The sequence below is a fragment of the Peribacillus sp. NPDC060253 genome, assembly GCF_042727425.1.
Lineage (GTDB): Bacteria > Bacillota > Bacilli > Bacillales > DSM-1321 > Peribacillus.
This window is the reverse complement of sequence record NZ_JBHXAS010000037.1, coordinates 1-42,148: the sequence shown is the minus strand read 5'-3', so window position 1 is coordinate 42,148 and position 42,148 is coordinate 1. Positions and strand designations below refer to the sequence as shown.

At 42.1% G+C, this 42,148-nt stretch carries 44 protein-coding genes and 1 pseudogene; 9 read left to right on the top strand and 36 right to left on the bottom strand.

Going from position 1 to position 42,148, the window contains the following annotated elements:
- Nucleotides 1-63: 63 nt before the first annotated feature.
- Nucleotides 64-603: a CDP-diacylglycerol--serine O-phosphatidyltransferase gene (pssA, locus tag ACFWE9_RS12125; RefSeq protein ID WP_230155210.1), complete on the top strand. Its 540-nt coding sequence runs from the start codon at nt 64-66 to the stop codon at nt 601-603.
- 420 nt (nt 604-1,023) lie between these two features.
- Nucleotides 1,024-1,846 (top strand): annotated as a pseudogene (locus tag ACFWE9_RS12120) (transposase); the annotation flags it as partial.
- A 109-nt stretch (nt 1,847-1,955) separates the two neighbouring features.
- Here ACFWE9_RS12120 and ACFWE9_RS12115 read toward each other — a convergent pair.
- Nucleotides 1,956-3,746 (bottom strand): M3 family oligoendopeptidase, encoded by a 1,791-nt coding sequence (locus tag ACFWE9_RS12115; protein ID WP_377356934.1) that lies wholly within the window; start codon nt 3,744-3,746, stop codon nt 1,956-1,958.
- 161 nt (nt 3,747-3,907) lie between these two features.
- Here ACFWE9_RS12115 and ACFWE9_RS12110 point away from each other — a divergent pair, with 161 nt between their 5' ends.
- Nucleotides 3,908-4,210, top strand: coding sequence for a hypothetical protein (locus ACFWE9_RS12110; protein ID WP_230155206.1), 303 nt, complete (start codon nt 3,908-3,910; stop codon nt 4,208-4,210).
- A 191-nt stretch (nt 4,211-4,401) separates the two neighbouring features.
- Here the strand turns inward: ACFWE9_RS12110 and sigK are convergent, their stop codons facing one another.
- Nucleotides 4,402-5,124: an RNA polymerase sporulation sigma factor SigK gene (sigK, locus tag ACFWE9_RS12105; RefSeq protein ID WP_230155204.1), complete on the bottom strand. Its 723-nt coding sequence runs from the start codon at nt 5,122-5,124 to the stop codon at nt 4,402-4,404.
- A 188-nt stretch (nt 5,125-5,312) separates the two neighbouring features.
- Here sigK and ACFWE9_RS12100 point away from each other — a divergent pair, with 188 nt between their 5' ends.
- Nucleotides 5,313-5,501, top strand: a complete 189-nt coding sequence (locus tag ACFWE9_RS12100; RefSeq protein ID WP_230155202.1) for a hypothetical protein — start codon at nt 5,313-5,315, stop codon at nt 5,499-5,501.
- Between the two features lie 220 nt (nt 5,502-5,721).
- Here the strand turns inward: ACFWE9_RS12100 and ACFWE9_RS12095 are convergent, their stop codons facing one another.
- The 6 genes from ACFWE9_RS12095 to ACFWE9_RS12070 all read right to left on the bottom strand — a co-directional run bounded on the left by ACFWE9_RS12095 (nt 5,722) and on the right by ACFWE9_RS12070 (nt 10,249).
- The gene (locus ACFWE9_RS12095) at nt 5,722-5,862 is read right to left on the bottom strand and encodes a YrzI family small protein (protein WP_072273247.1); all 141 of its coding nucleotides are present in this window, start codon (nt 5,860-5,862) and stop codon (nt 5,722-5,724) included.
- Between the two features lie 499 nt (nt 5,863-6,361).
- Nucleotides 6,362-6,628, bottom strand: coding sequence for a YrhC family protein (locus ACFWE9_RS12090; protein WP_230155200.1), 267 nt, complete (start codon nt 6,626-6,628; stop codon nt 6,362-6,364).
- 115 nt (nt 6,629-6,743) lie between these two features.
- Complete coding sequence (locus ACFWE9_RS12085) at nt 6,744-7,880, bottom strand: bifunctional cystathionine gamma-lyase/homocysteine desulfhydrase (RefSeq protein WP_230155198.1); 1,137 nt, start codon at nt 7,878-7,880, stop codon at nt 6,744-6,746.
- A gap of 2 nt (nt 7,881-7,882) precedes the next feature.
- A complete protein-coding gene (locus ACFWE9_RS12080; protein WP_230155195.1) occupies nt 7,883-8,806 on the bottom strand; it encodes a PLP-dependent cysteine synthase family protein in 924 nt (307 codons plus the stop codon).
- A 92-nt stretch (nt 8,807-8,898) separates the two neighbouring features.
- A complete protein-coding gene (gene mtnN, locus ACFWE9_RS12075; RefSeq protein ID WP_230155193.1) occupies nt 8,899-9,594 on the bottom strand; it encodes a 5'-methylthioadenosine/S-adenosylhomocysteine nucleosidase in 696 nt (231 codons plus the stop codon).
- A gap of 16 nt (nt 9,595-9,610) precedes the next feature.
- Nucleotides 9,611-10,249 carry a class I SAM-dependent methyltransferase gene (locus ACFWE9_RS12070; RefSeq protein ID WP_377356932.1) on the bottom strand — a complete coding sequence of 213 codons (639 nt, stop codon included), beginning with the start codon at nt 10,247-10,249 and terminating at the stop codon, nt 9,611-9,613.
- 607 nt (nt 10,250-10,856) lie between these two features.
- Between ACFWE9_RS12070 and ACFWE9_RS12065 the strand changes: the two genes are divergently transcribed.
- Entirely contained in the window at nt 10,857-11,069 is a 213-nt protein-coding gene (locus ACFWE9_RS12065) for a DUF2536 family protein (RefSeq protein WP_230155188.1), read from the top strand.
- A 67-nt stretch (nt 11,070-11,136) separates the two neighbouring features.
- On the opposite strand, the gene ACFWE9_RS12060 is transcribed toward ACFWE9_RS12065, so the two are convergent.
- From ACFWE9_RS12060 to mltG, 8 genes are all read right to left on the bottom strand, one after another.
- Nucleotides 11,137-11,910 carry a DUF1510 family protein gene (locus ACFWE9_RS12060; RefSeq protein WP_377356931.1) on the bottom strand — a complete coding sequence of 258 codons (774 nt, stop codon included), beginning with the start codon at nt 11,908-11,910 and terminating at the stop codon, nt 11,137-11,139.
- Between the two features lie 87 nt (nt 11,911-11,997).
- Nucleotides 11,998-13,749: a peptidoglycan D,D-transpeptidase FtsI family protein gene (locus tag ACFWE9_RS12055; RefSeq protein ID WP_377356929.1), complete on the bottom strand. Its 1,752-nt coding sequence runs from the start codon at nt 13,747-13,749 to the stop codon at nt 11,998-12,000.
- A gap of 122 nt (nt 13,750-13,871) precedes the next feature.
- A complete protein-coding gene (gene greA / locus ACFWE9_RS12050; protein WP_230155180.1) occupies nt 13,872-14,348 on the bottom strand; it encodes a transcription elongation factor GreA in 477 nt (158 codons plus the stop codon).
- 305 nt (nt 14,349-14,653) lie between these two features.
- Nucleotides 14,654-15,292 (bottom strand): uridine kinase, encoded by a 639-nt coding sequence (gene udk / locus ACFWE9_RS12045; protein ID WP_230155175.1) that lies wholly within the window; start codon nt 15,290-15,292, stop codon nt 14,654-14,656.
- A gap of 1 nt (nt 15,293) precedes the next feature.
- Complete coding sequence (locus tag ACFWE9_RS12040; protein ID WP_230155173.1) at nt 15,294-16,565, bottom strand: peptidase U32 family protein; 1,272 nt, start codon at nt 16,563-16,565, stop codon at nt 15,294-15,296.
- Nucleotides 16,566-16,597: 32 nt separating this feature from the next.
- Nucleotides 16,598-17,527 (bottom strand): peptidase U32 family protein, encoded by a 930-nt coding sequence (locus tag ACFWE9_RS12035; protein WP_230155171.1) that lies wholly within the window; start codon nt 17,525-17,527, stop codon nt 16,598-16,600.
- Entirely contained in the window at nt 17,514-18,179 is a 666-nt protein-coding gene (locus tag ACFWE9_RS12030) for an O-methyltransferase (protein WP_377356926.1), read from the bottom strand. Before ACFWE9_RS12030 ends, ACFWE9_RS12035 begins: the two co-directional genes overlap by 14 nt.
- Before the next feature lie 267 nt (nt 18,180-18,446).
- A complete protein-coding gene (gene mltG / locus ACFWE9_RS12025) occupies nt 18,447-19,583 on the bottom strand; it encodes an endolytic transglycosylase MltG (RefSeq protein WP_230155167.1) in 1,137 nt (378 codons plus the stop codon).
- Nucleotides 19,584-20,072: 489 nt separating this feature from the next.
- On the opposite strand from mltG, the gene ACFWE9_RS12020 reads away from it, so the two are divergent.
- Nucleotides 20,073-20,228 carry a hypothetical protein gene (locus ACFWE9_RS12020; protein WP_230155165.1) on the top strand — a complete coding sequence of 52 codons (156 nt, stop codon included), beginning with the start codon at nt 20,073-20,075 and terminating at the stop codon, nt 20,226-20,228.
- 175 nt (nt 20,229-20,403) lie between these two features.
- On the opposite strand, the gene ACFWE9_RS12015 is transcribed toward ACFWE9_RS12020, so the two are convergent.
- The 15 genes from ACFWE9_RS12015 to ACFWE9_RS11945 form a co-directional block, all read right to left on the bottom strand.
- The gene (locus ACFWE9_RS12015) at nt 20,404-20,694 is read right to left on the bottom strand and encodes a DUF1292 domain-containing protein (RefSeq protein ID WP_063232962.1); all 291 of its coding nucleotides are present in this window, start codon (nt 20,692-20,694) and stop codon (nt 20,404-20,406) included.
- 11 nt (nt 20,695-20,705) lie between these two features.
- Nucleotides 20,706-21,131, bottom strand: coding sequence for a Holliday junction resolvase RuvX (ruvX, locus tag ACFWE9_RS12010; RefSeq protein WP_230155163.1), 426 nt, complete (start codon nt 21,129-21,131; stop codon nt 20,706-20,708).
- The gene (locus ACFWE9_RS12005; protein ID WP_034311358.1) at nt 21,131-21,400 is read right to left on the bottom strand and encodes an IreB family regulatory phosphoprotein; all 270 of its coding nucleotides are present in this window, start codon (nt 21,398-21,400) and stop codon (nt 21,131-21,133) included. Before ACFWE9_RS12005 ends, ruvX begins: the two co-directional genes overlap by 1 nt.
- A gap of 66 nt (nt 21,401-21,466) precedes the next feature.
- Entirely contained in the window at nt 21,467-24,103 is a 2,637-nt protein-coding gene (alaS, locus tag ACFWE9_RS12000; protein WP_230155160.1) for an alanine--tRNA ligase, read from the bottom strand.
- A 307-nt stretch (nt 24,104-24,410) separates the two neighbouring features.
- On the bottom strand, nt 24,411-25,487 hold the full coding sequence (locus ACFWE9_RS11995; protein ID WP_377356922.1) for an AI-2E family transporter: 1,077 nt from the start codon (nt 25,485-25,487) through the stop codon (nt 24,411-24,413).
- A 226-nt stretch (nt 25,488-25,713) separates the two neighbouring features.
- Nucleotides 25,714-25,911: a hypothetical protein gene (locus tag ACFWE9_RS11990; protein ID WP_377356938.1), complete on the bottom strand. Its 198-nt coding sequence runs from the start codon at nt 25,909-25,911 to the stop codon at nt 25,714-25,716.
- Nucleotides 25,912-25,919: 8 nt separating this feature from the next.
- On the bottom strand, nt 25,920-26,378 hold the full coding sequence (locus ACFWE9_RS11985; RefSeq protein WP_377356920.1) for a PRC-barrel domain-containing protein: 459 nt from the start codon (nt 26,376-26,378) through the stop codon (nt 25,920-25,922).
- Between the two features lie 131 nt (nt 26,379-26,509).
- Nucleotides 26,510-27,277, bottom strand: a complete 768-nt coding sequence (locus tag ACFWE9_RS11980) for a TPM domain-containing protein (RefSeq protein WP_377356918.1) — start codon at nt 27,275-27,277, stop codon at nt 26,510-26,512.
- Nucleotides 27,277-27,843, bottom strand: a complete 567-nt coding sequence (locus tag ACFWE9_RS11975; RefSeq protein ID WP_377356916.1) for a LemA family protein — start codon at nt 27,841-27,843, stop codon at nt 27,277-27,279. Before ACFWE9_RS11975 ends, ACFWE9_RS11980 begins: the two co-directional genes overlap by 1 nt.
- A gap of 100 nt (nt 27,844-27,943) precedes the next feature.
- Nucleotides 27,944-30,373 carry an SF1B family DNA helicase RecD2 gene (gene recD2 / locus ACFWE9_RS11970; RefSeq protein ID WP_377356914.1) on the bottom strand — a complete coding sequence of 810 codons (2,430 nt, stop codon included), beginning with the start codon at nt 30,371-30,373 and terminating at the stop codon, nt 27,944-27,946.
- A 15-nt stretch (nt 30,374-30,388) separates the two neighbouring features.
- Complete coding sequence (locus tag ACFWE9_RS11965) at nt 30,389-31,054, bottom strand: tetratricopeptide repeat protein (protein ID WP_230155149.1); 666 nt, start codon at nt 31,052-31,054, stop codon at nt 30,389-30,391.
- Nucleotides 31,055-31,174: 120 nt separating this feature from the next.
- Nucleotides 31,175-32,290 (bottom strand): tRNA 2-thiouridine(34) synthase MnmA, encoded by a 1,116-nt coding sequence (gene mnmA / locus ACFWE9_RS11960; protein ID WP_377356912.1) that lies wholly within the window; start codon nt 32,288-32,290, stop codon nt 31,175-31,177.
- 29 nt (nt 32,291-32,319) lie between these two features.
- Nucleotides 32,320-33,465 (bottom strand): cysteine desulfurase family protein, encoded by a 1,146-nt coding sequence (locus ACFWE9_RS11955; protein WP_377356910.1) that lies wholly within the window; start codon nt 33,463-33,465, stop codon nt 32,320-32,322.
- Nucleotides 33,466-33,525: 60 nt separating this feature from the next.
- Nucleotides 33,526-33,945 (bottom strand): cysteine metabolism transcriptional regulator CymR, encoded by a 420-nt coding sequence (gene cymR / locus ACFWE9_RS11950; protein ID WP_034308657.1) that lies wholly within the window; start codon nt 33,943-33,945, stop codon nt 33,526-33,528.
- 444 nt (nt 33,946-34,389) lie between these two features.
- Entirely contained in the window at nt 34,390-34,671 is a 282-nt protein-coding gene (locus ACFWE9_RS11945; RefSeq protein ID WP_377356908.1) for a hypothetical protein, read from the bottom strand.
- A 323-nt stretch (nt 34,672-34,994) separates the two neighbouring features.
- Here ACFWE9_RS11945 and ACFWE9_RS11940 point away from each other — a divergent pair, with 323 nt between their 5' ends.
- Nucleotides 34,995-36,266 carry a replication-associated recombination protein A gene (locus ACFWE9_RS11940; RefSeq protein ID WP_377356906.1) on the top strand — a complete coding sequence of 424 codons (1,272 nt, stop codon included), beginning with the start codon at nt 34,995-34,997 and terminating at the stop codon, nt 36,264-36,266.
- 29 nt (nt 36,267-36,295) lie between these two features.
- On the opposite strand, the gene ACFWE9_RS11935 is transcribed toward ACFWE9_RS11940, so the two are convergent.
- Together ACFWE9_RS11935 and ACFWE9_RS11930 are read right to left on the bottom strand one after the other, a co-directional pair.
- Nucleotides 36,296-36,943, bottom strand: coding sequence for a DUF2642 domain-containing protein (locus ACFWE9_RS11935; RefSeq protein ID WP_230155137.1), 648 nt, complete (start codon nt 36,941-36,943; stop codon nt 36,296-36,298).
- 242 nt (nt 36,944-37,185) lie between these two features.
- Nucleotides 37,186-38,139 (bottom strand): hypothetical protein, encoded by a 954-nt coding sequence (locus tag ACFWE9_RS11930; protein ID WP_377356904.1) that lies wholly within the window; start codon nt 38,137-38,139, stop codon nt 37,186-37,188.
- 390 nt (nt 38,140-38,529) lie between these two features.
- Between ACFWE9_RS11930 and ACFWE9_RS11925 the strand changes: the two genes are divergently transcribed.
- Together ACFWE9_RS11925 and tagU are read left to right on the top strand one after the other, a co-directional pair.
- Entirely contained in the window at nt 38,530-38,907 is a 378-nt protein-coding gene (locus ACFWE9_RS11925) for a helix-turn-helix domain-containing protein (protein WP_377356936.1), read from the top strand.
- Nucleotides 38,908-39,491: 584 nt separating this feature from the next.
- Nucleotides 39,492-40,421 carry a polyisoprenyl-teichoic acid--peptidoglycan teichoic acid transferase TagU gene (gene tagU / locus ACFWE9_RS11920; RefSeq protein WP_377356902.1) on the top strand — a complete coding sequence of 310 codons (930 nt, stop codon included), beginning with the start codon at nt 39,492-39,494 and terminating at the stop codon, nt 40,419-40,421.
- 629 nt (nt 40,422-41,050) lie between these two features.
- Here tagU and ACFWE9_RS11915 read toward each other — a convergent pair.
- From ACFWE9_RS11915 to ACFWE9_RS11905, 3 genes are all read right to left on the bottom strand, one after another.
- The gene (locus ACFWE9_RS11915; RefSeq protein ID WP_377356900.1) at nt 41,051-41,341 is read right to left on the bottom strand and encodes a hypothetical protein; all 291 of its coding nucleotides are present in this window, start codon (nt 41,339-41,341) and stop codon (nt 41,051-41,053) included.
- Between the two features lie 203 nt (nt 41,342-41,544).
- Nucleotides 41,545-41,676 (bottom strand): YwzD family small protein, encoded by a 132-nt coding sequence (locus ACFWE9_RS11910; RefSeq protein WP_286201242.1) that lies wholly within the window; start codon nt 41,674-41,676, stop codon nt 41,545-41,547.
- A 254-nt stretch (nt 41,677-41,930) separates the two neighbouring features.
- Nucleotides 41,931-42,068, bottom strand: a complete 138-nt coding sequence (locus tag ACFWE9_RS11905; RefSeq protein WP_377356897.1) for a hypothetical protein — start codon at nt 42,066-42,068, stop codon at nt 41,931-41,933.
- Nucleotides 42,069-42,148: the final 80 nt, after the last annotated feature.

The following is a 42,148-nucleotide window of genomic DNA, read 5'->3' as shown; positions in this document are numbered from 1 at the left end:
TAATAAATACTTATGTTTACTATATTTTGTTATTATTTTGTTTCATTTGAAAGGAGTGAGAAGATGTTTTTACTACACGCCCTCGACCAAACCATTAAAAAGTTAAAAGCCCAAACAGCAAATATACTTACGTTAATGAATTTATCCCTTGGTGGATTTGCGATAATTGCCGTGATGCACGGCCAATTGAATTTAAGCCTGCTTTTAATCTTCCTGGCTGCCCTTGCAGATCGCTTTGACGGTATGGTTGCACGGAAGTTCAACATTGAATCGGAATTGGGTAAGCAACTTGATTCCATGTGTGACATCATATCTTTCGGCGTCGCACCAGCTCTATTATTATACCAAGGAATATTAATAGAATTCGGGGCACCTGGCACAATCTTCACCGTTTTCTATATTGGCTGTGGCGCATTTCGCCTTGCCCGCTTCAATATTAGTGAAAACAATGGATATTTTACAGGCGTTCCCATTACGGTTGCCGGCTGCATCGCAACGTTGAGTTATTTGGCCATCCCATATTTCCATCCGGTCTTTTTCTTATCCCTCATGATTATATTATCATTACTTATGGTCAGTCCAATTAAAATGAAGAAAGTTTAAATGGGAAAGCGGATGTCCTAAATGGACATCCGCTCAGACTGTAGCAAACTCGATGAAAATCGAGTTTGCTACAGTCTTTTTTTTGCTTTTACAATTTGAACGTTGATTTCCACTCCAGGCACTCGCTTTCCTCGGGCGGTCCGGGAGCCTCCTCGGCTTACGCCTGCGGGGTCTCCCGTAGACGCGCTTATCCCGCTGGAGTCTCGTACCTTCCGTTCCAATCAACTTTGTTATAACTTTAGATAAAACCTCTTTTGCCGACAGTTTTTTTTGTTTTAAAATGGAAGTAATAAAACTTGAAGTGATTACTTTAGATCAATTGGTGCCAGCGAATCATTTGGTTCGTATAATGGAGGCTGCCATTGACTTCTTTTCATTTATGATTTGGTGAAAAATATGTATTCAGAGGTAGGACGCCTCCTTCAAGATGAAATAAATCAAGATCGTGAAAACCATGAAAAAAAGCCTTTTCCACCGGATAAATTTGATAAGGAAGAAACCAAAGAGATTAAAGAAAGTACAACAGATCCTGAGAGTGGCTATTATGTGAAAGATGAACGAACAAAACAGTTTGCCTATTCATTCCACGCGGCCGCAGACCGCAACGGTTTTGCATTAGGAACGATTGTAACACCTGGAAATACACATGACTGTCATATCTTAGAGCCAATTGTTGAACAAGTGATTGAGAAGGTTGGAAAACCGGAAGCAGTTGCCGCAGATGCAGCTTATAAAACGCCAGCGATTACTAACTACCTATTAAGCAAAGAAATCACACCTGCTTTACCCTATACACATCCTCGTACAAAAGAAGGATTCTTTCGCAAACATGACCATGTTTACTATGAACACTTTGATTGTTACCTTTGCCCTTCAGGCGAAATTTTAAAGTACTCAACAACAAATAAAGAGGGCTATCACGAAAACAAAGTTGTGCAACATGCTCATCTTTATCACGGTGTACAGTAAGCCAAGACCATAAAAAAGTGGTGACAGGGCATATCTGGCAAGCTTATGTGGAAGAAGCAGATCATCTGCGTCATCATGAAGATGTAAACCTATATATGCGAAACGCAAAGAAACAATTGAGCGTGTATTCGCAGGTGCAAAAGAAAAGCATGGTATGCGTTGGACTACTTTAAGGGAACTTAAAAAATTGCCGATGCAGGCGATGCTTACTTTCGCTGCCATTAATTTAAAGAAGATGGCCAATTGGACTTGGCAAGGTCCAAAAATGGTCTAAAATAGAGAGCTCGAAGAGCCCTCATCTCTCAACCTTTTGTCTACAAACTGAGCGGATGTCCTAAATGGACATCCGCTTTTTTGTTCATATTTTCAGCCTGAAACGTATCTTATGCTTTTCGGACAAGGGGATCTGTCAAACGCATGAATTCTTCGACATCCTCCATGCAGGCGTGAACCGCTTCTTCCCAAAAATCCCTGGTCGTCAAATCGACGCCCAAATGTTTCTCCGCCAAATCCTCGACCTTCATTGAGCCCGTATCCTTTAAAAGGGCGATATATTTTTCCTCGAAACCAGCAGGTTCTTTCAGGGCGTTCGCGTATATGCCCAATGAGAATAAGTATCCAAATGTGTACGGAAAATTATAAAATGGGACACCAGTAATATAGAAATGGAGCTTTGAAGCCCAAAACGTTGGATGATAATCACTTAACGCATCACCATAAGCTTCTTTTTGTGCATCCATCATCAGTTCATTCAATCGTTCGGCACTGACATATCCTAGTTTCCTTTCATCATAAAATCTTGTCTCAAATAAAAATCGGGCATGGATATTCATCAATAAGGCTACGGAACGCTGGATTTTATCTTCTAAAAGAACCAGCTTTTCTTCCTCACTCGCCGCTTCCTTCACAGCTGCATCTGAAACGACCATCTCGGCAAACGTAGAAGCAGTTTCAGCTACGTTCATCGCATATGACCGATTCAATGGATGGATATCCCTCATCGCAAAAGAATGGAACGCATGCCCCAATTCATGAGCCAATGTGGACACATTCGAAGGAGTCCCCGAATACGTCATGAAGATTCTGGACTGCTTATTTAATGGGAAGCCCGTGCAAAAACCGCCTGGTCTCTTACCTGGCCTGTCCTCCGCTTCAATCCAGCGGTCTTCAAAAGCTTTTTGAGTGAAGTTTGCTAATTGAGTGCCGAATTTCGAGAATTGCTGCACGATGAAGTCTGCACCTTCTTGATAATCCATTACTTTGGACTCTGCTGTAACAGCGAGCGGTGCATCCAAATCCGCCCAACTTAATTTATCCACATCCAGTAACTCCGCCTTCCTTTGTAAAAACCTTACTAGCGGCTCCTTATGATCGGCTATTACATTCCACATGCTCTCCAGGGTTTCTTTTTTCATCCTCCCGATCTCAAGCGGTTCTTTCAGAATATCATCCCAGCCCCTTTTTTCATTCACACTTAGGCGAAATCCAGCTAAATGATTCAAAGTCCGGGCAAAAAGGTCACTTTTTTCCTCCCATGCCTGTTCCCAAGCAGTAAGCAATTCTTTACGGTCCCTTTTATCGGGTTCAGAAAATTTATTAGCCGCTTGTCCTACAGAAAGCTTTTCACCTTTATAGGAGATGGACATTGAGCCGACGATCGCATCATACATTTGGCTCCAACCCTCGAAACCATCCAATGACAATTGAGTGATTAAAGATTCTTCCTTCACGGATAGCTTTTCCTTTGCTCTATCTCGACGTTCGTTCAATACGAATTTCAATTCATTCAACGGTTCTTTATCGAGGATTTTTTGAAAAAACGCATCATCAAGCTGCAACAACTTTTCATCCAGCTTACTTAACACCATTTTTAGCGAAGCCACAATCTTCATTTGTTTAATTCGCAGCTGACCTGCCTTTTTATCCTGCGCATTTTGAGCTTCCAGGCATCCGATGAAAGCGCTCGCCTGTCTCGATTTCATATTTGTATTTTTAAAAAGATCAAAAGCAGAAATCAAACTGCTTTCATCATTTTCTTCTGAATTAATATGGCTTACAATTCGGTCGAATTCTTGTACCTCTTCATTGATTTCATCTAAAAAAAGCAGGAACTCACTTGAAGAGCTTCCTCCTTTAAAAAAGATATCTAAATCCCATGTCAAAGAATATTTCATCCTGCATTGCCCCCTTTTTATCAATAAACTTATTATAGAGGTTTTTCCAATATTTTTCTAATTAAAAGGAATTTTCAGTATTTTTTAAACATTTTTCTTTTATCCCGCATTAAAAGCATGCTATGATAAATATAATCTTGGGAAAGGGGTGGTCGATTCATATGAAATACTTTATCCACCTGGCTGCCATCATCCTTCTCCTTTGGACTCTGCCCATGCAGTTTCATCATCATGCACAGCAGCTGACCCTTGAAGAACATACCGATGTTCATCACTGGGAAAAGGCCGACAAGAAATTACCTTTGGTCCCTTTCTTCAGTTCCTGGCAGACCATTATCCTTTTTGTTATTTTCGAATTATCCATTTTAAGTTTTCTTTATTTTCACTCAAATCTTCGCCAGCGTTATCTCAGTCCAGTGTTTTTTCAGGCGAATTACGTAGCTACACACTCTGACATTTTATAAAAAATAAAATCGAGGAGTGATTCATATGTGGTTCCGACTAATTATGATAGGGGTCTTTTCTTTAACGGCTTCACGCCTGTTCCTTTTTCAGGGAATCGAGATCTATCACGCATTGGCAGATATGTTCCGAAATAAATATTAAAAAAAGAGTGCGGGGAAATTTCCCCGCACTCTCTTTGACTGTATCATCCCTATCCTTTTGCTTTCTTTTCCTTTTCTTTTTCTGCCCTGTAAAATTCATGGAACATCTTCATCAAAGCACGTTTTTCAATTCTTGATACATAACTGCGGGAAATCCCAAGTTCTTTAGCGATTTCCCGCTGTGTTTTCTCCTTTTTTAAATCCAGTCCGAACCTGCCTACAATGACTTCCTTTTCCCGTTCATCCAAAATATCAATATACTTTTTCACTTTTTCAATTTCCATATTAAGCTGAATCGTATCGATGACATCTTCTGATTCCGATTTCAGTACATCGATTAAACTGATTTCATTTCCTTCTTTATCCTGACCAATTGGATCATGCAGGGAAATATCCTTCTTCGTTTTCTTTGTCGCCCGTAAATGCATCAAGATTTCATTCTCAATGCATCGCGCCGCATATGTTGCCAACTTCGTACCCTTTCCATCCGAATAACTTTCAATGGCTTTTATCAGACCAATCGTCCCAATCGAAATCAAATCCTCTGTATCTTCGCCCGTATTCTCGAATTTCTTGACGATATGGGCAACAAGCCTTAGGTTATGCTCGATCAAGATATTACGGGCATCACCATCACCCTCACTCATCAGTTTCAGATATCTCTTTTCATCCTGAGCGGACAAGGGCTGGGGAAAAGCATTATTTTTCACATAGGAAACTAATAAGTAAAATTCTTTAATAATATAGCCGACAGCTGTAAGTATTCCGGGCATTGGTTTCATCCCCCGTTTCTTTGGCTTCCCTATTAATACCTATGCAGCAGTGGGCTTGTTCGTGTCTGTCCCACTAAAAGAAATCAAGAAAGTATTGAAAGTTTAAAACCAGAATGGATGAATTCCCAATCGGACAAAGACAAACGGTCATAATGAAGTGAATTTTTAAGGAAAGGAGGTTTTTTAAGATGGGATATAACTATGGACCATACGGATGCAACTATGGTTATCCGCCTCCAGTGCCATGTTATGCCAGATCCAGTTACGGATTTGGTTATGGCCTGTTTATTGTCCTCTTGATTTTATTGCTCATTTTCGGGTTTTGGTGGTTCCCGGGATGTGGGTTTGGTTTTGGCGATCCAGGTTCATGCTGTTGATGCAAAGAAAAAAACTCGGCCGAGTGCCGAGTTTTCCCTATACATATTCCTTTCGAACTTCATCATATCCCAATGACCCTGCTTCTGAATGTGCCAGTCCGTTAGCCGGTATCCTTCTCCTGCCAATAGCAACGCTTTTCTCCTCTTACGCAAACCAATTTCATCATGTTAACCTCCACCTTTCCTAAAATTTATGAATGGGATACCTACCTCGCCTATCTTAGAAAAAAGGACGATGCTTCATTGCTTTGTCTAGATGTTCTTCTCGAATCTTGTGGATTCTCTCCTGCTGCAAACATTCCTCGGCAGTCATTTTTTTCATTTTTATCGTGATAGTGAAAAAAAGCATATTCAGTGTCATAATATCACCTCCTTTTAAGGGAGCGGCCCACAAAAAGGCATAAAAAGGCCGCAGAAAGTTACGTCCTCCTGCGGGATTTTTAAGAAAATATAAAAAGGCCGCAGGATAAAAGACTTCTCCCTGCGGCCGCAATGTCCGAATGATTAATAAAGCCAAATTGCTTTAGAAATATTCCGCTTGGCACAGGTCGAATGGTATATGATTGTTATTTGAAACGGACCGGTTAATCTGATTAGAGACGACTCCATATAAATACAATTTCATTTTCTTCGACCTCCTTTGGAATATTTTTTATTACTTGGTAAGTATATCCATAAACACGATATTTGTAAACGGCTTTTGCCCATATTTTTGAAATTTCTTTCTTTTTCCCTAATTTTAATAGCGATTATCCACTGAAGGAGGCAATAAGAATGATGAACCTACCCAAATTACAGGCAACAACGTTAGAGATAAGAAAAAACCTGATTCTTTAAAGAATCAGGTTTGCTTCGTGCTTCTATTGTTGTAAAGAGTCCTGGTCATCCATTTCTGCCAGTGTCTTTTTATATTTATTGGATAATCGGAAAAATAGTATGGATATGCCAAGAAACATGATTGTCGCTCCCATATAGACATATGTGTCCATCATCGCTTTGTCGCCTGAGGGGAGGATGGTTCCTAAATAAAAGAACGTGCCTACACATAACAAGGTGATCGCAAATTGTTTAAAATCGACCATTTTCGAACGCAGCATTGCCGCCGATTGTTTTTTGCCGTTTTTCATGACATTCCACCTTCTTTCAAGCTAATAAGTTATCGATATCTCATTCTACCATATTTATTCCAAATGACAGGGTGTAAATAATGGCAGTTAGCTTTAAAGCGGTCCCTCTTCCAATTTACCCTTTTAGCGCTTGTTCCAAGTCTTCCAATAGGTCTTCAACGTCTTCAAGACCAACGGAAATACGAATCAACCCATCTGTTATCCCAAGCTCTGCACGGCGCTCTGCTGGAATCGAGGCATGTGTCATCATGGCTGGAACCGAAATTAAGCTCTCCACTGCCCCTAGACTTTCAGCCAGCGTGAAGTATTTCACTTTATTCAAAACGGATTCGGCCTTTTCGGCACTGCCGACATCGAATGAAACCATACCGCCGAAGCCACGCGATTGTTTTTTAGCAATATCATGGTTTGGATGGTCTTCAAGACCTGGGTAATAGATTTTCGAAACGGCTTTATGCCCGGATAAGAAACGAACGATCTGGGAGGTATTCTTTTCATGTTCCTCCATCCGGATTCCCAGCGTTTTAATACCACGCATCAGCAACCATGAATCTTGGGGCCCCAGCACGCCTCCTGTGGAGTTTTGGATGAAATGAAGGTCCTCGCCAAGTTTTTCATCATTCACCACGACAAGACCCGCTACAACATCGCTGTGCCCCCCTAAGTACTTCGTAGCGCTATGAAGCACGATATCAGCACCAAGTGTAAGTGGATTTTGCCAGTATGGCGTACTGAAGGTATTATCCACAATAGTGAGGATACCGTTTTCTTTAGCGATTTTTGAAACGGCCTCTAGATCAGTGATCTTCAATAATGGATTCGTCGGGGTTTCAATGAACAGTGCCTTCGTATTGTCTTTGATCTCGTTTTGGATCGAATGTATGTCACTCGTATTGATGAACGTAGCTTCCACTCCGAAGCGGTTCAGCACTTTTGTCATCACTCGGAAAGAGCCTCCATAAACGTCATCCGTCAGTAAAACGTGATCACCTTGACTCAACAGCATCATAACCGCCGTTATTGCTGCCATTCCTGAACCGAAAGCGAATCCTCTTTTTCCTTCTTCAAGATCCTTGATCAATTCCTCAAGGGCATGGCGGGTTGGGTTTCCTGTACGTGAATATTCATATCCTCGATCTTTCCCCAGACCATCCTGTTTATAGGTGCTCACTTGATAAATCGGCACCGACACCGCTCCCGTTTTTTCATCACCGAAAATACCGCCATGGATCATTTGTGTTTTTTTCCTCATTTTCAAAGACCTCCCTGATAAATGTTTTTGCTTAAGTAACGTTCACTGGAATCCGGAAATATCACAACGATATTCGAACCCCGGGTAGCCTTGGCTGCTTCTTTCAAGGCCGCTGCAAAAGCCGAGCCGGAAGAACTTCCAACAAGAAGTCCTTCTTTAAGCGCCAATTCCTTCACCATTTGGAACGCCTCATCGTCGCTTATCGTATGAATCTGATCAAAGTACGTTTCATCCATATAGCTTGGTAAAAATTCCATCCCGATCCCTTCTGTTTTATGGGGACCAGCTTTGCCTCCATTTATAATTGATCCTTCCGGTTCGACAATGACCGTTTTGACCGCAGGATTTTTTTCTTTTAAATAACGCGATGTACCCATGAAAGTACCCCCCGTTCCCGCACCGGCAACAAACATATCCACATTGCCAGCCAACTGCTCCCAAATTTCAGGTCCCAATGTTTTATAATAGGCATCCGGATTGGATGGGTTGGAAAACTGCTCTGGACAATAGGATCCTGGAATTTCACCAAGCAGCGCCTTCGCTTTGCGGATTGCACCTAGCATCCCTTCCTCTGTCGGGGTCTGGACCACTTTTGCTCCAAGGGCACGCATCAGTTCCTGTTTCTCGGCGCTGAATTTCTCAGGTACACAAAATATTACATTAACACCACTGTTTATCGCAGCAAGGGCTAGGCCAATCCCAGTATTCCCTGCAGTCGGTTCAATGATGGTTCCTCCCTTTTTCACATTCCCTGCCTGCAATGCTTGCGCTAAAAGTTCCTGGCCAAGCCGATCTTTCACGCTGCCGCCAGGGTTAAAGTATTCCAGCTTGGCAAAGATCCGGACTTGATCCGGAAGAGGGAAGTGGGTGATTTCCATTAGTGGGGTCTCCCCAATCAACTCATGAATATTTTGATAGAACTTCATAATCGGACATCCTTTCATAGTTATCCTACCAATTTAGTATGTTATATGCAAGAAATAATCAGCGGAAAAGATTCCCGCTGATCACTGGGCACTTATTTCATTTTTTCAACCATTTTCAAAATCAGTGCCGCTGAATGAAGCGCAGCCGTTTCCAGGAATTTATCAAAGGAAATATTGGATTCCTTACCTGCTATATCAGAAAGGGAACGAATGATGACGAACGGTGTTTTGAATTGAAAGGCTACCTGAGCTATGGCTGCCGCTTCCATTTCCACCGCGTATAAGTCCGTAAACTTCCCTCTGACGAATTCAACCCGAACAGGATCATTCATGAAAGAATCCCCCGTCACGATTAACCCTTTCGCCACTTGTATATCTTCGATTTCTTTAGCCGCGTCTTCTGCGATGGCGAAAAGCTTTTCATCCGGGATGAAAGCAGCTGGCAATTGAGGGACTTGACCGTACTCATACCCAAAAATCGTCACGTCGACATCATGGTGGCGAACCTCCGTGGAAATGACCACATCCCCAACATTAAGGGCTGGATGATAACCACCGGCAGACCCTGTGTTGATCACCGCATCCGGTTTGAATTTTTCTAATAGGATCGTAGTGGACATCGCCGCATTCACTTTCCCGATTCCCGATTTAAGCAAAATCACTTCGACACCGTTCAGTGTTCCTGTATTAAACTCGGAACCGGCAATGGTCACCTGCTCCAAACCTTCCAATTTATCACGTAAAATCGTAACTTCTTCTTCCATTGCTCCGATTATGGCTACTTTCATTAGTAAAAACCTCTTCCTATAATTTTTCCGCCTCCATAATCCAGACAAATTGATTGCAGCGCTCGAAGTTCACTTTATATCCATGTGCTTCAAGTGCTTTTTCCAAAAAAGGAATGGTGGTATAATATTCCGTTTGCAAATCGTTTTCCAAATTATGAAAGCCAGCCTGCCTTGCATCAGAAATCGCTCGTTCATGCGCTTCCTTTGATTGATACATCGTATCCGCAAACACTATTTTACCACCAGTATTCAGTAACTTTCCATAGTTGGCTATCGCTTTTTCTTTTTCTTCATCGGTTAAATGATGAAACGCGTACGTACTCACGATCGAATCAACCTTTTCCGGCTTCGGAAAATCCATGAAATCGCCATCCACAATTTCTGTTTTTCCGTGCAACTTGCTTACCGCTATTTCCCTCATGGCAGGTGACGGCTCGATTCCCGATACCTTAAGGCCTTTTTTCAATAGCCTTTCCGTTAAATTCCCGGTGCCTACTCCGAACTCCAGCACATGACCATAAGCCCGATTCGTGACGCTATCCAATATCCTGTCATAATGTTTAAAAACCTCTTGATACTCTATATCGTGTCCACCTACCGTATCATCATACGATTTAGACCATTCTTCAAATAAATCTATAAATTCTCTGCCCATTTTATATACCACCCTGATAATTTTTTTTGCTAAAGTATCGTTCACTGAATTCGGGAATATCATAACGATGTTCGCCCCCGGATTATAATATTCCAGTTAGACAAAGATTCAGACTTCATCAGGAAGAAGGAAATGGGTGAATTCCATCATCGGCGTCTCCCCAATTAACTATTGGATGTTTATCAAATTTGAACACCACAACTGAGTTATCCTACCTATTTAATGTTATTTATGCAATATAAAATAATCGACGGAAAGGCCCTCTGTTCATTAAGATTCCCGGAACTACGACGAACTCATCACCTGACCATTAAACCCGATCCGTGACACTGTCCAGTATCCAATCAGAATGTTAAAAAAAACTCCTGATGCTCAATATTGGGGCCGCCTACCGTATCATCATTCCATTTCGACCATTCATCAAATTAATCTATAAATTCCCTGACCATATCAATCACCTTTTTATAATTTGATAATAAAACCTATAAGCATAATATGAAATAAACACACAAACTGTTCTTGTTTTTTAGGCAAATCACTCATTCGGTTCAGATTCGGCCAAAATGGTGTTAAACTAACAGTATCTAAATGTTGGAGGGGAACAGTCATGGGTTTTCAACTAGACTTAAACTTATTCGAAGATAAAATAGAATTTTTTGAGGCAGAAAGCATTAAGAATCTTGAAGAGAAAATTCAATCACAAATTGAAATCAATAAAGCGATCATGCTGCAGGTTCACTCCGTATCACATCAAATGTATGTTAGTGAGGAAGGCAGACGTTTTTACAGTGCAGTCGTCCACTTTAAAGCAAAAAAGTGACCACCATGAAAAACCCCCGAAAAGTGGAATTCCTTTCGGGGGTTTTTCGTTACTATTTTTTTATCCATTACCTTTTATCGTTCGTCTTCAGCTCTTCGACTTTCACAGGCTTCCATCCTGATCCGTCCACCCATTCAATATGGACCCGGAAGGTTTTAGGATTGTCTCCTTCTGATACGGTACCGATTGCTGTGTTTGGCGAACCGCCGTTTTGAAGCCACCACATTCTCATGCTGCCTTCGTCGATTCCTGCTCCATTGGCAATGGCTTTACTCATTTCATTCCAATCGACAGAGTCCTTTTGAAAGCTTGTAGTGTGTTCCCCGGATTGTTCAGTTCCAACTGGCTTCCAGCTCTCACTTGTATATGTAGCCGCGACATTGCCATCTCCGCTGCCTTCCACTTCCACAAGTTCCGCTTTCCCAGCTTTTTCTGAGTCTGTACCCTTTTCAGCCTTCTTATCGTCTGTGTCTTCCTCTGTTGCTTTACTATCTTCGTCTGTTGCTTTATTATCTTCGTCTGTTGCTTTACTATCTTCGTCTGTTGCTTTACTATCTTCGTCTGTTGCTTTACTATCTTCGTCTGTTGCTTTACTATCTTCGTCTTCAACTTCCTTCTCTGAATCTTCTTCCCCTTTACCAGCAGGTTTGTCCACTTTGCCCTGATCTTTATCGGCAATTTGCTTTGGTTCAGTCGTGGTTTTTACTGATTCAGTGTCATCATCACTTAAGAAAATGGTGATAGCGACGATGACGATTAAAATGGAAACGATGGTGATTGCGATATTATATATTTTATTTACTTTTCTTTTTTGATCTCGCTGATTGAAACGTGAGCCCAAGGTCCATTCCTCCCTTACCATTTCTTACTGCCTCATTTTAACATGATTTCGCTGGAGATAGAAGGGAAGGGTTTCCTACACTTTTCGTCAATTCTCGCTATCCTCCTGGTTCTTCGAGTACAAGACTTTTACAATATCTGAGAAAAGGGGCGTCATGCTGGTACTGTTTTCCTTCGTTTCAAAACTTACGGTAACAAGAGCATATTTGGGATCTTTATAAGGGAAGTAGCCCGCAAACCATTTATTCAGCTCCCCTTTTTCAATATTCGTCTGAGCCGTTCCAGACTTGCCAGCGACCTCCACAGGCAAGTCTCTCAACGACGCACCAGTCCCTTTTTCCTCCGTAACGACCTTCCGTAGAAGTTGCTGCATCTTCATCGTTGTATATGGAGACAACGTCTCCCCTTCCATGTTTTGATTAGGAAAATCGACTACTGTCGTACTATTGTTGAATTCGACCTTGGAAACCGCTTTGACCTGTTCCTTCTTACCACCGCGTGCAATCGTAGCCATCATATTTGCTATCGCAAGCGGTGTCGTTTGGACATCCTGCTGACCAATTGCGGTTTTGGCAACCATTTTAGGATCCTTTTTCAAATCATCATCGTGCCAGACCTTCCCGCTTTGTTCATGATGCAACTGAGTAACGTTCGTGTGATATACGTCCCCATTCCAGCCCGTTTCGCCAATCAACCCTAACATTTTTGCATATTTATCCAAAAAGTCAGGATCCTTCTCAGCCATTTCCTGTGACAATTCAGCAAACGTCCTGTTACAGCTTTGGGCAAAGCTATTTTCAAAATTAAGCATGCCGAGTTCCCTCTGTTTATCCGTCTTTCCGTCAATCGTCAAATTACAATTAAACGTCCTGGAAGGACTAGCCGCTTTATAATCAATGGCCGCAGCTGCCGTGACCGTTTTAAAGACGGAGCCTGGAGTTTTTTGAGTCAGCATCATATTGACGGCTCCTTCGCCATTCGGGTCTTTTATATTAAGTGCTGGACGTGATACCATGGCAACGATTTCACTTGTTTCGATATCGATCAGTACGAGGCCGCCCTTTTTTATGCCGCGTTCATCGACGAGCTTCTCCGCTTTTTCCTGAATTCCTTTATCAATCGTCGTTACGACCTTCACTGGGTAAAGAGGGTTCGCTGGTTCGACGTATTTAACATCGACACCGAACATGGGGCCTCCACTGGCGTCTACGTGAAACACGAGCTTCGATTCTCCAGAGGAAAGCAAGAACTCATCAAAGGTCCTTTGCAGTCCTGTATTGCCTATTTTCGTTTCAGGAGATAAATTCAAGTCGGGATAACGTTTTTTCTTTTCCGCATCTGATATATTCGTCGTGCCGATCAATTGTGCTGCAGGGGTTTGATCGTGATATAATTTTTCGTTCACGGCAAAGACCCCTGGGATTTTCAATTGATTGATAGCCTTCGATTGGCTGGCCGTCAATTCTATCGGTTCATCCCCGCCAAATACGAATGGTTCATCCGCTTGTTCAATTGCCCTTTTCAGCTCACTTTCCGATCTGCCGATTATCGAGGCAATTTCATCTATAGGCCATGTCATTTTGTTCAAAAATGGAAACAGGACGAGCGTCGGAATTTCTTCATGGGCTAGTGGTTCCCCATTTCGGTCATAAAACTTTCCACGTCCATCATCAATCTTTAATATTTGTGAACGCTGTTTCACGCTTGCTTCTATTAGGTTCACATCATGTTTTGAAAAAGATTCTGTCGATACAAGTTGGATGTAGGCAAGTCTGCCTATGAGCATCAGCATAAAAGTGGTCAATAAAATAGCCAGCAACCTCATTCGTTTCTTTTTCATAAAATACACCTCGTAACCATTGTTGACGAGTTGCGAATTTTTAAACAATTACGAACAAATTTCAAGCAACATTTTTCCGAAAAAAAGAGGATGCCCCTAAGGACACCCTCTTAAACCGTTGATTAGCTGATGGATACAATCTTGACGCTCATTTCGCCGCCAGGTGTTTGGATCGATACTTTGTCGCCGACCCTTTTCCCTATCAGGCTTTTCGCGATTGGAGAATCATTGGAAATTTTCCCTTCGAATGGGTCCGCTTCAACGCTTCCAACGATGGAATATGTTTCTTCGTCACCGTTTGGAAGTTCTACGAATGTTACCGACTTTCCAAGTGAAACTGTATCTGTATTCGAATCATTGCCTTCAATAATTTTTGCATTACGGATCATGTTTTCGATTGTTGTAATACGTCCTTCAACGAATGCCTGCTCTTCTTTTGCGGAATCGTACTCTGAGTTTTCGGAAAGGTCTCCAAAACTGCGGGCGATTTTAATTCTTTCCACTACTTCTTTCCGTTTAACCGTTTTTAATTGTTCCAGTTCCTGTTCAAGCTTTAACTTACCTTCTTTAGTCATTGGATATTCTTTTTCAATTGCCAAAACCCTTCACTCCTTCTAATTCTTTACAGCAAGCATTCGCTGTGACAAGTTTATGTACTATATAGTGCTTAACCCTAAAATTGAGTCAAAATATATAAGTGCGCGACTTAAAAAGTACGCGCAATCGATACCAAGAAACAATCCGTTCCTTAGTATATAAACCGACTGCGGTGAGCAGCCGGTTCATTCTGTATCAAGAATAGAGTATTGCGTTTCCCAACATTTGTCCAGTCTTTCCCAATAAATAAACGGGATTATTTAAAAAACGGAGGAAAATGGCACCTATCATTATTTATGCTATGTTATTACAAAAAAGACTTTTGTTCAAGGATTGTTTGAATTTTTGTCACCATAAGGTCAATCGCCACATGGTTCTGACCACCTTCAGGAATGATGATGTCGGCATAACGTTTCGTCGGCTCAATGAACTGATTATGCATTGGGCGGACGACACTGATGTATTGGTCAATGACAGAATCCAAGGAACGGCCGCGTTCTTGAATATCACGCGTCATCCGTCTGAGTATCCGCAAGTCTGCGTCCGTATCAACATATAGCTTCATATCCATCAAGTCTCGAAGGCGCTCATCCTCCAGCACAAGAATCCCTTCAAGGATGATGACATCCTGCGGCTCAACAGTGACGACTTCTGCTGAACGCGTATGAATCGAATAATCATAAACGGGTTTTTCTATCGTTTCATAACGAAGTAATGCGTTAAGGTGATCAATCAACAAATCATTATCAAACGCAAGCGGATGATCATAATTCGTTTTCAACCGCTCTTCAAACGGCAGATGACTTTGATCTTTATAATAATAATCCTGTTCGATCATCAAGATCGAATGTCCTTGAAAGAATTCAAAAATGGAACGGGTAACACTTGTTTTACCTGAACCCGACCCTCCTGTAACTCCGATGACCATTGGTTTTTTCCTTGTCATGTCAATTCTCCTTCCGCATCATATTGTTCACATATACTTGATTATCTACTTGAATGCGGACAATTTGAAGCGGATGGCGAGCGGCCTCCAGCTCTTTGCCTGACTCATCCCAGATCGTACCGATTTTTTGAGTGAAGTTTTCGATTTCCGGTCCAAAAAACTCCACTTCATCTCCAGGCTTGAAGAAGTTACGTTGTTGCATGGTTACCATTTGAGTTTCTTCGTTGTAATCCAGCACCAATCCTGCGAAGTCGAAGCGAGTCTTTACGGTATGATTCCCGAACATTTGCTGTTTATACCCAGGAATTTCCCCTTCCATGAACGATGATGCCGTCTCACGGTTCGCGCACTTATCAAGCTCTTCCAGCCATTCTTGTTTGATCTTGAAATTGTCCGGATCGGCACAATACGCATCGATCACTTTACGATAGACGCTGACTACTGTAGCAATATAATGTATGGACTTCATTCGTCCTTCGACTTTTAAACTATCTATGCCAATTTCGATCATGCGTGGCAAAGATTCAATCAATTTCAAGTCTTTTGGACTCATTGCAAATGGAGCATCTTCTTTCTCGAACAAGGCTTTTTCCCCATCTTGATCCAACTCATATAAATCGTAATCCCACCGGCAAGACTGACAACAGCCGCCGCGGTTTGAATCACGCGCAGTCATATGATTCGAAAGGGTGCAGCGTCCTGAATAGGCAATGCACATAGCCCCGTGAACGAAAGCTTCGATTTCGATATCGACTTTCTCCTTCATTTCACGGATTTCATCAGCACTGGTCTCACGCGCCAAAACAACACGCTCCAACCCTTCCTCTTTCCAATACTGAACGGCCTTCCAGTTCGAAAGCGATTGCTGCGTGCTTAAATGGATTTCGACGTTCGGAGCGACCCGTTTACAAGTTTCTATGATTAATGGATCGGCAACGATGATTCCATGAACACCGGCCTCCTGAAGCCCTTCGAGATATTCATCAAGGCCATCGATATTTTCATTATGTGCGAAAATATTAGTGGTTACATATACTTTAGCACCATACTTTTTGGCGAATTCGACGCCTTCCTTCATTTCCTCAAACGTGAAGTTACCGGCATTGGACCGAAGACCATATTCCTGCCCGCCAATAAACACGGCATCTGCTCCGTAATGAACGGCGATTTTTAATTTTTCCAGGTTTCCAGCCGGAGCCAGCAATTCAGGTTTTTTTACAATGACTCTCTTTCCATCAATGATCTTGGAAATTTTATCAGCAATAGCATTCAAGGCTATTCCTCCTCTTTCTCTTACCCTTTTCTTTAATAAACCGATTCTTTAAAGAAGAACCCTGTATCCAACTCACGGCTATCCGGCTGAACTGCTTTGACTTTTTCATATAGTTCCGCTTTCATATCATCATAACGATCAGGATCTTCTGCACATACGTCAATGGCTTCCCGATATAACTTTGTCATTTCCGTGATATATTCCGGTGTTTGTAATAGCCCTTCGATTTTCAGGGAATCTATTTCCGCCTCAATCAATTCCTGAAGTTCATCAATCATGCACATGTCATTGGGACTCATGATATGTGTACCATTTTCATCCTCATAAATCGGGTATTTATTTTCACGTTCCTTATCATGCAGAAACAAATTTCTATGTTCCTTCCGATTTTCCACTTCCAATGCCTTACCCTGGTATTCAAAATAATTCCCCAGGAGTGTGCGCTTCGATTGGAACATGCACGTCATGCCGTGCACTTGCACTTCAATCTCGACTTCGGCATTTTCCTTCATTTCAACGATCTCGTCCAAACTGATTTCACGGGCAGCCAAGGCACGGACAGCACCCCGTTTTCCCCAATAATTACATGTGTACCAGTTCGTTACCGTCATCTCTGTGTTCCAGTGCAAGGGCATATCCGGCGCAACGGCACGGACAGCCATTAAGACTGCGGGATCACCGAAAATGATCCGGTCAGCACCAGCATCGGCAAGGAATGCTACATACTCTTCAAGCTCGTCCACCTTTTCATTATGAAAAATGGCGTTCATGGACACGTAGACTTTCTTGCCTGAGGCATGTGCAAGCTCAATCGCCTTCTTGACATCTTCACGGTTGAACTCCCCTGCCAGCCTTAGCGCATAACGTTGTTCGCCAATAACGAAGGCGTCAGCGCCAGTATCGATGAGTTCTGTTATATGATCGACACTTGTCGGAGTCACGAGTAATTCAGGCTTTTTCATTTTTGTCACCTCTATGTTTACTAATGGCCACACCATCACCAATCGGCAAAATCACAGTATCGAAATTTGGATGGTCATGTAACCAGATGTTAAAATCTCTGATTTTTTTGATGAGAGCTCGCTTTCTTCTCGTCATTTCCATTTCTTCAATGTTTTCAGCAACCAAGCCTTTAAATAATACATTATCAGTAATGATAATGCCAGCATCGGCAAGGAATGGTTCAAACAGCTCAAAGAAGCGCTTGTACTGCCCTTTAGCTGCATCAACGAAGATGATATCAAACGGACCATGTTCCATGACTTTCAGTCCTGCTTCAAGGGCATCTCCTTCAATGAGGGTGATCCTGTCCGACAGGCCAGCCTTCTTGATGTTAGCTCTTGCCTGCTCAATTCGGGCTTCATTCCGTTCAAGTGTCACGATTTGAGCTTCCGGAAGGGTCTCAGCCATCCTAATGGCCGAATAGCCAATAGCCGAGCCAACCTCCAATATCGCCTTCGGCTGATGAAGCCTCAAAATCTGAAGCAGCACCTCTATCCCTTCCGGCTCCATGATCGGCACATTGTTTTCCATCGCAAAATCTTCCAACTCCTTAATCAAACCCGTACGCTCCGGAATTAAGGAATGAAGATATTGTTCTATTTTTCCGTTCAAGACGTTTCCTCCAATTATAAGAAAACCGAAAGCGCTTGATCAGTTCATGAAAAAAAGTAAACAAAAGATTTTCATCCTTTTTTAAATTTTACAAAGAGCTGAAACAAGCATGCTTTTTCGATCTACATTTCCTTATCTTTCAAAATAAAACCCGGCATTCGCCGAGTTACAGTCACCGATAAAAATCGGATCCAATAAATTCACTTGTACTATTCTATCATAAAAACAAGGGGAAAGTAATATCTCTCCCCCCGCAGTTGCTAAGCATTATTTATTGGAAATATGCTCCGCCTTTTTATTATTGTGGTCCTCCAATGTTTTGGAGTAAAGCACTTCCCCTTCAGGTGTCGCCAAGAAGTATAGGAAATCCGTTTTCTCGGGTTTCAATACCGCTTCGATCGATGTCGTTCCAGCATTGGCAATCGGCCCTGGAGGTAGCCCCTTGTTCTTGTACGTATTATATGGGGACTTCACCTCAAGGTCTTTGTAAAACACCTTACTTTTATGTGAACCCTTTGCATACAAGACGGTTGGATCCGTTTGAAGCGGCATATCTTCCTCGATACGATTGTAAAAGACGGAAGCTATTTTACCGCGATCGACTTGTGCCGTTGCTTCTTCTTCAACTAGTGAAGCGAAGGTCAGCATCTTGTGTACGGAATAATCGTTCTTTTTCATTTGGGGTTCGTATGCCTGTAAGGTCTCATCCGATTTCTTCAGCATCTCGATGACTATGGATTCCAATGTTGGTTTTTCCTCATAAAAATCATAAGTCGCTGGGAAAAGGTACCCTTCAAGCGGATATAAAATCTTTTCATTTTCAATTTCCGACGTCAATAGCTCCGGATAATGCTCTTGCATGGACTTTACGAATTTCTTATCATTCAATTCCTTGAAAACTTTTTTCGGATCTTGGCCCGTCTTCACTGCAATGATATCGGCGATTTGGATAAGCTGTTTCCCTTCAGGAATCGTGATCTTCAATGCCGCTTCTTTCATGAGTTTCCCGGTTTTGATGCTTGTGACAATATCTTTAATTGGCATCGAAGGTGATAATTTATACTCACCTGCCTGGAAACCGGATTCATTGCGGAATTTAATATAATATTTGAATACGCGTGCGTCCTTTATTATCCCCTGCTCTTCAAGCAGTGTCGAAATTCCGTTCACGGATGAACCGATGGGGATTTTCACTTTCTTGATGGTGTCATCATCTGGATCGACTGGTTTCATGGCAGAGTTGATATATAAAAAACCTACCAGACTAACTATACCGATTAGTAAAATAAGCGAAGCTATCGTAATCATGATAATTTTACGTACAAGCTTTGCTTCTCCTTGCCGTTCTAACAATTTCATTTGGATATGTTCCTTTTTAGATAAATTTTTATCTTTTTCATCCATTTTCATTCCCCCTGCAAACTCACACCAACTACAGAATGGTTTCTTGATGATGCTTTCTCTAATTAATCTTTGCTTCGAACATTATACTAAAATCAACAAATAATTACATGTTTTTTGCAAAACTACATTCTTCACTACTCTATTTATGGCAAAAATGCACTAGTTTTGTCAATATACAGCCGTTATTTTATAGGAAAATAGTGATATCTTTGTCTACAGTTTTTTTGATGGGTGTAGTTAATTTACACTTCAGGCACTCACTTCCGCGGATTGTCCGCCCTCAGCGTTCTTTGCGCCTGCGGGGGTCTCCCTTAAACGCGTATTTCCCGCAGGTCTCGTAGACCTGTTCCAATCAGCTTAGTTTTATTTACTCAGCTTAAAAAATGCACTCAATTTGTTTCCTGTATGTACTAGGCATTTCATGAAATGACCAGGAATATTCATATACGTATGCTACTATTGATTCAATGAGAGAAAGGTGTGAATGAGATGGATAATTCTTTTTTTGTAGGTTGGGGAACGTTGGCACTCATAAACGCCGGACTTGCTCAAGGTAAAAATAGAACGGCCTTAAATTGGTTCATGCTATCATTATTCTTAGGTCCGCTTGCAACTTTTATTCTTTTATTCGTAGAGAAAAGATAAGGGGTTACTGGTACATACATGACCGCCCTTGATGGAGGTGGGTTACTGTAGTGAGGGGTTATCAATTTCGAACGTTGATTTCCCGCAGGAGGCTCCCACACCGGTTCCAAATAGATCCCCTTTTGTCTACAAACTAAAAAACTGACCTCGATGGAGGTCAGTTTTTTTCTGGTGATTATTCTTCTTCAGCTTCTTCTTGGTCAAGGAATGTATTTAGCATTTCTTCTACTAAATCCCATTCTTCTTCCGTTTCGATCGGTGTTAGTTCACCATCTTTATTATCTTCGCTTGGTACGAAAGATGAAGCGTGGATTTCAATTTCTTCCTCATCATCTTCTGCAGACATCGGATAATAAAGTACATAAGATTTGTTGAATTTATCTGAATCGAAAGTGAAAAGGATTTCGCAAAGCTGCTCATTTCCGTTTTCATCTACTACTGTAATGTTGTTTTCACCGTGTTCCATTTGCATTCACCTCATATTGAATTTGTTTGTCTGTCCAAGAAACCTTGCAGAATCATGACAGCTGCCATTTTATCAATGACTTTCTTACGTTTGCTTCGGCTCACGTCCGCCTCAAGAAGGACACGTTCAGCCGCCATGGTTGTCAACCGTTCATCCCAGAGAAACACTGGCAGCTTGAATTTATTTTCTAAGCGTTTGGCGAATTCTTGACTGATCTCGCCGCGCGGTCCTACAGTTCCATTCATATTTTTAGGTAAACCGAGGACAATCTTAGAAACTTCATGTTCTTTTATGATTTCATTGAGACGTTTTAAGCCGAAGTCATTTCCAGCTTCGTTAATTTTGATCGTTTCCAATCCTTGTGCAGTCCAGCCCATCGCGTCACTCAAGGCAACGCCGATGGTTTTTGAACCTAAATCAAGTCCCATTGTGCGCATTAGTATTCCTCTCGATGATTCTTAAGATACGACTTAACCAATTCTTCGATGATTTCATCGCGTTCAAGCTTACGAATAATGTTTCGAGCATCCATATGGCGCGGGATGTAGGCCGGGTCACCAGATAATAGATAACCGACAATCTGGTTAATCGGGTTATAACCTTTTTCCTGAAGTGCAACATAAACTTGAGACAATACTTCTTGTACATCTCTTTCGAATGGTTCTTCGGGAAAATTAAATTTCATCGTTTTATCAAAGGAACTCATTAACATGCACCTCTCCTCAGCGTCCAGAATCCACTATTACCTACATTGTACAACACTTTTCATGGATTATGAAATCGATAAGACCCATTCTTCAACAAAATTAAGTGCTGCGTCCAATTTTTCAGGGTCTTTTCCGCCGGCTTGGGCCATATCTGGACGTCCGCCGCCGCCGCCGCCGCAACGGGAAGCAACTTCTTTGATCAATTTGCCTGCATGGAAACCGCGATCGATATAATCTTTCGTCACACCGGCAATTAAATTAACTTTATCGCCTTGAGCCGATCCCAATACGATAATGACAGAATCTAGCTTTTGTTTCAAATCATCCGCCATTGCACGCAGATTATTCATGTCGGTAGCTTGAACCTTTGCCACCAATACTTGTACTCCATTTATTTCTTTTACGTTAGAAACGAGGCTTCCCGCTTCAATATTACTTAATTTTGCAGTCAGGCTTTCATTCTCACGATGAAGGTCCTTCACCTCGGCTAAGACCGTTTCAATTCTTGAAGGTACATCTTTCAAGTTCGTTTTCAATTTAGCAGCAGCGTCCTTTAATACGCCGATCTGGTCAGTCATCAATTTGTATGCGCCAGCACCCGTTACTGCTTCTATCCGGCGAGTCCCAGCTCCGATGCCGCTTTCGGAAACGATTTTGAACAAGCCGATTACCGCTGTATTCGGGACATGGACACCACCGCAAAGTTCAAGACTATAATCGCCTATTTGAACGACACGGACAATCTTGCCGTATTTTTCGCCGAACAAGGCCATTGCGCCCATCGCTTTCGCTTCTTCAATATTTTTATAATCCGTATTCACTTGCAGACTTTGCCAAATTTTTTCATTTACAATCGTTTCGATCCGCTCAATCTCCTCTGCCGTTATCTGGCCAAAATGAGAGAAATCGAAGCGAAGACGCTCAGCTTGTACGAGTGAACCGGCCTGATTGACATGTGTACCCAATACATCTTTTAATGCCTGATGCAGAAGATGCGTCGCTGTATGATTTTTCGTGATATGGATGCGGTTTTCTTGATTGACCGCAGCAACGATATCGGAATCTGACGTTAATGTTCCGGCAACCACAGTTACACGGTGCAGATTTTGGCCATTTGGCGCTTTTTGAACATCATGGACATCCACTTTCACGGATTCACTGGCCATCGTTCCTTTATCAGCGATTTGCCCGCCGCTTTCCGCGTAGAATGGAGTTTTGTTCAGAATCACCTGAACATCTTCACCTTCTTGTGCCTCCGTTACAAGCTCGCCATTTTTTATGATTGCAGCTACTTTTGCCTCAACCGCAACTTGATCATAGCCAACAAATTCACTTTCAACTTTAATATCGCCCAGTACTCCGCCTTGGATTTGCATGGAATCCACATCTTGACGAGCTGAACGGGCACGTTCACGCTGTGCATCCATTTCCTTTTCAAATCCAGCCTGATCGATCATCATGCCTTCTTCTTCTGCATATTCTTCCGTTAACTCGATTGGGAAGCCATATGTGTCATATAAACGGAATGCGTCACTGCCAGGAATGGTTGTGCTGCCTTTTTCTTTTTCCTTTTTGATGACTTCAGAAAGGATGGCAAGTCCATCATGAAGCGTTTCATGGAAACGTTCCTCTTCATTTTTGATGACTTTCGCAATGAAATCTTTATTTTTAAGTACTTCAGGGTAGAAGTCTTTCATGATTTCACCGACAACTGTCACAAGCTCGAACATGAATGGACGATTGATGTTGATTTGCTTAGCATATCGAACCGCTCTGCGAAGTAAACGGCGTAACACATAACCACGGCCTTCGTTGGATGGAAGTGCTCCGTCCCCTACTGCAAATGCTACAGTACGTATATGGTCGGCAATGACCTTGAATGCAACATCTTTTTCTGTATCGACACCATATTTCACATCGGAGATTTCTTCGACCGCCCGGATGATTGGCATGAATAGATCGGTATCATAGTTCGTCGCCACATCTTGAACGACGGATGCCATACGTTCAAGCCCCATGCCCGTATCAATATTTTTCTTTGGAAGCGGTGTGTAAGAACCGTCCGGATTATGGTTGAATTGAGAAAACACAAGATTCCAGACTTCTAGATGCCGTTCATTTTCCCCGCCTGGATATAGTTCCGGATCATTCGGATCATCACCATATGCTGGTCCGCGGTCATAGAAAATCTCTGTATTCGGACCACTAGGGCCTTCACCGATATCCCAGAAATTTTCTTCCAGACGAATGATTCTTTCAGCAGGAACACCGATCTTTTTATTCCAAAGCTCGAATGCTTCGTCATCTTCAGGATGGATTGTCACAGCTAATTTCTCTTTGTCAAACCCTATCCATTTTTCATCCGTCAAAAACTCCCATGCCCATGTGATGGCTTCCTCTTTAAAATATTCACCAATGGAAAAGTTACCTAGCATTTCGAAAAACGTATGATGACGTGCTGTTTTCCCCACGTTTTCAATATCGTTCGTACGAATGGCCTTTTGTGCATTTGTAATCCTTGGATTCTCTGGAATCACCCGGCCATCAAAATATTTCTTTAACGTCGCAACCCCGGAATTGATCCAAAGCAAAGATGGATCTTCATGAGGAACCAATGACGCACTTGGTTCGATGGTATGGCCTTTCTCACTAAAAAAATCTAAGTACATTTGGCGGATTTGAGCACCAGTTAAATACTTCATATATATCCTCCTTCTAATAATTATGTAATTTTGAGCACACAAAAAACTCCCATCCCAAAAACAGGGACGAGAGTTAACTCGCGGTACCACCCTGATTATGGACGCAGGAAAATCCTCTGTCCATCACCTTCATAAAAGCCTTAACGCGGCATGACGGCAGGTATTAGCTGCTCTCAGGACTAGCTTTCTGCTGCTCTTCATCTGGCAATCCCTCTCAGCCTAGGGGACCCCTCTCTTCTAGATGGACTTCAGCATACTTCATCCTTCAACGAATTATCTTATGTAATGGATTATATTCACAAGGCTTTTATTTGTCAATAAGCGGCGGCTTCTTTCTGAAATGAACACGGGCATGAAGCACAAAAACTTTCAGCACAGCCAAAATGGGAATCGAAAGGACCATTCCCGTGATACCGCCTATTTCACCTCCGGCCAATAATGCTAGCATGATGAAAAGCGGATGCATATGGAGGCTTTTACCGACTATTAACGGCGACAAGATATTCCCCTCAAGAAATTGAAGGACAAGCACGATCACCACGATGATCAACACCATTTTCACTGATATTGTCGCGGCGATTATCACGGCAGGAATGGCCCCGATAATCGGCCCGAAATACGGAATGACATTCGTTATTCCGATTATCGCCCCCAAAAGCAGCGGATATTGCATGTCGACTATCCAAAAAAGCAGCGAGGAAATCAACCCGATCACGACACAGACAATGATTTGACCGCGAATATAACCGCCAAGCGACGCATCAACATCACGAACGAATGCCCGTCCCTGTTTGCGCCATTTTTTCGGGGTCATATACCAAGCCATTTTTTTTAAAGCCGTGAAATCTTTCAGGATATAAAAAGCAATGAATGGAATCAACGCAATCAGAACGATAAAATCAATCATCTTCATGGCATACTCCATCGCTTTTTCAGACATACGATTCAACCAACCTTCAAAAAGGGTGACACCGTCTTCAAACCTTTCATGAATACCGAACGGCCATGTAGCTGTTTGATGATTAAGCTTATCTATCCTGCTCCGGTACTGTTCAACTAGTTCCGGTACGCTTTCCGACAGCTCGCGAACCTGACTGACCATCACCGGTATGCCTTTATAAACGGCAAAGCCAATCCCTCCGAAAAATAACAAATAGATGATCGTAATCGAAAGCCACCGACGCATTCCTTTCTCATTTAAATATTCCACTACCGGATGCAGCAAGTAACTGATGAACGCACCAATCAAAAAAGGTAAAAGTACCGTCACACATACAGTTACAACAGGTCCCCACATAGGCTTAAGTTTCATAAAAATATAAATAACGAAAAATAAGAGCAATAAAAAACCCAGGCGATAAAACCATTTTAGACGAATACTCACACTAAACACCTCCCGCTCATTTATTCTTCGAAAGGCGGAAGGATTTCATACATAAAAAAGAGTGTCCCCACGATCAGGACACCCAAACGCATTAAAATAATGACTTTAATCTTTTGCGTATCTTCTTCATACTACGTTTGATCATCTTTGAGTTCATCATGTCCGAACCCATGTTCATAAGACTATTGCGTGAACGTCTAGCCATTGTAAACACCTCTTCCGTTAATTACATACTGAAGCGGCGGTCATTTTCCTCAAACAAATCGTCCAATGAGCTTAAACTTCCATCTTCCTCGACCTGGTGCGTATTAATGATTCCTTCCGATAAGGTCATTTCAATAAAACAACTCCAACAATAATATTGATTCACGCCAATTTTCCCGACATCTTTACTGCGGCAATTCGGACATTGTATTTCCAAAATTGGACACCTCACTGTTCATAAACTGAAACAATGATGGTATCCTTCCCTAATGTAGGTGGCTGTTTTGATTCGACCACTGTCGACTCCGAGAAAAACCCATCCGTTGTTTCATACGCTATAATCGTGCCCAATTTTTCCTTGAAATATACATCCTGCAGTAAACCAAGCTCTTCGCCCATTTCTGAAAAAATCATGCGTCCCAATAATTCGTCCTTTGTTAGACAGATGGAACCGTCAGGCACTTTCCTTGGAGTTGAATCCTGTTGCATGATGACGATCCCATCTGGACCGAAAGAAGTAATATCGTCCAGTTTCAAATGGAAGGCTCTCTTGAACAATGCTTGTTGATGAATGACCAAGCCTGTTACTTGGCCCGATTCAGAAATCGATAAATCGTGGACCGTGCCGATCCTTTGTCCTGTGCTTGTAAAAACCGGCATCCCTTTCAATAAAGAAAACGTCCGCAAGGTCATCCCGCCTTTCCGAACATTTTTATTATTTCATTCATCCTGTAAATAGATGTGCTGAAAGGTTTTCCATTGTTCATCATTACGAAAAACATGGCATAAAAAAAGACCGGTTTCCCGGTCACCTCATCTTACCATCCTCTGCTGGAACCTCCGCCACCAGAACTTCCTCCGCCACCGCCTCGTGGGCCTCCACCGCCGCCACCGCCTCCGCGACTAATGAACATCAAAAGGATATTAAGTAATGTTTGAAGTAAAAATCCTTTGAAGAACTTGGCATCAAGGATGAACACAATGATGACACCGATGATGATGAGAAAAATCTGTAAACGTGATGGCTGAAAGGTATCTGACTCTGATCCTTGCTGAACGGAGAGATCTTGATGAAAATCGTCACCTAGGTCGTATTCTTTCGTGACATCGTTATACACGGCCTTATAGGTTTCCGTCAGGGCAGCATCATATTTACCCTCTTTCAGCGCAGGGATAGCCACATTATCCAAAATCTGTCCAGATTTTATATCGGTAATGGCCCCTTCCAAACCGTACCCCACTTCAATACGGATTTTCTGTTCTTCCATGGCCAGCACAATGAGGACTCCATTGTTCAGCTCGGCATCACCAAGCTTGAATGATCTAAATGCCTCGACCGAGTATTCCTCGATCTCGGATCCTTCCATCGAATCAACCGTCAAAACGGAAATCTGTGCTTTTGTGGCATCATCCAAGCGTTTTCCAAGTTCGATGAGTTCGGATTTCTCCTGATCATCGAGTACTCCAGCGAAGTCCTGGACATAGATATCCCCAACAGGCTTAGGAATGTTAGGTTGTGCTGCGACTACGTTTGCTAAATTGAACATGAGAATGAAGAATAGCGCAAACACAGCGAGTTTTTTCATTATTTATCGCTCCCGAAATCAACCTTAGGTGTTTCTTTTTCTTGATCGGTCACTTCAAAATATGGTTTAGCCTCGAACCCGAACGCGCCTGCCATCATATTTTTCGGAAAGCGTTTAATGGCCTTATTATATGTGGTAACTTCATCATTATAGTCTTTTCGGGCTACCGTCAGACGATTTTCCGTTCCTTCCAAACTATCCATGAGGCCCTTAAAGTTCTCATTAGCCTTTAAATCCGGATAGTTCTCGACAACCACCAAAAGACGGCTTAAAGCCCCACTCATTTCTTGATCGGCCGCTATCGCATCTTCAGTCGAATTGGCACCAGCTAACTTCGATCGTGCATCACTCACCGCTTTAATGGCTTCCGTTTCATGCTTTGCATAGCCCTTTACCGTTTCGACAAGATTCGGAATCAAATCCGCTCTTCGCTTCAATTGATTATCCACCTGTGACCACTTATTGTCGACGTCTTCATTGGCACTAACAAGGCCGTTGTACGAAGATACCCCATAAATGATCAGTAAAACGACAACGACTAACCCTATTATCCATCCTTTTTTCATTCAAATCCCCCTACTCTTTCACATATAAGTTATATTTTATAATGGTTCCACCAAAACTATGAGTTTAAAACAAAATTTATGAAGGAACGAAACAGTCACCCTACATGAAATCATAAGGCGTGACATTTTCCATCCCGATCATCGGGTCTGCATGCATGAGGATATCAAGATAACTTGCCTGTTCCTCATGTACCTCTCCCTTTTCCACTGGCAGATCTTCTTCACTCAGAGCCTCTCGCAGCTTTTCACGCAAGGTCGTTTTCCGGCGCATCTCATCATTACGTTCGATTCCTAAACGGAATGCATCTTCTTCACCACAAAGAATCAAGAAATTTTTACTGCGGGTAATCGCCGTATACAATAAATTACGACGGAGCATCCGATAATAACTTTTCACTACTGGTAAAATGACAATAGGGAACTCGCTACCCTGCGACTTATGGATGGAGCAGCAATATGCATGTGTAATCTGGTTCAAATCCTGTTTCGTGTATGTTACTTCTATCCCCTCAAACGATATGATTACTTTATCGACATGATCGGTATTTTCTTTAGCGAACAATATGGACACGATTTCGCCCATATCCCCATTAAAGACACCCTCCTCCGGCTGATTCACCAGTTGAAGGACTTTATCTCCCGTTCTGTAGATCACGTCACCAAATTTAATTTCCCGCCGCTTTTCATTCACATTGCTATTGAAAACTTCCTGAAGCATTTTATTCAATGCATCAATCCCGGCAGGACCTCTATACATGGGAGCCAACACCTGTATATCTTTTGCCGTAAAACCCTTCGTCCTCGCATTCGCAACCACTTTCTCAATGACTTGGGGGATTTGGCCAGTCTGGCAGCGAATGAATGATCGATCCTCTTGCTGCTTCGTGACATCATCCGGAAGTCTTCCTTTTTTGATATCATGGGCCAATTCAATGATCGATGAACCATCAGCTTGACGATAAATATGCTCAAGACTGACAGTCGGTACACAATTCGATGCAAGCAAATCCTTTAATACCTGTCCAGGGCCGACTGATGGGAGCTGATCTTCATCACCAACCAATATCACTTGGACATTTTCCGGCAAAGCTTTAAACAATTGATGGGCAAGCCATGTATCCACCATCGAAACCTCATCGATGATTACGATACGGCCATCCAACTGATTATCCTCATCATGGGAAAACCCTTCACTCCCGTTCCACCCCAGTAGACGGTGGATCGTAACGGCGGGGAGTCCCGTCGATTCAGCCATGCGTTTCGCTGCACGGCCAGTAGGAGCCGCAAGTACGAATGGAAATGGATCGCTGCCCTCTTTTTTATAATCGTGAATGTCCATCGATACGCCATGCAGCTCTGCATAGAGCTCAACGATCCCTTTGATTACTGTTGTCTTACCGGTACCCGGTCCCCCCGTCAAGATTAACATGGGTGACTGCAGGGCTGTTTGGATCGCTTCCTTTTGAGCTGGAGCATAGGATACATCTAGCCGCTCTTCCAGCTTGCCAAGTGCCAGCAAAAACTCCGATTCCGGGAACTGGTCTTCATACTCGGTTTGAGAAAGCAATCTCTTGATGTTCATTATGATTCCTTTTTCGGAATAAAATAAGGAGGGCGGATAAATTCGTTGATCCTCGACAACGATTTTCCCCTCTTGCGTCAATTCGATTATTTCCGAGGAAATGTTCGTGAACTCAATCCGATCCCGTTTATTTTCCTCAAGCAGGCGCTTGACCGCTTCCAAAAGCTGCTCAGCTTCTATGTAGATATTTCCGTCCTGGAGGCATTGTGATTCAAGGGTGTACAAGCAGGCTGCCTTGATTCGGTCGGGATGACTGCCGGAAATGCCAAGCTGATTCCCAAGCTCATCCGCCCGTCCAAAACCAATCCCTTCAATATCCTCTACAAGCTTATAAGGATTTCCCTGAACCATCGAGATCGTATCCTGTTTATACATTTGATAAATCTTCATCGACAGCTGAGGACCAAAACCATATTGATTCAGGGCGATCATCACCTGCTCCAGACCTTGATGCTCCACTAATGTATCATAGAGAACCTTTGCCTTTTCCCCAGATAACTTCGGGATATCATCAAGTAACGAAGGCTGAGCCAGAATTTTGGAAATTGCCTTTTCCCCTAGTGTCTCAACAATGCTCTCGGCTGTTTTTTTCCCAATGCCTTTGAACAGGTCACCGGATAAATAGCTGACGATGCCTTCCTTGGATTGGGGTAAATCCTTGCGAAAATGCTCAACATGATATTGAAGGCCAAAACGCGGATGTTCCTTCATCGCTCCATAAAAAATATAAATCTCGTCCTCATGCATCTTTGGAAAATATCCGGTTACGACAGCTTCCTTCTCTTCATAATTCAGATTCGTTTCATGCACACGAATTCTTACAACCGAGTACATATTTTCTTCATTATGAAAGATCGTCACTAAATGACTTCCTTTCATGAACATTTTCTCTTCTGAAAACAAATCCAACGAATCTTGCTGGCTCAACGCTTCTCCCCACCTTTCCATGCATATGCCTTCTATTTACTCTGCATTCATTTCTTCCATCAGTTTCTTACCGTGCGCAGCCAGCATATGATCAGGCTGTGCCTCCAATGCTTTATCAAAATAAGCCATCGCCGCTTGCGCATCTTCACGATACCCGGCAAACGCTACACCTAAATTATAATAGGCGTCTGCATGGCCCGGATCCTGTTCCACCACTAAATTCAGTTGATTGATCAATTCATCATACAATTCCGCATTAGCTAGACATAGCGCATATTGGAATCGCGCATCCACATCCTCAGGGCTCAACTCCACGGTTCTCTGTAAATAAGGCATCGCCAATTTCGGTTGATCCAACGCCATCAATGTCAATCCAAGCATAAAGTAAGCATCGCTGTTCTCCAGTCCCAAACGGATCGCTTTTTCAAACATATCCTTCGCTTCGACTAATTTTGCATCGGACTCATAGTATAGGTTCCCTAATGAATAGTAAGCCGCTGCTGCATTTTCATCCAGCTCAATCGCCTTTTTGTAAAACTTTACGGCTTTATCCGTTTCACCCACTGCAGTCAGTACATTCCCAAAATTTATGTAGGCAACAGGCTCATTCGGATTTTCCTCGATCGCCTCATTGAAAACTTTCGCCGCTTCTTCGTATTTCCCTTGTTGCATTAATTCAATTCCTTGTTGATTCTTATCCATGTTCATTCACACTCCATTTTTATAATAAAAAGTATAGCACAAGCCAGTGGTCTAATTCAGACCGAACCAGCAATCAAAAAGAAGTCCCCAACCGCAAACACAGCTGGGGACATGCTCATTTTACCCTACGTAAGTCAGTTTTTCACCTTTTTTAAATACTTCATCAATCGTACCGCCACCAAGGCATACTTCACCATCATAGAATACAACTGCTTGTCCAGGTGTGATTGCGCGGACTGCTTCGTCAAAAATGACTTCGACATCACCATTTTCCAAGACCTTCACTTTTACGCCGCTATCCTCTTGACGGTACCTGAACTTTGCCGTGCATGCAAATTCCCCTGCAGGTATATGTTCCGCTACCCAGCTGACATTCACTGCAAGAAGGGAATTGGAATACAGCACATCATTATCAAAGCCTTGACACACATATAAAACATTACGCTTCAAGTCTTTTCCCGCAACAAACCAAGGTTCGCCGCTGCCGCCTATCCCTAGACCGTGGCGCTGACCGATTGTGTAATACATCAATCCATCATGCTTGCCCATCACTTTGCCATCCATCGTGACCATATCTCCAGGCTGAGCTGGAAGGTAATTACTTAAAAACTCTTTGAAATTGCGTTCACCGATAAAACAGATGCCTGTTGAATCTTTTTTCGTTGCTGTTGCAAGACCAGCTTCTTTCGCAATTTCACGGACTTCCTTCTTATCGATGTGCCCAAGTGGAAACATGACTTTTTCCAATTGCTCTTGAGTAAGCTGATTCAAGAAATACGTTTGATCTTTATTATTATCGACACCGCGAAGCATTTTGTATTCGCCATCCCGGTATTCAACCTGTGCGTAATGTCCAGTTGCCACATAATCCGCACCAAGACTTACCGCATGTTCAAGAAATGCCTTGAACTTGATTTCCTTATTGCACATAACATCCGGATTTGGAGTGCGGCCCGCTTTATACTCTTCCAAGAAATATGTGAACACTTTATCCCAATATTGCTTTTCGAAATTGACCGCATAATAAGGGATGCCGATTTGATTACAAACCGCTATTACATCATTGTAATCTTCCGTTGCTGTACAGACTCCGTTTTCATCTGTATCGTCCCAGTTCTTCATGAAAATCCCGACCACATCATAGCCTTGATTCTTCAACAGCAGGGCTGACACAGAGGAATCAACGCCTCCTGACATACCCACGACGACGCGGGTATCCTGTGGTGCTTTATTCATCCTGTCACCTCATTTATTTAAAGCAAGAATTATTTTCTCACTAATCTATTAACGATTTTCACGGTTGTTTCAGCCGCTTGCCTGACTTCCTGTTCCGTGTTGTTCAAACCGAAGCTGAAACGAATCGAATTCTTCGTTCGCTCCGAATCTTTTCCAAACATCGCAACAAGCACATGCGAAGGATCGATTGACCCTGCCGTACATGCAGACCCACTTGATACCGCAACACCGGCCAAGTCCATATTAACGAGCATCGATTCCACATTCGTACCCGGAAAACTAACATTCAGCACATGTGGCAGCGACTGCTCCATAGATCCGTTAATTTCATATTGTACATCCGCCTCGTCAAAGACGGCAAGCAATACGTCTTTAAATTGCAAGTATTGCTCCGTTTTCTTATCCATCATGCTTTGAGCAATCAAAACCGCTTCGGCAAAACCAGCAATTGCCGGCACACTCTCCGTGCCCGCACGGCGTTTTCGTTCTTGTTCCCCGCCATATAAATGGGGATTCAGCTTCAAGCCTTCACGCATGTATAGGAAGCCGATTCCTTTGGGACCGTTGATTTTATGTGCTGAAACACTTAGCAAATCCACACCCAGCCCACGAACGTCGATAGAGATCAAACCATATGCCTGAACCGCATCCGTATGGAAAATGGCTTGATGACCTTTAAGGAGTTGTCCAATTTCAGCAATCGGCTGAATGGTCCCCACCTCGTTATTGCCATACATGACCGAAACCATAATCGTATCGTCCCTCAATGCCGCCTTTAAATCGTCAATTGAAATAAGCCCCGCTTCATTCACAGGTAAATATGTGACTTCAAAGCCAGACTTCTCAAGGAATTGACATGTATGCAAAACAGCATGATGCTCAATCTCCGTCGTAATGATGTGCTTGCCTTTTTCTTTATTCGCATTCGCAATGCCGATAATCGCCATATTATCCGCTTCTGTTCCACCGCTCGTGAAAATGATTTCATTCCGTCCGGCACCGACACTTGTTGCAATGCTCGAACGCGCCTCATCTAAAACATGGCGCGCCTCCCGCCCGAAAGCATGAATGCTCGACGGATTACCAAAGTCATGGCTCATGACTGTCATCATTCTATCGATCACATTCGGATGCATCGGAGAAGTCGCAGCATGATCTAAATATATTCTTTCCACTTTATTGTCGCCTCCATTAAAAAACGCAAGCGCCTACATAATAGGCGCATTGCTAATCACTTAAATATAGTACATATAAGAATCGATTTCTCCCGTATCCTTGTAGCTCGCCAAATCCATCAGCGTCGTATTATCCAATACATCCTTCACCGCATCGCGAATGCGAATCCAAAGCTGGCGCTTAACCGGCTCTTCATCCTCAATCCCTTCAACAGGGGTAATCGGCCCTTCCAATACACGGATGACATCACCCGAAGTAATCTCCTGAGGATCCTTAGACAAGACATACCCGCCATACGCACCGCGGACACTCTTCACCAACCCCGCATTACGAAGCGGCGCAATCAACTGCTCCAAATAATGCTCGGACAGATTATGCGTCTGGGCAATCGATTTCAAACTTTTCGGGCCTTCTCCATAATGTTTAGCAAGCTCTATCATAATCGTTAAACCATAACGGCCTTTAGTAGATATCTTCATACATATACACCTCAAATTATTTATCCGTTTCTAAATTCTTTTGAAATTATAGCATATTCCCGCCAGAAATGCATTCACCTACCCTCCATTTGTCAAATTATCCTAATTGGAGAGATAGGAAAAATGAAATCACTAGTGTTATGGTGGACAGATTAAACGAAAGTTCGATTCTTTGATTCAGTTAGCTTCACCAAATTACAGGAAGCCAATTTATTAAAGGAGAATACTCTACTTAAATCTTTAAGGAGTGATTACCATGATGATTAAAGATTGCTAGATGCCATTAAAAATCGACATGCTAGAGGCTCTCATGAACGAAGATATCAAAAAAATCAGGGCAGGATTCAATGGTGAATCAGAGTCTTCCAATCTCTTAAAGCCCTTCCTAAAAAAGAGTATCTACTCTTTCATGACCTCCGTCTTTTCTCGACCACGCATTCACATTCAATCAACTGATCCGCACAAATCCAGATGGAAAAATCGAAGCTTTTGACGATCCAATATTGCAAGTGAACCGGCAGCCCGAGCATCTGTTAGACTGGTTAAAAACAAAAAAATGAACAATTTTCCATTCGAAACACTAGTTGTCAGTGCTAATTCTTCCACTATCATTCGGGCGGCGAAAAAGGATATTAATAGAAAAATAATACGTAAGGTCCGGTGTTTTCTGCCATAAGTGTCATGCATATTCCATGGAGCGGCAAAGAAAGTGGATTTGCCATACATGTTTGGGTACTTCCATGATGCTCATATTTCGGCACTTTTAGATTATGTATATCTCGTTAAGCCTTCCATTACCAACAGCGAATTTCGAAACTCCCTCCAACTCCAATCCCCTTCCAGCGCAAAAAAATTATTACCTTCAATGAAACTGGATCATTCCGGCCAAACCAAAGGCAGAGTCTATCTACTAAGTTCACTCATAGAAAGCTAGGACGAATTATCAAGCTTGAAGGTCGGATTGAATACGAATTCACCGTCATTCACAGCATAATCAGCGCATTTCCCCCACAACTTGTGATACCTTATATAAAAAGGAGAGGTGCGCAATGAATATTAAACCGCTTGCTTTCCGGATGCGGCCTCGATCGATTGATGAGATCATCGGGCAGGAGCATCTGGTCGGTGAAGGTAAAATTATCGCGAGGATGGTTAAAGCTAAGCAGCTATCCTCCATGATTCTGTATGGACCGCCTGGAATTGGCAAGACTTCGATTGCAAGTGCGATTGCCGGAAGTACGAAGTTTGCTTTCCGGACGCTGAATGCGGTGACCAATAATAAAAAAGATATGGAAATCGTCGCAGCCGAGGCGAAAATGTCTGGTAAAGTGATACTGCTACTCGATGAGGTTCATCGTCTCGATAAAGCGAAACAGGATTTCCTATTGCCTTATCTCGAAAACGGAATGATTACTTTGATCGGTGCAACGACAAGCAACCCTTATCATGCAATCAATCCGGCAATCCGAAGCAGATGCCAGATATTCGAGCTCAAATCATTGGAAACCACTGATATAATCAAAGCCCTGGAACGGGCACTTCTTGATGAAGAGCGAGGACTTGGTGCATATAAAACGGATGTCAGCTTTGATGCCCTTACCCATTTCGCGACTGCTTCGAACGGAGATGTCCGCAGTGCCCTTAACGCTCTAGAGCTCGCCGTCATTTCGACCGAACCTGATGAATCCGAAACGATCAACATCGATCTGCAAATTGCCGAGGAATGCATGCAGAAAAAAAGCTTTTCACATGACAAGGACGGTGATGCTCACTATGACGTCCTGTCGGCATTTCAAAAATCAATTCGGGGAAGTGATGTGAATGCAGCCCTTCATTACTTGGGTCGCTTGGTCGAAGCGGGCGATCTTGTCAGCATCGCACGCCGCTTGGTCGTCATCGCCTACGAAGATGTCGGTCTTGCCAATCCGCAGGCCGGTCCCAGGGCACTCGCTGCAGTCGAAGCCGCAGAACGACTCGGTTTTCCTGAAGCCCGGATTCCACTTGCCAACTCAGTGGTCGAATTATGCCTATCACCTAAATCGAATACAGCCATTTCCGCAATTGATGCAGCCCTTGCTGACATTCGCAGCGGCCATAGTGGAGACGTACCGGACCATCTTAAGGATGCCCATTACAAAGGGGCCACGGATCTCGGACGCGGTATCGGCTACCTATATCCGCATGACTACGAAAATGGCTGGGTAAAGCAGCAATACTTACCGAACAAACTTCGCAGCAAAAAATATTACAAACCAAAAAAGAGCGGGAAATTCGAACAAGCCCTTGCCTTGGTCTACGAAAATATCGAGAAAAAGAAATAACTCCGGATCGCTTCAGACCCGGAGTTTTTTTATTGTGGGAAATGAAAGCTTTTTACATGCCTCATATTGACAAAAATCTCCTCCCCATGAGCATCCGCCATCTCAATGATGCCGTTTTTCACCGTACTGATCTTCCCAATATTCTTCGGATGCATCCCTAAGTCCAGCACCACCAGCTTATTGGCTAACTTTTTTACCTGTTCCTCCAAAGTCCTTGCCCAGCTTATAGTAGAGACCTGTGCAAGTTGCTCTGCTTTGTTCAAACCGTAAGGCCCGTTTACATCATCACACACCGAAAGCCACTTCAAATGATCCATCGAGATGAACATCGTTTTGAATACAGGCGAATAAAAGACAAAATAGTTATTCATGATGCCAACGATATAACCATGGACCGAATCTTTTTTAGTGAGCATGATTTCTACAAACATCCCCTTCGCGTTCATCAACAACTTTCGGAACGATGTCTCGTCGATTTCCGGCACTTCCCCCGAACCAATCTCCTCATCGATCATAGGAAAGGAAAAATTTTTAATGTGCTTAAAAGGAATGTAGCGGTACACTTTTCCCGTGTACAAGACTATGATGTCCGAGTTAGCTTCAATTAATATCCCCGCTTCATATATATTTCCAGTGAGCTCCAGTTCCATATACTGGTCAATATGATTTGATAACAAGTGTTGTCCCCCTTTCTATTTAAATCAATCATATCCAAAAAGCAAATAATGTTTTGTCCCATTTTTGATACTACAGCCTTACCTATCTTTTAAAACGATTGTCTCGTTAGTTCCAATAGTAAAAAGCTGTTATGGAATGAAAGTATTAAACTCAAGAACTATATCAGTCTACAACTGCATGTCCATTCTCCATAAGAAGGCACAACAACTCTTTTTGGTTGCTGTACCTGTAGGTATTTCTTTTAACGTGTGTTTTGAGATGATGCTTTGATTAGGTTCTCAATCCATATTTGCTTGAATGCATTTGAACGAGTACGTCTGCCTCTCCCTAATCCATTTGATGCAGAGCCTTCAAATGAAGAACTACTTTCGTCTGATGAGCTGCTTTCGTCTGATGAGCTGCTTTCTTGTGTTGATCCGTTTGACGCGCCTCCATTTGCAGAACCTTCAGATTTAGCGTTTTCCCCTCCGCTCTCTTCTTTTTCCTCTTTCTCTTCCTCTCTCTTCACAGATAATCCTACGAATTGGACATGGTCAGTTGGCACATAGAATAATTCTTCATGATGCACGACGATAAGGTACGTGTCAGCCACTTCCATCAGAATGCCCTCAACCTTCTCAGGTCCTCCACCACTAACTGATACCCAGTTGTGGACTAACCGAGTTAATAGGCCATTAAGTGTATCTGTACCGTTATATACAAATTCAGGCAAGAATTCAGTGAACGATTGTTCCACCAATGTTACACTTTTAATATGGGAAATCGGGTATAAAACAAGACCTTCTTTCTCCGTGGATAACACTAAAAATTCCTCTTTCACATCAATAACCCGGCCAATTTTTGATGCCGGACCGCCGCCATTCACTTGAATGCAGCTAGTTTGAAGTGATTTTAGCACTGCTAAAAAATTTGCTGGATATACAAGTTCTTCGTCGTTGATCGGCAAAAAATCAACCTGAGCTTTCTTCGCATTCGCGACAACGATTTTCAAATGCTCGATGGCGAAATACACGATTTGATTTTGTTCTTGATTTTGTTCTTGATTTTTTTCTTGATTTTGTCCTGTTTGAATGACGATATAATCGCTTAACACTGCTAAAAGCTTGCCTTCTCTAGATTCAGGCCCGCCTTTAAACACCTTCACAAATTTCCCTGTTAAAGCTTCAAGGTACGGTAAACCAACAGTCTCTTCCATTTTTCCTTTAGCCTCCAATAGTTATTTATACTTTAGTGATATCCGTACTGCATATATATGCGCCTTCTTTCTAATACGGACTCTGCTAATCACCCATTTTGTAGTAAATCGTCGTACGCCTAGAAAACTCATTTGGAGAATCACTTTTTCCAGTCTATTCAAATTGTGAAAAAAGGCCTTACTTTTTGATGAAAAAACTCCGGAATTTTTTCCGAAGTTCCGTTCATCATTTTGAAATGGGCATTCGGGCACTCGTTTTACCGTTCAAGGCTGTATGTAGAGGTGAAGCATCATAATGAAAAACGCATAAACCCAACACATTTCAGATTGACTCCTTATAAATTTTGTTAGTTTAACGAATGATAAGTCAAAGGAGTGATAAATTTGAAAGTGGAAGGTATTTATACATATTTATGTGAAAATTGTTCAACACTGTTTGGAGTAGTATCTCGGTTTTCTGTTTTGGAAGATAAAATTGAGACACTGACATGCCCCAAGTGTTCTAAGAAAGAAGCAGCTTGTATTGGAGAAGGGCATATAAATTACTTGAATTATGAAAAAAGGGATGAAATCATAACGAACGATACCGATGAGTCACAACTACCTGAACTATTAACAGTAGAGCATGTGGCAGATTATTTAAATGTTAGTGAAAGAACTGCTGATGAATACATGGGAAATCCCGATTTTCCTTTAATTCGTTTAAAAAGGTCCAAGAGGGTTTTCAGGGATGACTTTTTCGACTGGTTACAGTCAAAGAAGGAATAAAACAAGAAGAAGTCGCTTGGATATTGTAGGACTAATAGGATGGGGTATTAAAAAGAGTGAGGTTGACGAATTAGCTGAGATCCTCAAAAAAGGATTCAATGTAAAAAACGATTCCTAGAAATTAATTCAGAATTTGATTAAATACACACAGCTGCTTTTTGAATAGCATCTGCAACACGTTTATTTAATATAATGCCTGCACAGGTACTTGTTTTGTTGGTTATATCAAACCAGAGTATAAGCAGGGTCATGATATGCAGCTGCATCATCATGATGACCTTTGTACAAAGATAAAAACGACCTGCAGATCCATATACCTCGCTGCTAAAAATGAATTACATGATATACCAACCTGAGAAATCAATAACCAGGGAAGCAAGGATTTTCCAATCATCCACTCCTTTTGCACTAAACCTTTAAACGATTTTAATTTCCCACCCCCTTCGCCACTGTTCTAGTTACATAGAACAAAATTACACCAAAAAATGTCAAAGGTATTATGAAATAGTAAAATATACTATTCTTTTAAAGGTAAATTAAATATAATAGAGTAAGTGGTAACAAAAAGAGGAAGGAAGTATTATATGAGACATGAAAAAAAGAAGAAAAAGAAACGGACATGGCTGAAAGTAGCCGGGATAATTGTCCTACTTTTTATACTAGTAGGGGGAGCTTTTGCCTACTCCGTTTGGAATTCTCTAACAAAAACCGTTGACACGATGCATACACCCATAGACCGTACCACGGATAAACGAACGAAAGACCTTGCACTATCAGATCAGGAGCCCTTCTCGATGCTCATGCTCGGAGTTGATGAACGTGATGGTGATAAAGGCCGTTCAGATACAATGATCGTCCTGACAGTCAATCCACAAAAGAAATCGGTCAAAATGTTAAGTATTCCACGTGATACACGGACCGAGATCGTCGGTCATGGCACACAGGATAAAATCAACCATGCATTTGCATTCGGCGGCGCGAAAATGTCCATGGATACCGTTGAAAACTTCCTTGATATCCCGATTGACTATTATATGAAGATCAATATGGAGGGCTTTAAGGATATCGTTGACGCAGTCGGCGGCGTGACCGTGCAAAACGATTTGGACTTCACATCTGATGGCATTCATTTTGCAAAAGGTACGCATACTCTTACTGGGAAAGAAGCCCTTGCCTATTCAAGAATGAGACATGATGATCCGAGTGGTGATTTCGGCCGTCAATCCAGACAACGTTCCATTATCGAAGCCGTCATTAAAAAAGGAGCGAGCGTTTCCTCTCTGACGAAATACGATGAAGTCTTCGATGCACTCGGTAATAATATCCAGACGAATTTGACGTTTGATGACATGATGGACATCCAAAAGAACTATAGGGATGCAAGCAAAAGCATTACCCAATCATCCATAAATGGCAGCGGAACGAAAATCGACGGAATCTACTATTATATTGTGTCGGATGAAGAAAAAGAAAAGGTTCAATTCGAATTAAAAGAACAATTATCCATAAAATAAGAAAAAATGAAAGAGCTGTCCGGACCCGCATCCTGACAGCTTTTTCATTTTCTCCGTCCAATATTCTGACAAAAAACGAACACCAATTGTAGAGATTTGTTGGAATTTTTGTTGTTTATTAGGCATAAAAAGACGGTATAATCTAATATGAGCTGAAAATTCCATCTTCCCCTTGCCCCTTTCATCACTTGTCACTATTATTCTTTGGACCCGGAATTCCATCAACCATCATTCATCAACTATAATAAATAATCCTAAACAAAAGGAGTGGATTTGTATGAAAATCAAAGCAGGCAGCTGGGCTATGCTAAGCACACAGGACAAAATGTTTATTCTGAAAGCCATCAGTGATCGTTCAAGAATGAAATATGTTTCATGAGAAGTAGATCTTTTCGGCATTACACGAGAGCATCGCCTCTCCCTTTTCAATAAAACGAACTTGAGCCTGAAAAAGGAGAGGAATCTATTTTAAACTGATATCCCTTAACAAACAGCATTCGCCTTTTTCTTTGACGCCATAGCAATTTTGTTAAATATAAACACCCCAATGCGAGAATTGAAGACCTGTGTAACTGGAACTTCATAGGCCGTTTTATGCTGCCTTCCAACCTTATCCAGAATCCAGTTCTTCACTTTCTTAAGATTCGGCCTACATCATACTGAAAGGACTCCACATCCATATGCTGTAAAAATACATGTGACCGATTTTGCACATAATCTGCCCGATTCGGAAACCGCTGCTTCATTTCAGAACTTAACAATTCCCAGGATTTCCCGAACTCCGCTTGACTTTCATACTCATAAAAATCTTCAACTACGCTTTTTGATCCGCTGGGAAAAAGAAAAATGATACAGGATCCTACAGCTAAAACCATGAGAACTGCCGCCAATACTCCTATTGGAATCTCACTTTGTCTCATCACCCTCATCACCCTCACAGGTTATCATTCATTTATATATATAGGGGAAAGCCATAAAAAAGAAGCATGTTGTTAGACATGCTCCTTAAGTATATGTATCTGAAATGATTTCTTAGATTCATTGACGCCTTCTCCATCGATAAAAGAAAAGAAGGTGACGATCGCCCATAAAACGAGCAAAATGGGGACGAAGTATCTACGGATCATATACTATCAGGTTGTTCAATGATCCCGCTTAATTTCTCCTTAATCTCTTCCACAAGTTCATTTACAGAAACATCTTGTCCAGACTCACCCTTGGCAAAAGTGTCTTTTAAAATATCAAAAAAATCCATTAGAAATTTCCACTCCAATATATAATTGAGCCACCATTTCATACTGTTGTCCTAATCCTTTTTTCAAAAATAAGGAATATAGCTCATTTATTTGATAATCACATATATAGTTGGGATTGGCAAGCGGAATCTACTATATTATCAGAAAAGTAACTAAAAATTAACATTCCCTTAATATTAAAGGGAAGGATTACTAATAGTTATTATATGTGACCAAAAAAAGGCCGATTCATCAGCCCCTTCGAAACCACATATTATATTTGCCCCATAAAATAAGTCATTAATGAAATTAAAACTAATGTAATGGTAATATAAGTCCCAATAAAAATTTTCTTGCTTCTCTGTTTCTTTTTATAAACTTCCTCAAACGTAATGAATTTGTTTTTTGTCATCAAATAATCTCCTTATATTTTGATGGCAGCTATCTGACATCGCCTTAAGCGAAGTCCCTTTGCTTGATATAGTGTAGTAT

Bases quoted from the DNA above. Each gene is read 5' to 3' on its own strand.
- ACFWE9_RS12055 (WP_377356929.1), bottom strand. From the start codon at position 13,749: ATGAAAAAGAAACGAATGAGGTTGCTGGCTATTTTATTGACCACTTTT.
- ACFWE9_RS11980 (WP_377356918.1), bottom strand. From the start codon at position 27,277: ATGAAAAAACTCGCTGTGTTTGCGCTATTCTTCATTCTCATGTTCAAT.
- ACFWE9_RS12070 (WP_377356932.1), bottom strand. From the start codon at position 10,249: ATGGGCAGAGAATTTATAGATTTATTTGAAGAATGGTCTAAATCGTAT.
- ACFWE9_RS12020 (WP_230155165.1), top strand. From the start codon at position 20,073: ATGGATAATTCTTTTTTTGTAGGTTGGGGAACGTTGGCACTCATAAAC.
- ACFWE9_RS12115 (WP_377356934.1), bottom strand. From the start codon at position 3,746: ATGAAATATTCTTTGACATGGGATTTAGATATCTTTTTTAAAGGAGGA.
- ACFWE9_RS11965 (WP_230155149.1), bottom strand. From the start codon at position 31,054: ATGGATAAGAATCAACAAGGAATTGAATTAATGCAACAAGGGAAATAC.
- ACFWE9_RS12080 (WP_230155195.1), bottom strand. From the start codon at position 8,806: ATGAAGTTCTATCAAAATATTCATGAGTTGATTGGGGAGACCCCACTA.
- ACFWE9_RS11930 (WP_377356904.1), bottom strand. From the start codon at position 38,139: ATGGAAGAGACTGTTGGTTTACCGTACCTTGAAGCTTTAACAGGGAAA.
- ACFWE9_RS11910 (WP_286201242.1), bottom strand. From the start codon at position 41,676: ATGGATTTTTTTGATATTTTAAAAGACACTTTTGCCAAGGGTGAGTCT.
- ACFWE9_RS11975 (WP_377356916.1), bottom strand. From the start codon at position 27,843: ATGAAAAAAGGATGGATAATAGGGTTAGTCGTTGTCGTTTTACTGATC.
- mltG (WP_230155167.1), bottom strand. From the start codon at position 19,583: ATGGATGAAAAAGATAAAAATTTATCTAAAAAGGAACATATCCAAATG.
- mnmA (WP_377356912.1), bottom strand. From the start codon at position 32,290: ATGAATAAAGCACCACAGGATACCCGCGTCGTCGTGGGTATGTCAGGA.
- udk (WP_230155175.1), bottom strand. From the start codon at position 15,292: ATGACAAGGAAAAAACCAATGGTCATCGGAGTTACAGGAGGGTCGGGT.
- sigK (WP_230155204.1), bottom strand. From the start codon at position 5,124: ATGCCCGGAATACTTACAGCTGTCGGCTATATTATTAAAGAATTTTAC.
- tagU (WP_377356902.1), top strand. From the start codon at position 39,492: ATGAGACATGAAAAAAAGAAGAAAAAGAAACGGACATGGCTGAAAGTA.
- ruvX (WP_230155163.1), bottom strand. From the start codon at position 21,131: ATGCGCACAATGGGACTTGATTTAGGTTCAAAAACCATCGGCGTTGCC.
- ACFWE9_RS12065 (WP_230155188.1), top strand. From the start codon at position 10,857: ATGGGTTTTCAACTAGACTTAAACTTATTCGAAGATAAAATAGAATTT.
- ACFWE9_RS12100 (WP_230155202.1), top strand. From the start codon at position 5,313: ATGGGATATAACTATGGACCATACGGATGCAACTATGGTTATCCGCCT.
- cymR (WP_034308657.1), bottom strand. From the start codon at position 33,945: ATGAAGATATCTACTAAAGGCCGTTATGGTTTAACGATTATGATAGAG.
- ACFWE9_RS11940 (WP_377356906.1), top strand. From the start codon at position 34,995: ATGAATATTAAACCGCTTGCTTTCCGGATGCGGCCTCGATCGATTGAT.
- ACFWE9_RS12095 (WP_072273247.1), bottom strand. From the start codon at position 5,862: ATGACACTGAATATGCTTTTTTTCACTATCACGATAAAAATGAAAAAA.
- ACFWE9_RS12015 (WP_063232962.1), bottom strand. From the start codon at position 20,694: ATGGAACACGGTGAAAACAACATTACAGTAGTAGATGAAAACGGAAAT.
- ACFWE9_RS11905 (WP_377356897.1), bottom strand. From the start codon at position 42,068: ATGACAAAAAACAAATTCATTACGTTTGAGGAAGTTTATAAAAAGAAA.
- ACFWE9_RS11945 (WP_377356908.1), bottom strand. From the start codon at position 34,671: ATGTATGGCAAATCCACTTTCTTTGCCGCTCCATGGAATATGCATGAC.
- mtnN (WP_230155193.1), bottom strand. From the start codon at position 9,594: ATGAAAGTAGCCATAATCGGAGCAATGGAAGAAGAAGTTACGATTTTA.
- ACFWE9_RS12110 (WP_230155206.1), top strand. From the start codon at position 3,908: ATGAAATACTTTATCCACCTGGCTGCCATCATCCTTCTCCTTTGGACT.
- ACFWE9_RS11915 (WP_377356900.1), bottom strand. From the start codon at position 41,341: ATGAGACAAAGTGAGATTCCAATAGGAGTATTGGCGGCAGTTCTCATG.
- recD2 (WP_377356914.1), bottom strand. From the start codon at position 30,373: ATGGAAAGGTGGGGAGAAGCGTTGAGCCAGCAAGATTCGTTGGATTTG.
- ACFWE9_RS12085 (WP_230155198.1), bottom strand. From the start codon at position 7,880: ATGAGGAAAAAAACACAAATGATCCATGGCGGTATTTTCGGTGATGAA.
- ACFWE9_RS12090 (WP_230155200.1), bottom strand. From the start codon at position 6,628: ATGAAAAACGGCAAAAAACAATCGGCGGCAATGCTGCGTTCGAAAATG.
- pssA (WP_230155210.1), top strand. From the start codon at position 64: ATGTTTTTACTACACGCCCTCGACCAAACCATTAAAAAGTTAAAAGCC.
- alaS (WP_230155160.1), bottom strand. From the start codon at position 24,103: ATGAAGTATTTAACTGGTGCTCAAATCCGCCAAATGTACTTAGATTTT.
- ACFWE9_RS12005 (WP_034311358.1), bottom strand. From the start codon at position 21,400: ATGAGTTCCTTTGATAAAACGATGAAATTTAATTTTCCCGAAGAACCA.
- ACFWE9_RS12035 (WP_230155171.1), bottom strand. From the start codon at position 17,527: ATGAAAAAGCCTGAATTACTCGTGACTCCGACAAGTGTCGATCATATA.